General features: G+C 70.6%; 55 protein-coding genes and 2 tRNA genes (1 of these 57 cut by a window edge). 36 read left to right on the top strand and 21 right to left on the bottom strand.

What is annotated here, in order from left to right; genetic code table 11:
- Together JOE61_RS04645 and JOE61_RS04640 are read right to left on the bottom strand one after the other, a co-directional pair.
- Positions 1 to 225, bottom strand: partial view of a DNA-methyltransferase gene (locus JOE61_RS04645; RefSeq protein ID WP_193667774.1) — the start only. The gene continues 678 nt to the left of window position 1, outside the view; the window shows 225 of its 903 coding nt (coding positions 1-225); it begins with the start codon at positions 223 to 225; the stop codon falls past the left edge of the window.
- 320 nt (positions 226 to 545) lie between these two features.
- A complete protein-coding gene (locus tag JOE61_RS04640; RefSeq protein WP_193667775.1) occupies positions 546 to 701 on the bottom strand; it encodes a hypothetical protein in 156 nt (51 codons plus the stop codon).
- A gap of 703 nt (positions 702 to 1404) precedes the next feature.
- Here JOE61_RS04640 and JOE61_RS04635 point away from each other — a divergent pair.
- The 9 genes from JOE61_RS04635 to JOE61_RS04595 all read left to right on the top strand — a co-directional run bounded on the left by JOE61_RS04635 (position 1405) and on the right by JOE61_RS04595 (position 8996).
- Positions 1405 to 2589 (top strand): hypothetical protein, encoded by a 1185-nt coding sequence (locus JOE61_RS04635; protein WP_193667776.1) that lies wholly within the window; start codon positions 1405 to 1407, stop codon positions 2587 to 2589.
- 378 nt (positions 2590 to 2967) lie between these two features.
- Positions 2968 to 3240 (top strand): hypothetical protein, encoded by a 273-nt coding sequence (locus tag JOE61_RS04630; protein ID WP_193667777.1) that lies wholly within the window; start codon positions 2968 to 2970, stop codon positions 3238 to 3240.
- Between the two features lie 589 nt (positions 3241 to 3829).
- On the top strand, positions 3830 to 4570 hold the full coding sequence (locus JOE61_RS04625) for a TetR/AcrR family transcriptional regulator (protein ID WP_193667778.1): 741 nt from the start codon (positions 3830 to 3832) through the stop codon (positions 4568 to 4570).
- 1 nt (position 4571) lies between these two features.
- Entirely contained in the window at positions 4572 to 5621 is a 1050-nt protein-coding gene (locus JOE61_RS04620; RefSeq protein WP_193667779.1) for an LLM class flavin-dependent oxidoreductase, read from the top strand.
- Between the two features lie 53 nt (positions 5622 to 5674).
- Entirely contained in the window at positions 5675 to 6028 is a 354-nt protein-coding gene (locus JOE61_RS04615; RefSeq protein ID WP_204797145.1) for a DoxX family protein, read from the top strand.
- 66 nt (positions 6029 to 6094) lie between these two features.
- Positions 6095 to 7027 carry an NADP-dependent oxidoreductase gene (locus JOE61_RS04610; RefSeq protein ID WP_193667780.1) on the top strand — a complete coding sequence of 311 codons (933 nt, stop codon included), beginning with the start codon at positions 6095 to 6097 and terminating at the stop codon, positions 7025 to 7027.
- A 126-nt stretch (positions 7028 to 7153) separates the two neighbouring features.
- Positions 7154 to 7810, top strand: a complete 657-nt coding sequence (locus tag JOE61_RS04605) for an NAD(P)-dependent oxidoreductase (protein ID WP_193667781.1) — start codon at positions 7154 to 7156, stop codon at positions 7808 to 7810.
- A 21-nt stretch (positions 7811 to 7831) separates the two neighbouring features.
- A complete protein-coding gene (locus JOE61_RS04600) occupies positions 7832 to 8683 on the top strand; it encodes an SDR family oxidoreductase (protein WP_193667782.1) in 852 nt (283 codons plus the stop codon).
- 61 nt (positions 8684 to 8744) lie between these two features.
- A complete protein-coding gene (locus JOE61_RS04595) occupies positions 8745 to 8996 on the top strand; it encodes an NAD(P)-binding domain-containing protein (protein WP_193667783.1) in 252 nt (83 codons plus the stop codon).
- A 551-nt stretch (positions 8997 to 9547) separates the two neighbouring features.
- Here the strand turns inward: JOE61_RS04595 and JOE61_RS04590 are convergent.
- Complete coding sequence (locus JOE61_RS04590) at positions 9548 to 9952, bottom strand: hypothetical protein (protein WP_193667784.1); 405 nt, start codon at positions 9950 to 9952, stop codon at positions 9548 to 9550.
- 85 nt (positions 9953 to 10037) lie between these two features.
- On the opposite strand from JOE61_RS04590, the gene JOE61_RS04585 reads away from it, so the two are divergent.
- The 3 genes from JOE61_RS04585 to JOE61_RS04575 all read left to right on the top strand — a co-directional run bounded on the left by JOE61_RS04585 (position 10038) and on the right by JOE61_RS04575 (position 11741).
- Positions 10038 to 10178 (top strand): hypothetical protein, encoded by a 141-nt coding sequence (locus JOE61_RS04585; RefSeq protein ID WP_193667785.1) that lies wholly within the window; start codon positions 10038 to 10040, stop codon positions 10176 to 10178.
- Positions 10179 to 10343: 165 nt separating this feature from the next.
- Positions 10344 to 10691, top strand: coding sequence for a hypothetical protein (locus tag JOE61_RS04580; RefSeq protein WP_193667786.1), 348 nt, complete (start codon positions 10344 to 10346; stop codon positions 10689 to 10691).
- A gap of 258 nt (positions 10692 to 10949) precedes the next feature.
- Positions 10950 to 11741 carry a hypothetical protein gene (locus JOE61_RS04575; RefSeq protein ID WP_193667787.1) on the top strand — a complete coding sequence of 264 codons (792 nt, stop codon included), beginning with the start codon at positions 10950 to 10952 and terminating at the stop codon, positions 11739 to 11741.
- A 352-nt stretch (positions 11742 to 12093) separates the two neighbouring features.
- Here the strand turns inward: JOE61_RS04575 and JOE61_RS04570 are convergent, their stop codons facing one another.
- From JOE61_RS04570 to JOE61_RS04550, 5 genes are all read right to left on the bottom strand, one after another.
- The gene (locus JOE61_RS04570; protein ID WP_193667788.1) at positions 12094 to 12336 is read right to left on the bottom strand and encodes a hypothetical protein; all 243 of its coding nucleotides are present in this window, start codon (positions 12334 to 12336) and stop codon (positions 12094 to 12096) included.
- Positions 12337 to 13033: 697 nt separating this feature from the next.
- Entirely contained in the window at positions 13034 to 13474 is a 441-nt protein-coding gene (locus JOE61_RS04565; RefSeq protein ID WP_193667789.1) for a hypothetical protein, read from the bottom strand.
- Positions 13475 to 13623: 149 nt separating this feature from the next.
- Complete coding sequence (locus JOE61_RS04560; protein WP_193667790.1) at positions 13624 to 13842, bottom strand: hypothetical protein; 219 nt, start codon at positions 13840 to 13842, stop codon at positions 13624 to 13626.
- Positions 13843 to 14299: 457 nt separating this feature from the next.
- Positions 14300 to 14782, bottom strand: coding sequence for a hypothetical protein (locus JOE61_RS04555; protein WP_193667791.1), 483 nt, complete (start codon positions 14780 to 14782; stop codon positions 14300 to 14302).
- 167 nt (positions 14783 to 14949) lie between these two features.
- Positions 14950 to 15495, bottom strand: a complete 546-nt coding sequence (locus JOE61_RS04550) for a crossover junction endodeoxyribonuclease RuvC (protein WP_227491430.1) — start codon at positions 15493 to 15495, stop codon at positions 14950 to 14952.
- Positions 15496 to 16711: 1216 nt separating this feature from the next.
- Between JOE61_RS04550 and JOE61_RS04545 the strand changes: the two genes are divergently transcribed.
- Positions 16712 to 17173 carry a hypothetical protein gene (locus JOE61_RS04545; RefSeq protein ID WP_204797144.1) on the top strand — a complete coding sequence of 154 codons (462 nt, stop codon included), beginning with the start codon at positions 16712 to 16714 and terminating at the stop codon, positions 17171 to 17173.
- A 91-nt stretch (positions 17174 to 17264) separates the two neighbouring features.
- Here JOE61_RS04545 and JOE61_RS04540 read toward each other — a convergent pair whose 3' ends face one another.
- From JOE61_RS04540 to JOE61_RS04530, 3 genes are all read right to left on the bottom strand, one after another.
- Positions 17265 to 18908, bottom strand: a complete 1644-nt coding sequence (locus tag JOE61_RS04540; RefSeq protein ID WP_193667794.1) for a hypothetical protein — start codon at positions 18906 to 18908, stop codon at positions 17265 to 17267.
- A gap of 261 nt (positions 18909 to 19169) precedes the next feature.
- Entirely contained in the window at positions 19170 to 19310 is a 141-nt protein-coding gene (locus JOE61_RS04535) for a hypothetical protein (protein WP_193667795.1), read from the bottom strand.
- A gap of 315 nt (positions 19311 to 19625) precedes the next feature.
- Positions 19626 to 19793 carry a hypothetical protein gene (locus tag JOE61_RS04530; protein ID WP_193667796.1) on the bottom strand — a complete coding sequence of 56 codons (168 nt, stop codon included), beginning with the start codon at positions 19791 to 19793 and terminating at the stop codon, positions 19626 to 19628.
- A gap of 1108 nt (positions 19794 to 20901) precedes the next feature.
- Between JOE61_RS04530 and JOE61_RS04525 the strand changes: the two genes are divergently transcribed.
- The gene (locus tag JOE61_RS04525; protein WP_193667797.1) at positions 20902 to 21834 is read left to right on the top strand and encodes a tyrosine-type recombinase/integrase; all 933 of its coding nucleotides are present in this window, start codon (positions 20902 to 20904) and stop codon (positions 21832 to 21834) included.
- Between the two features lie 117 nt (positions 21835 to 21951).
- Here JOE61_RS04525 and JOE61_RS04520 read toward each other — a convergent pair.
- Positions 21952 to 22025 (bottom strand) — tRNA-Arg (locus JOE61_RS04520).
- 139 nt (positions 22026 to 22164) lie between these two features.
- On the opposite strand from JOE61_RS04520, the gene JOE61_RS04515 reads away from it, so the two are divergent.
- The 4 genes from JOE61_RS04515 (at position 22165) to JOE61_RS04500 (ending at position 26966) form a co-directional block, all read left to right on the top strand.
- On the top strand, positions 22165 to 23778 hold the full coding sequence (locus tag JOE61_RS04515; protein ID WP_193667798.1) for a Na+/H+ antiporter NhaC family protein: 1614 nt from the start codon (positions 22165 to 22167) through the stop codon (positions 23776 to 23778).
- Between the two features lie 38 nt (positions 23779 to 23816).
- Complete coding sequence (locus tag JOE61_RS04510; RefSeq protein ID WP_193667799.1) at positions 23817 to 24236, top strand: response regulator; 420 nt, start codon at positions 23817 to 23819, stop codon at positions 24234 to 24236.
- Positions 24237 to 24495: 259 nt separating this feature from the next.
- On the top strand, positions 24496 to 25608 hold the full coding sequence (locus JOE61_RS04505; RefSeq protein WP_193667800.1) for a cytochrome P450: 1113 nt from the start codon (positions 24496 to 24498) through the stop codon (positions 25606 to 25608).
- A gap of 17 nt (positions 25609 to 25625) precedes the next feature.
- Positions 25626 to 26966 (top strand): sensor histidine kinase, encoded by a 1341-nt coding sequence (locus JOE61_RS04500; RefSeq protein WP_193667801.1) that lies wholly within the window; start codon positions 25626 to 25628, stop codon positions 26964 to 26966.
- A gap of 12 nt (positions 26967 to 26978) precedes the next feature.
- Here the strand turns inward: JOE61_RS04500 and JOE61_RS04495 are convergent, their stop codons facing one another.
- Positions 26979 to 28400 (bottom strand): aminopeptidase P family protein, encoded by a 1422-nt coding sequence (locus JOE61_RS04495; protein ID WP_193667802.1) that lies wholly within the window; start codon positions 28398 to 28400, stop codon positions 26979 to 26981.
- An 82-nt stretch (positions 28401 to 28482) separates the two neighbouring features.
- Here JOE61_RS04495 and JOE61_RS04490 point away from each other — a divergent pair, with 82 nt between their 5' ends.
- From JOE61_RS04490 to ettA, 5 genes are all read left to right on the top strand, one after another.
- Positions 28483 to 29604: a PrsW family intramembrane metalloprotease gene (locus JOE61_RS04490; RefSeq protein ID WP_193667803.1), complete on the top strand. Its 1122-nt coding sequence runs from the start codon at positions 28483 to 28485 to the stop codon at positions 29602 to 29604.
- 62 nt (positions 29605 to 29666) lie between these two features.
- Positions 29667 to 31364 (top strand): GTPase domain-containing protein, encoded by a 1698-nt coding sequence (locus JOE61_RS04485; RefSeq protein ID WP_193668008.1) that lies wholly within the window; start codon positions 29667 to 29669, stop codon positions 31362 to 31364.
- Between the two features lie 74 nt (positions 31365 to 31438).
- Entirely contained in the window at positions 31439 to 33085 is a 1647-nt protein-coding gene (locus JOE61_RS04480) for a GTPase (RefSeq protein WP_193667804.1), read from the top strand.
- 182 nt (positions 33086 to 33267) lie between these two features.
- A complete protein-coding gene (locus JOE61_RS04475) occupies positions 33268 to 33708 on the top strand; it encodes a single-stranded DNA-binding protein (RefSeq protein ID WP_193667805.1) in 441 nt (146 codons plus the stop codon).
- A gap of 53 nt (positions 33709 to 33761) precedes the next feature.
- On the top strand, positions 33762 to 35444 hold the full coding sequence (ettA, locus tag JOE61_RS04470) for an energy-dependent translational throttle protein EttA (RefSeq protein ID WP_193667806.1): 1683 nt from the start codon (positions 33762 to 33764) through the stop codon (positions 35442 to 35444).
- A gap of 24 nt (positions 35445 to 35468) precedes the next feature.
- On the opposite strand, the gene JOE61_RS04465 is transcribed toward ettA, so the two are convergent.
- Together JOE61_RS04465 and JOE61_RS04460 are read right to left on the bottom strand one after the other, a co-directional pair.
- Entirely contained in the window at positions 35469 to 35984 is a 516-nt protein-coding gene (locus tag JOE61_RS04465; protein WP_307822805.1) for a MarR family winged helix-turn-helix transcriptional regulator, read from the bottom strand.
- 115 nt (positions 35985 to 36099) lie between these two features.
- Positions 36100 to 37314: an acetyl-CoA C-acetyltransferase gene (locus JOE61_RS04460; RefSeq protein WP_193667808.1), complete on the bottom strand. Its 1215-nt coding sequence runs from the start codon at positions 37312 to 37314 to the stop codon at positions 36100 to 36102.
- Positions 37315 to 37414: 100 nt separating this feature from the next.
- Between JOE61_RS04460 and JOE61_RS04455 the strand changes: the two genes are divergently transcribed.
- Positions 37415 to 38299 (top strand): acyl-CoA thioesterase, encoded by an 885-nt coding sequence (locus JOE61_RS04455; RefSeq protein ID WP_193667809.1) that lies wholly within the window; start codon positions 37415 to 37417, stop codon positions 38297 to 38299.
- A gap of 4 nt (positions 38300 to 38303) precedes the next feature.
- On the opposite strand, the gene JOE61_RS04450 is transcribed toward JOE61_RS04455, so the two are convergent.
- Entirely contained in the window at positions 38304 to 38675 is a 372-nt protein-coding gene (locus tag JOE61_RS04450; RefSeq protein WP_193667810.1) for a globin, read from the bottom strand.
- The gene (locus JOE61_RS04445) at positions 38672 to 39727 is read right to left on the bottom strand and encodes a mechanosensitive ion channel family protein (RefSeq protein WP_193667811.1); all 1056 of its coding nucleotides are present in this window, start codon (positions 39725 to 39727) and stop codon (positions 38672 to 38674) included. The genes JOE61_RS04450 and JOE61_RS04445 overlap by 4 nt, the downstream gene beginning before the upstream one ends.
- 124 nt (positions 39728 to 39851) lie before the next feature.
- Here JOE61_RS04445 and JOE61_RS04440 point away from each other — a divergent pair, with 124 nt between their 5' ends.
- Positions 39852 to 40226, top strand: a complete 375-nt coding sequence (locus JOE61_RS04440; RefSeq protein WP_193667812.1) for a hypothetical protein — start codon at positions 39852 to 39854, stop codon at positions 40224 to 40226.
- Positions 40213 to 40599 carry a DUF5130 family protein gene (locus tag JOE61_RS04435; RefSeq protein ID WP_193667813.1) on the top strand — a complete coding sequence of 129 codons (387 nt, stop codon included), beginning with the start codon at positions 40213 to 40215 and terminating at the stop codon, positions 40597 to 40599. The genes JOE61_RS04440 and JOE61_RS04435 overlap by 14 nt, the downstream gene beginning before the upstream one ends.
- A gap of 67 nt (positions 40600 to 40666) precedes the next feature.
- Here JOE61_RS04435 and pepN read toward each other — a convergent pair whose 3' ends face one another.
- The gene (gene pepN / locus JOE61_RS04430) at positions 40667 to 43216 is read right to left on the bottom strand and encodes an aminopeptidase N (RefSeq protein WP_193667814.1); all 2550 of its coding nucleotides are present in this window, start codon (positions 43214 to 43216) and stop codon (positions 40667 to 40669) included.
- A 259-nt stretch (positions 43217 to 43475) separates the two neighbouring features.
- Here pepN and JOE61_RS04425 point away from each other — a divergent pair, with 259 nt between their 5' ends.
- Together JOE61_RS04425 and JOE61_RS04420 are read left to right on the top strand one after the other, a co-directional pair.
- Complete coding sequence (locus JOE61_RS04425; RefSeq protein WP_193667815.1) at positions 43476 to 45047, top strand: CHAP domain-containing protein; 1572 nt, start codon at positions 43476 to 43478, stop codon at positions 45045 to 45047.
- A 28-nt stretch (positions 45048 to 45075) separates the two neighbouring features.
- On the top strand, positions 45076 to 45696 hold the full coding sequence (locus tag JOE61_RS04420; RefSeq protein WP_193667816.1) for a mycothiol-dependent nitroreductase Rv2466c family protein: 621 nt from the start codon (positions 45076 to 45078) through the stop codon (positions 45694 to 45696).
- 13 nt (positions 45697 to 45709) lie between these two features.
- On the opposite strand, the gene JOE61_RS04415 is transcribed toward JOE61_RS04420, so the two are convergent.
- On the bottom strand, positions 45710 to 46987 hold the full coding sequence (locus JOE61_RS04415; RefSeq protein ID WP_193667817.1) for a DUF2254 domain-containing protein: 1278 nt from the start codon (positions 46985 to 46987) through the stop codon (positions 45710 to 45712).
- Positions 46988 to 47060: 73 nt separating this feature from the next.
- On the opposite strand from JOE61_RS04415, the gene JOE61_RS04410 reads away from it, so the two are divergent.
- The gene (locus JOE61_RS04410) at positions 47061 to 48245 is read left to right on the top strand and encodes an N-acetylmuramoyl-L-alanine amidase (RefSeq protein WP_193667818.1); all 1185 of its coding nucleotides are present in this window, start codon (positions 47061 to 47063) and stop codon (positions 48243 to 48245) included.
- 54 nt (positions 48246 to 48299) lie between these two features.
- On the opposite strand, the gene JOE61_RS04405 is transcribed toward JOE61_RS04410, so the two are convergent.
- Positions 48300 to 48989 (bottom strand): GOLPH3/VPS74 family protein, encoded by a 690-nt coding sequence (locus JOE61_RS04405; protein ID WP_193667819.1) that lies wholly within the window; start codon positions 48987 to 48989, stop codon positions 48300 to 48302.
- 70 nt (positions 48990 to 49059) lie between these two features.
- On the opposite strand from JOE61_RS04405, the gene metG reads away from it, so the two are divergent.
- Positions 49060 to 50856 (top strand): methionine--tRNA ligase, encoded by a 1797-nt coding sequence (metG, locus tag JOE61_RS04400; protein ID WP_193667820.1) that lies wholly within the window; start codon positions 49060 to 49062, stop codon positions 50854 to 50856.
- Positions 50857 to 50890: 34 nt separating this feature from the next.
- Here the strand turns inward: metG and JOE61_RS04395 are convergent, their stop codons facing one another.
- Complete coding sequence (locus JOE61_RS04395; protein WP_193667821.1) at positions 50891 to 51250, bottom strand: DUF2568 domain-containing protein; 360 nt, start codon at positions 51248 to 51250, stop codon at positions 50891 to 50893.
- Positions 51251 to 51337: 87 nt separating this feature from the next.
- Between JOE61_RS04395 and JOE61_RS04390 the strand changes: the two genes are divergently transcribed.
- From JOE61_RS04390 to JOE61_RS04365, 6 genes are all read left to right on the top strand, one after another.
- Positions 51338 to 51907 (top strand): LURP-one-related/scramblase family protein, encoded by a 570-nt coding sequence (locus JOE61_RS04390; RefSeq protein ID WP_193667822.1) that lies wholly within the window; start codon positions 51338 to 51340, stop codon positions 51905 to 51907.
- Between the two features lie 9 nt (positions 51908 to 51916).
- Positions 51917 to 52801: an alpha/beta hydrolase gene (locus JOE61_RS04385; RefSeq protein ID WP_193667823.1), complete on the top strand. Its 885-nt coding sequence runs from the start codon at positions 51917 to 51919 to the stop codon at positions 52799 to 52801.
- Positions 52802 to 52837: 36 nt separating this feature from the next.
- Positions 52838 to 53359, top strand: a complete 522-nt coding sequence (locus JOE61_RS04380; RefSeq protein WP_193667824.1) for a ribose-5-phosphate isomerase — start codon at positions 52838 to 52840, stop codon at positions 53357 to 53359.
- Entirely contained in the window at positions 53352 to 54200 is an 849-nt protein-coding gene (locus tag JOE61_RS04375; RefSeq protein WP_193667825.1) for an Fpg/Nei family DNA glycosylase, read from the top strand. Before JOE61_RS04380 ends, JOE61_RS04375 begins: the two co-directional genes overlap by 8 nt.
- Positions 54201 to 54226: 26 nt before the next feature.
- Positions 54227 to 55330, top strand: a complete 1104-nt coding sequence (locus JOE61_RS04370) for a PP2C family protein-serine/threonine phosphatase (protein ID WP_227491397.1) — start codon at positions 54227 to 54229, stop codon at positions 55328 to 55330.
- Positions 55331 to 55488: 158 nt separating this feature from the next.
- Positions 55489 to 55562 (top strand) — tRNA-Gly (locus JOE61_RS04365).
- Positions 55563 to 55567 lie beyond the last annotated feature (5 nt).

Raw genomic sequence — 55567 nt, 5'->3', positions numbered from 1 at the left:
ACGGGGGAGGGGTGAGCGCGTGTGACCGTCGTAGGACGGTGGGATACGCCAGACGCCACCCTTGCCGGTTCGCAGTTTGGCTTTCTCGATCTCGTTGTACTCGACGAGACCGTAGGGAGGATCCGTGACGACGGCGTGCACCGATTGCTTGCGTCGAGCCTGGAGCCACTCGATGCAATCAGCGTTGTACAGAGTGGCGGGCCCGCGCCGGAACGCGGGCTTCATCAGCGTCCTCGCACGAGCCGGTACGTGCCTCGGCCCGTGCGCTCGAAAGTGCCGGGGGTGTTGAGGTTCAGGTAGGAACGGATTGACGACCGGGCTACGGACTCGCCAAGCCGTGTCTCGACTCCCTCGGCGATCTCACCCATGCTCATCGCCCCCTTCTTCGCCTTGAACTCCTCAAGGATGGCGTCCCGGACTGAACCGGGCTTACGACGAGCAACCATGACAGCCTCCACCGACAGGGACATATTGGACGTCCAGACGTCTTGTGGCTGACACGTTACGCCCCGGACGCCAGGTAGCGGGTAATCCGGCCGCATGTCTCAGGACCGGGTCTCCTCCGTGTCGTCGAACGGCTCACCAGGCCCGGTGACTTCCTCAACGATCTCGTCGTCGGCGTAGTCGAGGGTGCGCCGGTAGGTGGTCTCCACCTGGTCGACCACGAGGCCGTGGTCCTCCTGAGTGAGGTGCGCTGCCATACCCGGCGGCGTCACCGGGGCGACCAAGCCCGCGAACTTGTCTCCGTGTAGGAGGTCGCGGATGTAGTTGAGAGTCGAATGCCAGCGGATTCGAGCGAGCGCATCCTCACGCAGTCGTCAGCACGGGCGTCTTCCAGGCACCGCAACCCTGGGCTCTGTTCATCTTCGAGAACCCGGAGGCGTTCCTGGAGGTCGGAAATGCGGGCGAGCATCGCTGACCAGCCCTCGGTCTCCTCACGGTGCGCTAGGTGCCGGTCCCCGCGCCACGCGACGCGGATCTGTTGCAATGGAACGATTCAATTCGCATCTCTTGCAGATGGGGGTGTGGGCGTCAGGTCTCGCAGACTTCCGCTCATGCTGATGATCCCGTCAAGGGTGGTAAGTGCCTCCCAGAGTGACGCACCGCTGATCAATGACGTCTTAGTGCCACGTCTCAACCGAGCTCTCGTCCGTCGCACCGCGCGCAAGTGCGCTGGCGCGGTGGACGACGCAGACGACGCTCGTCACCACCGAGATCCTGGGGCGACGCGATAGCTGAGCGTCCAGAAAGCGGCTCGAAAACTGGTTCACTACATTGCATGGAATGGCTTAGCGATTGCGCGAGTGACCACCCGTGACCTTGCATCTGCTGGTCGACCTCGTGACGTCCGTACCGGCCCCATCGCCTTCCCCTTCGAACGGAACGGGAGGAGGAACCGGCTCAATGACCACCACACCTCCGCAGTGGGTTCCCTACCTCACCCTGATCGCCGCAGTACTGGCCGCCGGTGTTGCTCTCTTCGCTGCGATCCTCCAGCGAAAGTCCGGCCGCGAGGCGGCGGCCGCGGCCCGAGAGTCAGCCGCAGCAGCAAAGAAGAGTTCCGAGGCATCAGAACGATCGGCGAAGGCGTCCGAGGACTCGGTGGCACTCAACGCCGAGACGTCACGAGCTACGGCAGCGCGACTTGAATCCGAGGGGTTGGCAAAGCGCTTTCAAGACGCTGCGTCCCAGCTCGGTCATGACCAACCCGCCGTCAGGTTGGCTGGGGTCTACTCCCTCGCTCGACTGGCGGATGACTGGCCGGATCAACGTCAGACGTGCGTCGACGTTCTATGTGCGCTCCTCCGGATGCAGCAGAAAATGAAGACCTACGTCGAAGAGCAGCAGTACCCAATCGATCTTCCTGACGACGGTGACCAGCAGGTGCGACGCACGGTCATGGAGCTCATCAGCAGCCGAGTCAATGGAACCGACGCTCTGTGGGCAGGGTGCGACTTCAATCTGGCCTACGCCCGTCTCGCTGATTTCAAATTGCGGAACGCCACCATCAGCGGCAAGGTCATCCTCAACGGCGCCATTATCGAAGGCGGCTGTTCCTTCACCCGAACGACGTTCGATGGCGGACTTGACGCTCAGGAACTCAGGATTGAAGGGACGCTCAAACTTACTGACGTTTTGCCCGGACCAGGCAGGACTGTCTCGCTGAGCGGTTCTTACATAGACAGGGGCGGCACGCTCGACTTCGTGCTGGCCAAGCCGCCCACGGCTGACAAGCAGTGGAATGTGTGGCCGACCAAGATCATCTGTAGAGGCACATTCGCTGTGAAGGTCACCAAAACGACCTACGAGCAGGCCACGTTCCACATCCGAGGGCTGCACCTCGAGCCCACTGCTCGCTTTAGGGTCGTCCAGGTGCCTCCCGCCGAGGCGGGCAGCGCGGAGTATCCAACGATCGAAGCGAAGGAGTGGGCGACAACCGCGTCCGCAAGGATCGAGGTCGCTGGGGCGCTGCAGCACAAGGGCGTCTTCAAGCCGAGCGAGTGGACCGGAGTGGAGCACCATCAGTTCAAGGACGCATACACGACGGGCCCGAACATCGACGCGATCCTGGGTGATGACGATGCTTGATCTGCCGCCCAGGGGCCACATCAGGAAACGGACTCATGACCGTTCCGTGCCCCTCGACCGGGTGACCTCGGTTCCCACGCCGACCCCGTCGTAAGGTCCGTCTCCTGGGGGCGGGGGGCTTGACGCCGAGCAACCGGCACACTGGTCTCGGTCGCCGTCATTGCGTCGAGCGGCGTTCGCGTGACATGCCTGAGGCAGCTCTGGGACGGACGCAGAGCATGGGTTTCGGCGAAGGCGGTCGGCCGAGCGTCGGAGTGTGCGGCGACAGCCAACGAAGCGAAGTCGCCCTCAAGGCCCGAGCCGGGGCCCCAGCCCTACGTGTGAGGTGCGCTACTCCGCCGCCTAGCGGCGCCAACCCGAACATCCGGAATAGCCGACATGCGGACAGGCGACCACCGCGGGCTTATCTTCTTCGGTATGGGCATTTGGGGACGGCTTGCTGGATTGGGCGGCAACGGCGGCGCGGCAGGCAGCGGTGGTGGTGGGGACCTTGACGAGTGCTCGTTCTGCGGAGCCGACCTGGACGAAGATAACGACTTCTCCCCGGACTTCGGTTGCAACGAGTGCGCCTCTGGTTTCGCCACCTACTGCTGCGGCGGCATCTATGAGAACGGTGAAGACGTCTGCGCGAGTTGCGGCGAGCCTCTCTAGACAGGGGCCCGACACCCCGCACTCCTCCCGGTCCCGAATCTCCCCACCGGGCAGCCGCCCGCAGTAGACCGGCGACACGAGCCGATCAGCAGGCACGAGGTCGCGGTACTGCCCCTCCGGTCCGTAGACCATGACGGCCCCCACCAGCCCGACACCTCCCCTACCTCGCGGCGCTGCCACTCGTGCAGCTTGGCGACGTCGGAGGTGCGGCCGTCTGGGTGTGTCGCTATAGAGACCGAAGCTCACTCATCTGCCGAGATGAGTGCGCACTGCCCACACTCAAGTCAGCGAGTCGCCTGGTGCGCCGACGCGCGAACGGAGGCTCGCTCCACGATCGGGTTCATTGCAACCTTGGCTTCGGCCGCCGGTTCCACCACCGGGGGTGCTCTGCTGCCTGCTGCTTCAGCCTGGCGTACTCGTGAGGCGTGGCCCACCGCAGCACCGGTGCCACCGCGAGTGCCGTCACCGCGCCCCACCGCCACTGGCTGCGAACCTCCGGGAGGTCAGGTCGAGGGGTCTGGCGACCACCCGCCCAGAGATTCTCCTTCAAGTGGGGAATGTCCCCCACTTGACGTAGGTTGTGATGACCATGGAGCTGAGAGCAGACGCCGCCCGCAACCGGGCCGCCATCGTCGAAGCCGCCCGTACGGTGTTCGCCGAGCACGGGCTTGACGCCCCGTTGGACGACATCGCCCGCCTCGCAGGCACAGGCAACGCAACCCTGTACCGGCGCTTCGCCACGCGAGGCGACCTCATCGAGGCGGTGTTCGCCGAGCGCATGGTCGAGGAGCTCGACGCCGTGGAGGCGGCCCTGGCTAACCCGGACCCGTGGGACGGGTTCGCGTCCTACGTCACCGCGGTCGGCGCCATGCAGACGCGCGACCGCGGCATGGCCGACCTGGTGACGATGGACGTCGCTCGCGCCCCCGAGATCGAGGACGTCCGGGCGCGCGCGTTCAAGGGGCTGGTGAAGCTGGTCGCCCGCGCTCGCACCGCTGGCGTGCTGCGCGACGACTTCACCACCCAGGACGTCGTGCTGCTGCTGATGGCGAACGCGGGCCTCGTCGAGCGCACCCACGACATCTCCGAGCAGGCGTCCGCCCGGCTCCTGCACGTGCTCCTCGACGGCCTGCGCGCCAGCGCCGCCACCAACGGCCCGGTCGCACCCGGCGCACCGGGCACCGAGGAGGCGATGCGACGCAACAGCGAGCACCGACTCGGCGCCAGCATCCGCAAGACCAAGGGCACCAAGGAGCCCGTGTGCCCCCAGACCTCACCGGCCAGCAACGCCAAGACCAGCACCCGTTCCGCTTCTGAGAAGGACCACTGAGATGAGCTTCGAGCTCGGCGTCTACACGTTCGGCAACACTCCCCGCACCAGTCACAGCGACTCTGGCGGCGGCTACGGCTCGACCGCTCAGGCCATCCGCGAGGCCCTGGAGGCCGTGCACCTGGCTGAGGAGGTGGGCTTGGACTTCTTTGGCTTCGGGGAGCACCACACCGCCTCGATGCCGCTGTCGTCGCCGACGTCGATGGTGGTCGCTGCCGCCGCGTCCACGCAGCGCATCAAGCTGGGCACCACCGTGACGGTGCTGTCGACCGATGACCCGGTGCGGGTTTTTCAGCAGCTCGCCACCGCATCTGCTCTGGCCCCGGGTCGCGTTGAGGCGGTGGCCGGACGTGGGTCGTCGTCCATCACGTTCGGGCTCTTCGACTACGACGAGGGCGACTACGACCTGCTGTACGCCTCCAAGTTCGAGATGCTCCTCGCCCTCAACGCGAACGAGCGGCTCACGTGGGACGGCCCGCACCGCGAGCGCCCTCTGGCCGACGCGCTCATCGTTCCTCGCCCGGAGCAGCCGCTGCGGATCTGGCTCGGCACAGGCGGCAGCCCCAGCTCGGTGGGCCGTGCCGTCGAGCTCGGCGTGCCGATGTTCCTCGGCATCTTGGGCGGCACCCCGCAGCACTGGGCCCAGTACGGCCACGCCTACCGCAGCGCATGGGCTGAGATGGGCCACCCGAGCGAGGACGCCGGCATCGCTGTCGCCGTTCACGGGTTCGTCGGACCCGACAACGCCGCCGCAAAGGCGACCTACCTCGAGCACGAGCTCAAGATGTTCGCCACCGGCGCCGCCGAGGTCGGCCGACCCGGCATGGCGCCGTTGGGTCGCGAGGCCGCGATGCAGCCCGGCGGGATGGTCTTCGCCGGCAGCCCCAACGAGGTCGCCGACCGCATCCTTCACCTGCACCAGCTCCTCGGTCACGACCGCCAGATCCTGCAGATGGACGTCGGCGGCATGCCGCACGCCGACTACCTCAAGAGCATCGAGCTCCTTGGCACCCAGGTCCTCCCGCAGGTCCGCAAGGAGCTCGGCCAGTAGGCACCGGGGCTAGCCCCCTCGACCCCACCCGCACGTCACCACCAGGAGAACCCGTGTTCATCGCCCTTGTCATCGTCACCGCTCTGCTCGCCCTCATCGCCGTGAACTCCGGCGTCATGAAGCTCCGCAAGAACGAGCAGGTCGTCACCACCATCCACGGCACTGTCGGCGTCCCGATGACCGCCCTGCCGGTCCTCGCCGCCCTCGAGATCGCCGGCGCCGTCGGCATCGTCGCCGGCCTGTGGAACGCCCCTCTCGGCATCGCCGCCGCCGGCGGCCTGACCGCCTACTTCGTCGGTGCCGTCATCGGCCACCTGCGCGTGCGCGACACCAGGGGCGTCGCCATGCCGCTGGTCCCGCTCGCGCTGTCCATCGCAGTGCTCGTGCTCCGCATCGTCACCGCCTGACCAGGCCAGCCCCACGCAACCATCCGAGCAGCACCCCGCCAGCATCCACAAACCAGGAGGAACCCCATGAAGGCCTATGCCCTCACCGCCCGCGACACCCAGCCCGCCCCGTCCGACCTGCCCAACCCCGACGTGGGCGCCGGTGAGGTCCTCGTCGACGTCGAGGCTGCCTCGGTCAACGGCTTCGACCTCTCCGTGGCCGCGGGCTACGTCTTCGACATGCTGCCCCACGAGTTCCCCGTCGTCCTGGGCCGCGACTTCGTCGGCACCGTGTCCGCCGTCGGCGACGGTGTCGAGACCGTGGCGGTCGGCGACCGGGTCGCCGGCGTCATCCCCGGCATGTACCTCGGCCCCCGCACCGGCGCGTTCGCCGACCACGTCGCCGTCACCGCCGACGCCGTCACCAAGGTCCCAGAAGGCGTGGGCGTCACCGACGCCGCCGTCATCGGCCTGGCCGGCATCGCCGCCCACGACGCTGTCGCAGCGCTCGACGTGCAGCCCGGCGACGTCGTCCTCGTCTCCGGCGCCACCGGCGGCGTCGGCTCCATCGCCCTCCAGCTCGCCCGCGCCGCCGGCGCCACTGTCATCGCCACCGCCCGACCCGGCACCGAGGACGAGTACGTCCGCAGCCTCGGCGCCACGCACACCGTGGACTGGTCGGGCGGCGTCGCAGTCGCGGTTCGCGAGCACGCCCCCGAAGGCGTCGACAAGGCCCTGCACTCCGCCGGCGACGCCGCCACCATCGGCCAGACCCTCCGCGCCGGCGGCGCCGTGGCCACCACCCTCGGCGCCACCGCCGAGCAGCTCGGCCGCGACGACGTCACGCTCGCCCCCATCATGGCCGCCGCGACCGCCGACAAGCTCGCCGCCCTGCTCGACCACGTCGCCCAGGGCAACCTGCGCGTCAACGTCGAGGCCAGCGTTCCGCTCGACCGCACCCAGGAGGCGTTCGCGCTCTTCGCCGACGGCACCCTCGGCAAGGTCCTCATCACCCGCTGACGCTGCCCCACGCCTCCCCTCACGCCCCCTGAGCGCGGGCCTGCTCGACCAGGTCGCCCGCCGGCCCGCGCCACCGCGAGCCTGCCTCCAAGCCGCCCCTCTGACTCCGTCAGGAGAACCACCCGCATGAACGTCACCGTCTTCGGCGCCACCGGCGCCATCGGCTCCCTCACTGTCGCCGAGCTCCTCAACCGCGGCCACACCGTCACCGCCTACGCCCGCAACGCCGCCAAGGTCCCCAGCAGCTGGGGCGACCGGGTCCGCGTCGTCATCGGTGAGATGTCGGACGCAGACGCCATCGACACCGCCGTCGCCGGTGCCGACGCCGTCGTCAGCGCCTTGGGCCCGAGCATGGACCGCAAGGCCACCGGGCTGCCGCTCCTCGAGGGCACCCGCCACATCCTGGATGCGATGAAGCGCCACGGCGTGACCCGCTACATCAGCCACGCCACCCCCGCGGTCCTCGACCCGCAGGAGAAGCCCACGGCTGTCACCCGCCTCATCGGGTTCATGCCGCGCACCTTCATGCGCCGCGCCTACGACGAGATCCACGGCATGACCGGCCCCGTGATGGCATCCGACCTCGACTGGACCATCGTCCGGTTCATCGCCCCGAAGGACACCCCCAAGACGAGCAGCCCCGGCGGCTCCGGGCTCCGCGTCGGGTTCTTCGGCACAGACAAGCTCGGTTTCGCCATCTCCCGCGCCGACATCGCCACGTTCACCGCCGCCCAGGTCGACGACACCACCTACATCCGTCGCGCACCCGCCATCAGCAACTGACCCCCACCAGAGGAACCCTTCATGAGCATCGCCATCATCGGCGCCACCGGAAAGCTCGGCGCCCACACCATCGACGCCCTCCTCGAGCGCGGCACCCCCGCCGGCGACATCCTCGCCCTCGGACGCAACACCGAACGCCTCCAGGTCTACGCCGACCGCGGGCTCCGCACCGCCATCCTCAACCTCGACGACATCGAAGCCACCGCCAAGACCCTTGCCGGCGTCGACAAACTCCTCCTGGTCTCCTTCGGCCCCGGAGACCGCGTGGCCCAACACGGCCGCGCCATCGACGCCGCCCGCCAGGCCGGCGTCCCACACCTCGTGTACACCTCGGGCCTGGAAGCGCCGACGACCATCCTCGAGCTCGCCGCCGACCATAAGGCGACCGAGGAGCTCGTGACCGCCTCAGGCAGCCCCGTGACCTTCCTGCGCAACGGCTGGTACACCGAGAACCACCAACAGGACTTCGCCGGCGCCCGCGAACGAGGTGTCATCGCCAACAGCATCTCCGACGGCCGTATCGCCACCGCTGCCCGCATGGACTTCGCCGAGGCGGCAGCCGTCGTGCTGAGCACCCCCGGTCACGAAGGCAAGGCCTACGAGCTGTCCGGCGACACCGCCTGGTCCTTCGACGAGTTCGCCGCCACCGCGGCAGACGTGCTTGGCACCCCGGTGCGCTACGAGGCGCTCACGGCCGAGCAGGAGCGCGAGGAACTCCTCGCCTTCGGCCTCGACGAAGGCACCGCCGCCTTCATCGTCACCCTCAACGCCAACATTCGCGACGGCGCCATGGCCCCTACCTCGGGCGACCTCGCACGGCTCATCGGACACCCCACCGAGACCCTCGAGACCACCATGCGCAGTTGGGTCTGACCCCTACGGATGAGGCGCCTCCTCCCCACCCCCTCCTTACAACCACGCGAGAGGACTTCGGATGAGCAACCACCAACTCGAAGAACTACCCCGACCTACCGGAGCCCCCGACCGCGTCTCCCTCGCCATCGCGGGCGATGACCCCGGAGCAGTCGACACGGTGCCCGAGCTCGTCGACGACCTCGGGTTCGACCCCGTTCCGTTCGGCACCCTCGAGGAGAGCGACATGCTCGAAGCCGACTCTGCGGTCTTCGGCCAGCCCCTCGACCAGCACCAACTGCGCCGCGCGCTGGGCATCGACCGGGCGGCGTAGGACTGAGCGATCTGTCGGGACCGAGGTCTAGTCGGACTTCCGCAAGCGTCCGGATCTGCCGCGTTCCGCGCGGTCCCGTTGCAGGTTCGCGGGGTCGCCGTTGCAGATTCGTTCTCCTGGCGTGTCACGCCGTTGCGTTTTCGCCGGTCGTCAGCACACGGGGCGTCAGAAGTTTTCAGCCCGCCTGCTCGGTGGCTACCAGGCGACCGCCGAGTGCGAGGTGCTGGGCTGCACCTTCGAGGTGACGAACCTGGGCGAGCAGGGCGCTGGTCAGACCTAGGAGGTAATCGGCGTCGCGGGCGGCGCCGGTGAGGAAGGCGACCTCGGCGGCGTGGACGTCGGCCGGGCGAGGGGCATGGGTGCCGCACTGCGGCGTAGCCGGGTCCGGGGCCACATGCTTGATGACGGCGTAGGAGGGGAACGCGCCTGTGACTGAGCCTGCGCACCGGGGCTAGATGCTGACCCGCACCCCAAACCCGAATGCGCCCGAGTGGATGGAGGTCGCCGCCGCTGAGGAGGGCCTGCGGATCTCCTCCTAAGTCCGGCTCTGGCTAGTAGGCGACAGGGGCCTCTTGGTCTTCCGGGTCGCGCAGGTACATGAGCGCCAGCGGCACGAAAGCCAACAGGATTCCGGCCGCCCCGACCCCGATGCCCCAGTTGCGTCGGGCATCCAGGGCGTCGTCGCACTTCGCGTAGGCAATCACAAGGGCCGTCGTTGAGGCACTAAGGCCGCTGGTGTCTACCTCGAACATGGTGCCGTCATTGGTGCTGAGGTAGTCGTCGAGCGCCTCGGCCTCCTGCACCACCTCGCGCACCTTGTCGCGGTCGAACTCCGGGGCTACCCAGGAACCGCAGTCGATGCCTGAGGCATCGGTGGGAATCACCAGCATCAGCGCACCGGCGACCGCGACGAACAGCGCCGCGAGAGCGACGGCGTACTCCTGCCTCTTCGACATCGACTTCCTTTGCTCGGGTGTTGGCCGCGCGACACGCTAGCGAGCGCGGGTGCGGCGCGGGCACGAATCCGCACACAGCAATGCCATGAGCACCGACCAGCCCCCGCGGATTCTCACCCCGCACCCCGGCCCTGCGGTGCGCCAGGCCGCGCTGGACCTCATCGAGACCGGGAACGTCCCGACCGAGACCTACGACTCCACCTACGGGTGCGCGAACAGCGACTGACCTACCGCCTCAAGACGTTCACCGTCACCGAGGACGGTGGGGACTGCTGCACGGGTAGGTGACGCAGTCCCGACGTCCGCAGGCAGACGTCCAAGTCCATTCTGGCCGCCGCCCAAGCAACTGACGGAGTGACAACTTGCAGGGCCGGTCGTTGAAGGGGGCGTGATGACCAGCAACCGGTCCCTTGTTCTACCCACAGTGCAGCCATCTGGTCTCGGCCCTCAGGCGTGGCTCGTCCGACTGTTGGTCGCATTCATCGTCGTGCCGCTGACCGGCCTCGTCGTGCTCTTCGCCGTATCGATGACCGGATGGGGTTTCCAGACTGATCCGGGCGACCAGCTGAGGCGCGACCTCCCCATGCTCATTGCCAGCGCGATCGCAGGTGCGGGATGCGGTGCTGCCCTCGGCTTCGCGCTGGCTGGACCGCGTCGCGCGCCGATCCTGTTGCTGATGGCCGTGGGCGTGGTCCCTGCCATCCTGAAAGGCTCGGCCTACTTCACGCACAGTTACTAGGCCGAAGCCAGAGCGCACTTCCGCTCACGCCGCGCTACCGTGCGCTCGAAGCGCCCGCTTCTGCCGCGTAGCGTGCGCTCGAAGACGCACGCTTCTGCCGCGATCCGTGCGCTTCGCTACACACCCAAATCGAATCGCACAGGAGGCGCGCGACTGGCGTCGGGTGACAGGCTAGTCAATGCTCTGACGCTCTGATCGACCCAGGCAGGAGGTGCTGATTCTCACCCAACCGGACTTCTCAGTCTCTAGTCTGCACGGGTGCGGACACTGACGAATAGAAGTCCATGGCGAGTCGCCTTTCTCGGTCTGGCGGCCACCTTATCGAGCAGCCTCGTCGGGGTCGCTGGCGGTTTGTCGCCAGCTTCAGCGGATGAGTCGTTCTACGGCGTCGTCGAGGCGCCTCCCAGGGACTATCCCCTGCTCAAGGGCTGCTGGTACTACTCGTTCGATTGGCGCGTGCATATGCCCGACAGTGCTGGCGGCATGTTCCTGTCGGGTCGAGCAGACATGACCGATGATGCTGGCCACGTCGTTGGAGACCCGCTCTACATAGACGGGCTCAGCGAAGGAACCCACGAGAGTCGAGTCTGTTCGTCCAGCGCTGCTCTTGGCTCATACACGTGGGCCGGTGGAAGCCTGCAGTTCTTCTGCACCTCGAACTGCCCGAGCGGCCAGGATAACGCTAGCGAGCATGGGTCCTTCGTCGGCGAGGATGTCGAGTTCATTCGGGCACTCTCGGCGGTGTCAGCGGGTCTGACGACTAGGCAGCCCCGAGCTGGTCGAGTGTTCAGAGTGGACACGAACGTTCTGCAGGGCACGGCCGACTTCGCGGCCCCATATCCCAAGGCTCCCGTGCAACTGCAGTTGCGTAGCAAGAAGGGCTGGCGGGATCTCAAGAGCCTGAATAGACGCACCAATGGTGGTGGAGCTGCGGCCTTCAAGTTGACGGCCGATAGGGGCCGGTACCTGCTACGCGCCGTTGTCGACGACGACGGTATGGAATTGCCAGAGAGTTCTGTAAGCGTCCCCTTCGAGGTTCGAGTCCGCTGATGGCGGCAGTGACGGTTAGGCGTCACAGCCCCGAGGTGTCGCTCGGCGTGCGAGCTTTCACGTGCTCCACTGGGTTGCCCCCCAGTCCCGGCATAGGAGGCATCACCGACTTTTGCGGACAACTAGCGCGCATGCTCGCTCATGCGCCGCGATAGGGAGCCCCGGCTGTCGGGGACAACCCGAAGGTGGACGCCCGTGATGGCGGGACTGAACTTGCCAGGCTCCGAGGAGCGGCGACGGCATGTTCGTTGCAGCCCACAGGTAGGTGAGACGGTCGGTACCGGCTGGGGTGTCGTTCGGGGGTCGTGATGGTCAGGGCGCGCTCGGATACGCTGCGGGGCGGCCTACCTGGCTACGTCAGCAACGACCGGGACTGCACTTTGCCGTTCGCTTGGAGCGTCATGGTGTCCTCGTTGGCCCAGAACCTCCCGAACAGGCGACTCACGAGGCCACCGGTTCGCTTGCTGCGGATGGCCTTCACCGCGAACTCGCGCACCAGGTCGGCCTGGTCACTCGACCACCACGCTGTCAGCCGACGAATCTTCTCGTACATCTCCGCATGTGGAGGCCACTGCTCGCCAGCGGTGTCAGTCATGGGTGTCTCACTTCCGTCGGTGCGCCAACTGGACGGCGCTGATGGTCCGACAGGTCACTAACGACTCATGCGGGGAGCGCCTGGCGCCCAGGCCGGGGCGCGACCCGACCCACCACAGGTCTCGCTTCTAGACGCTTCTCGTACATCGGTACTCGAGCGGCTCGCCAGGTTCGCCCAGGAGGCCTTCGTATCCGTGCAGCGTCGATAGCCTGCGTCCCATGGCTTAGTGGGTAGCGCTCGCTTCTGTCGTCTCCAGCGGGCTCGTTGCCCTCGTTGGGTTGTGGTTGAACTACCGGTCAGGCCGAGACCAACGCCGCCACGAGTCGACGTTGGCCTACGAAGGGCGCGCGTGGAAGAAGAAGAGCGAGTCCCCTCTTCGTGGTTATCGAGGCTGCCCGTGTCCTTCTGGACACGATGAACGCCAGTCCCACACCGTTCGTCGGACAGACCCGGTCGCGCTTGAAGAATGTCTTGTCGAAGAGTGCGAGGAGGTACCGAAGGTTGTCGTGTGCAGCCCGTCGGCGCTGCACTTCCGGCCACCACGCTTCGCGTTCCTGTTCCTCGGCCAAGGTCTGCCCTCGTTGGGCGGCCTTCGCGCGCTTTCGCTCGACTTGTGCCGCTGTAACGTCAATGTTCCCTCTCCATCGAGAAGGCCGCTGCGGTCGGCCAGCAACCGAACCGCGGCGGGTGGACCGGTCTAAACGGTGCACTCGGCAATGAGCGCCGCAAGAGCGTGGCCGGTCGTCGTGTACTCGCTCCAAAGGTCCCTGTGGTCGGTGAGGACCAGGGGGTGCACACCGGAGGCTGTGACGGTCACAGTCCATCGGATGCCCAGGTCGTAGTAGTGGTCAACCGTGTACTCCCATGCCTCGGGCTTGTGCTGCGTCTCGGTCTCGTAGTCGAGGTCGCTGAGCAGTAGCAGGGGCATGGTGTCTTCTACGAGAAGGGCAGCGACGAGACCGTTCGGCCCAGTCTTGAGCGTCGATTGGCTAGCGAACGCCGCAGTGAGTGCCGGGAGGACTGTCCTCGGGTCACCCGTGAGCGAGGCGAGCATGCGGACGAGCGGGCGAAATTCGGTCCGGTTGTGGAAATGGACGGGGGCTGAATTGATGGTCAGGAACGCGGGGGTAGTGGTCATGCACACATTGGACCCCGCCACATGGACAGGTCGTCCCGGACGGCTGGACGTCTACGCCGGGACTGGTGTTAAGCAGCGTCTGCATGGTCGAAGTCGACGGGCTGGGGCACGGGCAGGTCGATGTAGTGCCTCCACTTGCGGCGGCTGGACTACACGGCATACCGGAGCGCGTCGAGGCTATGGTCGTTCTGCTTCACCGGCTCGTCCTTGCCCTTCGCGGATGCCTTCGTGTCGCACACGTAGGAGGTGACCTCGCATAGTAGCGCCACCGCGTCTTCGACGATGAAGAGACAACCCGCTGCCAGCAACGATGCGATGGTCTGGATGCCGGGGGCGACGTTCTTGTCCGGGCTCGCGATGACCTTCACCCCATCGAGGCGTAGTTGCATGCCAGCAGTCCCTTTCGATGGTGCGGTATCCGGTGGCGGGCTGGGCGTCGTTGGTGTCGGAGTACCGGAGTTCCATCGGCGGCTCAAGCACTCGCTGGACGGTCTCCCAGGAGTCGCTGACCCAGATTCAGTCGCCGCGATTGAGGCTCCTGACGGGCGGGTGACGACGGGGCCGTCGTCGGCTAGGTCGACGGGCATGACGTTTGCGGGGTAGGTGATGTAGCCGTCGGCCGGGTCGATGTAGGGGTAGGCGGGGTTCACGGGCGGGCACTAACGAAACCCCTGCGATGGGTGCGGTTGGTACCCGCGGTGGGTGCCGTGGGTACCCGCGGGGCTGAGTGGGATACCCGCGGTGGGTGCCGGGACAGCGACACCCCTACCCGCTGGTGTCAGCGGGTAGGGGCGGCGGGTGATGGTCAGCAGCGGGTGTCGGTGGTCACCATGAGGCCGCTGCCGTAAGGGCTTGGACCTGAGCGAGGACGCTGTTGGCGTGCCCGTGCAACGCCGTCCTACTGAGCCGGTACACCTTCGCGGGCTTGCCGCTGTTCCTTCCATCCAGGTCATCCGAAACGCCCCAGTCGCCAGTTGCCACGAGGATGTGCTGGGAGACGGCCCTGGAGGTGAAGGCACCGATCCGATTGGGAGCAACCTGCCCCCTGAGGAGGGGCCGCAACACGTTGGGGTCAACGATGTCGTCGTGGTCGGCAGCCTGGTCGAGCCCCTGCATGAAGCGTGTCCACTCGTAGTCCACTGAGGGGTGGCCCAGGTCGGCGACGAGGGCGAGGACGTCCTGGGTGGTGCGGTGAATGGGCGACCACCTGGGGGTGGGGGTTGTCATGCCAGGGCGCGTGTTGGCTGCCTGTACTGCTTCGCGGATGCGCTGCTGGCGCTGGTTGATAGGTGCGGTGCTGCTGCTCATTGGTGAACTCGTTTCAAGGAGGCGATGGATTCCGTGGGGGTGGTCTCCTGGCGGGTGGCTCCTCGGGTGCTACATCTCTACATATCGGCGGGCTGGCACGCCGCTTTACTGCTGAGAGCAACTCTCATGAATTCTTTTTCAGGTGACTCTTGGTAGGTCGTAAATACTCATTTGGTCGTCGAGAACCAGAACATTCGAGGTGTCCACATCTGTAGACACTGCGACCTCCTCGGGCGGCTCGGCATCTTCGCGAGAGCGCGAGTGTGTTGAGCGGGTAGCACGAGAGCGTCCGGGTGACCGGCGAGGATGCGGCCGGTCTCTCGCAGCCACAGCGCGTCGACCTGGTTGTCGTCTCGAACCGCCATGCCTAAGTGCTCGGCGAGCGCCTCGCGCATGGAGGCCTTGTCGGCGTTGCCTTTGCCGGTCGCCAACACCTTCAGGCTTGCTGCTGGGACCAACACAAACGGCACACCGGCGTTGACGAGCGCGAGCCGAACAACGCCTTGAACCATCCCAGTGAGCCGTGCGCCCTTGGCGTGCTTGGGGAGGTCTTCGACTACTGCGAGATGCGGCGACGGGGCCACGATGGCAGCCGTGATGCCGTCGTAGATGACGGCTAGCCGGTCGGACTGCCCGGCCTTCGTCCTGAGGGTCCCGTAGGAGGTCAGGCTCGTCGCCCACCCCGTCCCTGTGAGCGACGGGTCAATCCCCATGACCCTCACGGCTGGTCCTCGCAGTTGCAGGCGCCGTGGGTGGCAGGGATGGTGTGGCAGACCGAGCAGGGGGCGGTGGCTGGTGGCACCGGTGCGGGGCGGTCGAGGCATGCCGCGTGGACGGCCGTCCGGTCGCACCAGGTGACGTTGCTGCCGGGGCAGATGGTGTACCCGCACAGGTGGCAGGGGCTCCGGTAGCGGGCCTCCCAGATGGTGCTCATGTGAGGGTCACCAGCCAGACGACCCATAGTGCGCCCATGACGGCGAGGGCGAGGATGCCGCCTTCGAGGACGAAGGCCGTAACGAGGAGGACGCCGAGGAGTGCCCACGAGTAGCGGCCGGGGCGACGCAGGGTCCATGTGAGGCGGTCGGCTGAGGCGGGCCGGGGTCGGGGTTGACGGGGTAGCGGGGGAGGGTAGAGGCCGCGGGTGACGCGCATGGTCATTCACCGTCCTCGGCGGTGGCAGGGTCCCAGGCGGCTGCGTCGACTAGGTCGTAGAACCCGGTGCCGGGGTCGGTCCCGTGCCAGCGGTGCGTCCCGCGGACAACGCGGCCGTCGCCGAGCGATGGCGCGGGCAGCGGGGCAGGCACGGGTGCCGGAGCGGGTTTCGGAGCGGGTGCTGGGGTCGCTCCGGCACCCGCGCGAGCACGAGCACGAGCGCGGTCGTACAGCCATTCTTCGAGGAGGTCGCGGACGATCTCCGAAAGGGGGCGGTCGTCCTCGAAGGCGGCGATTTTGGCGCGTCGTCGTAGGTCGGCGTCGAGGTCAATGGTGTAGCGGCGCAGAGGGCGCGATGGGGTGGTCATATCACTGCTCTAACGAGTGGCACTGCATTGCACGCCAGAACATCTACTGCACTCCTGACAGGGTGCTTTCCGGTGGCCTTTCCGGTGGTCTGGCGAGGGCTACCGAGCACCGCGAGCAGACCCCACCAAGAGGGGTCACCTTTAGTCGCCGAGCGCATCGGCGAGACATTGCAGGTCAGCGGCCTCCCGCCCCTCACGGCTGCGTCATGGTCAGGGTGAGGCGGTAAGTGAGGCCGGGGGAGCGGTGCGCGTAAGGGCGGGGCTTGTCGGCGGTGGGGTCTAGCGTCCCGGTTCCGCTCGACCAGGAGGCATTGCCTTGTCCTACATCGTTACCCGCGCACCCCATGGCAAGGGCGCCCCGGCACCTGTTCCCCCGCTCCGCGAAGACGGTGCCCGCTTCGATTTCGCGATGGCCTACGCCGGGGGCTCTCGCATCTGCTGGGCCGACGACGTCGCGGGCCTGGTGGCTGCTCTCGCTGGTGTCTACGAGTACGAGGCCATGGGTCCGCAGGATGCGCTCGTGGCACGGATCCGCACTGCCATCCGCGCCCAGGTCCTCGTTCAGGCTGAGTGGGTCAGCGAGGCGATGCTGAACGGTGACTTCGGTCGCTGCACCGAGGTCGAGCGTGGCGTGCTCACGGGCCGTCGTGACCGTCAGCCCCGCGGCTGGTCCACCGACCTCCTCGGCCACGACTACTGGAGCGCCCCGGTGCCGCTCGTGCTCGTCACCACCGGCTGGTGGGCCGAGGAGCACCTCATGCCCGTCGGTGAGCCCGGTGCCATCCACTGGCTCAACCCCCTCACCGACGACGACTTGCTCGACTCCATGGAGGACCTCGGGCTCATCACCTGTTGGGCCACGACAGAGTGAATCGGAACGGAGATAGCGCAGCGGTGGCACAAGCGACGAACGCCTCGGCAGCCGTCTGACTCCGGCTGCCGAGGCGTTGTCAGGTCTCAGGTCACAACTCCATTGGCTCACCGTTCTCGTCGAGATAGGTGCTCGCGTCGGTGTAGGAAAGCGTCTTCTCGAATGCGGCCTGGTCTGCTGCTCGGCGCCGGTCCTCTGCCGTCGTTCTCTGCGGGGTGCTCCATCCGCCCATGAAGTAGGCGCGCCGTTCTTCGGGAGTACCTCCGCCTCGGCACATCCGGACCCACTTGTCGCGTGCGGCCTCCTTATCTGCCTCCTCCGCGCGGGCGCCGGTCGTCGCGGGAGGGGTCGTGGGCGACTGTTCGACCCGTGACCGCCACGCGCCGCTGACAGAGACGCTGGGGGCTTCCTGATAGGTCAGCCAGGCGCTGTATGCCTCGGGGGTCCAGCCGCCTTCGTAGCGGGCTGAGAGCGCCTCTGTGCGGGCGTCCACGTCGCGTGCGGTCAGTGCTAGACGTCGATGGTTGCTGGTGTCCGTGACGCCTGCGATGACGGCCAGGAGCCATGTCTCGAAGGTAGTCGTGGCGTGGGTGGCTGTGGGGGCTGCGGCGGTGTCCGGGCGGGTTCCGGTGAGAGCCGTGACCATGCTCGGGTTGCCACACAGTGTGTTCGCCTCAGAGGGAGGGAACTGCTTCTTCGATTTCTCTTCTTCCTTCCCTCCTGTCTTGGCCTTGGCGGTGATGGGGTCGGTCGTCTCGCTCGCTTCGGCGGTGTGCGCAGCCGGGGACTGGGAGGGAAGCAATGCTTCAGAAGCATTGGTAATGGAAGGAGAGTGCTCAGTTTCAGGGGGGGTCCCCTGCTCAGTTTCAGGGGGGGTCCCCTGCTCAGTTTCGAGGGGGGTCCCCTGCTCACTTTCCGGGGGGGTCTGGGGGGCAGCCTTGAGGACCGGAGCCTTCGACCAGTCGACGGTAACGCGGTAGGCGTCGTGCCCGTCGTCCTCGCGGAAGGCGCGCTCCCAGGTAACCCAGTCGGCGTCGGCGCAGACGCGCTGGACGACCGCGAACGCGCGGCGGTAGGTGACGAGGCTGATACCGGCCTTCTCGGCAACCCACTTGGCCGCCACGGGGAGGCCCATGTAGGTCTCGGTGCTCGTGTAGACGACGCCCTTGACCTCGTAGGTGGCGGTTAGGAGCCACGCGGCGAGCCACACGAGCACGAACTTGGTGTCCTGGCCGTAACGAGGCCCGGTCGGTGCGTCCGCGGCCCACCGGTACTCCCAGAAGACGCCGAGCGGAATTCGGATGCTGTCCTCGGCGGCGGTGCGGTCGATGTGAACCTGCGCGGCCTGTCCGGGGCTCCACGTCACAGCCTTTTTAGCGAGCAGCCCGCCCTTGACGTAGTTGGCGAGGATTCGACTCACCGGCTTCGGCTTCTCGCTGAGAATGCCGCACCGGGCGTTGATGTGTTTCGCCCTCCAGGTGAGGTTGCCCGTGGCGTTGCCAGCCAGGTCGAGTGCGGCGGCGTAGCGGAGCATGCAGTCGGCACGGACGCCGTGCCCACCGGCAGCGGCCTTCGGAAGCCAGACAGACTCGCGCTCGATGGCCTTCTTCAACTCGGCGGGCTTGGCGTCGGGGCCGACGACGTCTGCGAACGTCGTGTCAGGAGCTGGGGCTTTGACAAGGCTGATGGTCGGCTCGTCGGTGGAGAGGATCTCGGTGGACGGCAAAGCAGACATGGGGGGGTTCTCGTTTCGTCGGCGAAGTCCGTTGATTAGGCGGACTGGGATGTTGCTAGTGAGGCTTATCGGCTCGCTGAGGTCGTGCCTGTACAGCGCGATGCCAGATGCTTCGAAAAAGTTCTAACGAAAGGTGCAGCGAGTCGCGCCTTGGTCCGATAGAAAGAAGAAGCAGCGCATCGGGTCGAGGTCCTCGTTTCCCTCCCCGACGCGAACGGCCCCCGGCTGATTACCGGGGGCCGCTGCCATTCTCTGGGGGACTTATTCGATGAGTGTCCGCATGTAATGGAGGACACCGTGCTCGTCGACGGTGCCGTCGGTCATATCGACGACCCAGTACCGGCCGTCACGGGTCCGCTCCACATAGACGTCTTCATCGTCGCGGTTGCGTGTCTTGCTCATTGTTGGGTCCTGTCGGTGAGGTCGTCGGCTGCGTGTTGTGCGGAGGTGGCGAGGCGGGCGAGGAGGCGCGCTCCGCCGTCGCGGCGCACCATGAGGGCGCGTGAGCCGATGCTGTCGCTGATGTCGAGTACGTGCTGCTCGATGAGGACCTCAATCGCGACTGCAGGGACGCGGGCAGTTCGCGAGACGTGCTCGCCGAGCGCTTCAGCCAGCCGGGCGGACAGGTCGCGGATGTGAGCGGTGAGGGGTCGTCACTGGCAAGGTCGCGCACGTCGGGAGCGGCGGCCTGCGAGGTGGAGTAGATGGCGGTGATGGTCACGCTGCAATGCCGTTCTCGTAGATGCGGACCGTGTGGCCGGAACGGTCCTCGTGGCGGTGAGCACGCTCGCGGGCTTCTGTCCAGGTGTCGGTGCCACCGAGGTCGCCGTCTTCGCAGCGTGGGCATTCGACGGTGTACCAGGGGGCGGCAATCTGGCTGGTCATTGGGTTGTGCCTTTCGGTGGGGTGTTTGGGTGTATCGGCTGGTTGGTGTTGCGATTTGAGCGCCGGTTCCGCCGAACTCTTTTCGCATACATCGCGTCAATTCATGGCCGGTTTTCGGTGCTACATGCATTATTCTAAGGCGTTCTGAGGGAAAACAAGGAGTTTGACAAATCTTTCTCCGTGGTACGTTGCCTTTTCTTGCTTGACGCTATGTATGCAATTGCTTGTCAATTCGTATACATATAGGAGTGGGTTGTCGGCGGTCCCGACTAACCTGCGAACAACGCAGCAGGATCCGTTAGGAAGAGGCCATGACCGCCACCGCACGCACCCCCGTCGCCGACCTCCCCGACGTCATGACTTACGCCGACCTCTCTGCCTTCACCGGCATCACCGTCGGCGCCCTGCACACACGCGCACACGCAGGTGCCCTGCCCGCACCCGACGGCCGAATGGGCGCGACCCCGTACTGGATGCGGGAGACCATCCAGCGGTGGGCTCCCGGCGGGCAGGTCCCCAGGCAGCCCCGAAGCGACCGCGGCGTCCCCCGCGGCCCGCGACGACGAACAGCCGCCTGAGCGGCTCGGACAGACTGAGGCCCGGCATCCAGCGCAGGCGGCGCGTCTTCGGGGGGAGTGATGTCGGGCCTCTCCACGTCGAGCGCGTGTCCGAACAGTCCGCCGGTGTCGGCGGTCCTTGACATCATGAATGCATGCCCACGAGGAGAGTCGCAGCCCGCCAGCGCGAGCGCACCGGGTCCGTCGCCCCCATCCGCCCCGGCTCCACCCGCTGGGGCGTCCGCGTTACCGAAAGCGACGGCAGCCGCCACCGGCTCCGCGGTGGCCCTTGGGAATCCGAAGAGGAAGCACGTCAAGCGCTCATCCGTTGGCAAGCGCAACGTCTCGACGGCGACCAGGCTCGCGCAGCGCTCCGCCTCACCCCCCTCAAGACCGTCTACCTGCGCAGCATCGAAGACCTACGCGGTGGGCTCGACGAGTCTCGGGACCGACGTTTCTTCTACAGAGGAGCCATCACAGGTGAAGCCGGTATCTGGCGGCAGGTCCCAGACCCCGGCCCCCGCAGCCCTCAGCGGACACGCTCCGAATGGGTGACCCCGGTCCCCGGCCGCATCATCCTCGGCGACCGCCCAATTGGCGAGATCACCATCGAAGCCGTCGAAGAATGGGCACGCGCCTGCCGCCGCACCGGCATGAAGCCAGCATCGGTGCAGAAATGGGGTCGTCACCTCTCCCAGTGCATGGCATGGGCGGTCGCACGCGGCTACATCCCCACCAACCCAGTCGACGGCGCCGTCCTCGTACCCCGCGGGTCCGTGGCCGACACCCGGCCGAAGAGGTACTTCCTCACCCTGCGCGAGATGATCCGCCTCGCTGAGACCACGCCCATCGAGTCCCGCACGCTCATGGAGACATTGCTGTGGAGCGGCTGCCGCCAAGGCGAGATCCGCGCGATCAGCCCCGGTGACCTCATCCACCAGCCCGGCGCCATGCTCGCCATCCGCCACTCAATCTCCGACAACGGTGGCGCTCCCACCCTCGGGCCGACCAAAACGCGGGGATCTCGCCGCAGGGTTGCGATCCCGCGAGGCCTCATGATCGACCTGGGAGAAGATGCGGCCCACACCGGCGTGCAAGGCGAGCCGCTGTTTCGGTCTCCGGCATCCAGGTCGTGGATGCGCGGCGACGACCTCAACACCTGGTGGCGCGAACAGTGCAACGCCGCGGGGCTCGTCGGCGACCCCAACGACCGTCACGAAGGACGACGCAAGCCACCCACCCCGCACGACGCCCGAGCCACCGGCGCCTCACTACTCCTAGCGGCGGGGGCCGGGGTCCCCGAAGTTCAGGCATGGCTCGGCCACACCACGCCCGAAATGACCCTCCGCCTCTACACCGAAGTCGAGGAGTGGGGTGCAGAGGACCCGATCCTCCGGGCCTGTCGCGCGGAGGGCCTGACCGTCGCCGAGATCCTCGACCGTGTCTACGAGGAAGCCTGGCGCGTGTACGGCCAGCAGTCCTAAGAGGACTGCCTAATGACCCGTTACGGACGCCAACGGACACACAACGACGATCAATGCTCCCTGAGCCAAAGTAGCCTCTGGCCTGTCTGTGCAGGTCAGAGGCTATTTTGGTCCCGGCGCCCCCGGCAGGACTCGAACCTGCGACCGGCGGATTAGAAGGCCGCTGCTCTATCCAGCTGAGCTACGGAGGCGAGGGGCCGCTGGGCCCCGCGCAAGCCTAGCGGCGACCGGGCCGGGACGGGTCCGCGGTGCTCGCGCCGGTGCGCCAGGGTGGGCGCGGGCGGTCCTCCGCGGGGGTAGCGTGGTGCTCCCCGCCAGGAGGAGAGCCCCGTGGTCGAGTCGTACGAGTTCCTGACACTGCTCCCGCCGCTGCTGGCGATCGGTCTGGTGGTGGCCACCCGCAAGGTGCTGCTGTCCCTGGGGCTGGGGGTGATCAGCGCCGCGTTCCTGGTGGCCGACGGGTCCCCGTGGGGCACCGTCGAGCTGGTCGCGAGCGCGTTCGCGGAGATCTTCTGGGTCGACGGAGGCCTCAACACCACCTACGTCTACATCCTCGTCTTCACCCTCACCCTCGGGGTCATCACCGCGTTCATCCTGATGTCCGGCGGCACCAAGGCCTTCGCCGACTGGGCGCAGGAACGCATCAGGACGCGCCGCGGCGCGGTGGTGCTGCCCGCCCTGCTGGGCATGGCGATCTTCATCGACGACTACTTCAACGCCCTCACCGTCGGCCAGGTGACCCGGCCGGTCACCGACCGCTTCCGCGTCTCGCGCGCCAAGCTGACCTACCTCGTGGACTCGACCTCGGCGCCCGTCGCGGTGCTCGTGCCGTTCTCCAGCTGGGGCGCCTACATCCTCGGGGTCATCGGGCCGATCGTGGACGAGTCGTCGCTCGCCATGAGCGACGTGAGCGCGTTCCTGCGCGCCGCCGGTGCCAACTACTACGCCTACGCCGCGCTGCTGATGGTCGCGCTCGTCGCCCTGCTCGGCGTCGACATCGGCCCGATGCGCGGGGAGGAGCGGCGCGCGCTCGTCGAGGGGGAGACCTACGACAGCGACGACGACATCCCGGGCCAGCTCTCGCAGGACCTGCCCGTGCACCGACCCGGCGCCAAGCGGGCCCTGGTCGTCCCCTTCGGCCTGCTCGTCCTGGGAGTGCTGGGCGGGATCGTGGTGACCGGTCGTCGCGGGTCGGGCTCGTGGTCGCCCATCGACGTGCTCGCCGAGACCGACGTGACCCTCTCGCTGCTCGTCGGTGGCGCGCTGGGCCTGCTGGCCTCGATCTACTACTACGCCCGCGACACCTCCTCGAACCCCAAGTTCGGGCGGAGCACCTTCGGTCGTGGCTGGCTCGAGGGCCTGCGGTCGATGTGGCCGGCCGTCAGCATCCTGCTGCTGGCCTGGATGCTCGGGTCCCTCATCGCCGCGCTCGGCACCGGCGACTTCCTCGGCGGCCTCGTCGAGGACTCCTCGATCTCGGCGTCCTGGCTGATCCCGACCGTCTTCCTGCTCGCGGGCGCGATGGCCTTCGCCACCGGCACCTCCTGGGGGTCGTTCGGCCTCCTGCTGCCCATCGCCGGCGGCATCGTCAACGCCCTCGACGCCCCCGAGCTGCTGCTGCCCGCGCTCGGCGCGGTGCTGGCCGGTGCGGTGGCGGGCGACCACGCCTCCCCGATCTCCGACACCACGATCCTCAGCTCGACCGGTGCCGGCTGCAACGTGATCACCCACGTCACCACGCAGCTGCCGTACGTCGTCATCTCGGTGGTCGCCGCCACGCTCGGCTACGTCACGGTCGCGCTGGTCGGGTCGGTGCTCGCCGGCTTCGCCGTGACCATCGTGGCGGGCGCAGCCGTCCTGCTGGTCGCGCACCGGGTGGCCGGTCGCCTCGAGGACGACGTCGAGGCGGGGGCCGGGGGAGCGACCCGGGCGGCTTCGGCGTGAACCCCTGCGGCGCGCGTAAAGATCGCTAGGCTCCTGACGTGGATGCGTCGCAGGGCTCGGGGACTGGCGCCACCTCCCCCGACGGGGCCGGGTGGCGCTTCCTGGTCGTCGACGACCAGGAGGACATCCGAGACATCATGGTGCGGATGCTGACCCGGTTGGGGCACAGCGCCGACGAGGCCGAGGACGGCCAGCACGCCGTCGAGGTGCTCGCGGCCGCGCCGTACGACGTGATGTTCCTCGACCTCTCCATGCCCCGGATGAGCGGCGAGGAGGTGGTGCGCTGGCTGCGGGCGCACCCCGACGTGGCTCCCGACCTGCGGGTCGTGGTCGTCAGCGCGTGGGCCGGCGACAAGCGTCCGACCCTGCACGAGCTCGGGGTCGACGCCGTGCTGCCCAAGCCCTTCCGCAAGCAGCAGCTGCTCGACCTGCTCGAGGAGCTCGCCCAGCCCCGCTGAGGCGGTAAGGACTGAAGGGTGGTCGTGGGTGCGAGTAAATGATTTTGATGGTCGCCGAGGCTGCGCGCTCACTATGCTGACCGCAGCCGCCGGGGAGGGACCGTGCGGTGGTTCTCGGGACTGTCATGTCACCGCACCACCAAGGGAGGAACATCCATGTTGAAGCTCATCCAGAAGCGGCGCGTCGCGCGCCAGGTCGCCGCCATGTACGGCTGGCGTCCGGGCCGCTGAGCGCGCCCACCACCAGAGTCGCGGGCGGATGACGTCTGCGCTCGAGCACGGCACCGAGGACACCCCAGGTCGTCTCGGTGCCGTGCTGCGTGCGGCGGGGAACGACCGGCCCCGCGCCCTGGGCCGCCACGGCCCTTGGGTAGCCACCACTCTGGACCAGGCCCGGACCGTCCTCACCGACCCCGCCACCTACGACTTCCCTGTCGACGTGAGTCGGCGCGCGGTGCGGCGCGCGGAGATGCGCGGCCGCTCGCCGCACGGGGTCGTCGCGCCGCTGTCCCACGAACGAGCGGCCGGGGCCGCCGTCGTGCTGCGCACCGAGCTCGACCTGGAGCTCGCGCGCACCGCCGGTGCCCAGCACGACGCCATGGCCCTGCTCCGCAGGCCGGTGGCGCGCTCGACGACAGCGGCCACGCTCCCGGCCCTCGCAGCAGCCGATCGCGACCGGGTCGCCGACGCGGTGCTCGACTGGGTCGACGCCCTGGGTCCGGTCATCGCGAGCCCTCGGCCGCTGCCTGCCTGGTCGCGCGCACGCCGCAGCGAGGACGGCGCGCGCCACCGGCTCGAGACCCTCCTGGACCAGCTGGGCGCAGCCGAGCCGCCGGGCACCGCCACGGTGCTGGCCGCCGGCACCCAGGTGCCGGTGGCCGCAGGGGCCTGGTTGCTCGTCGGGCTGGCCGAGCGCCCCGAGGTTCAGGACCGCCTGCACACCGGCGGCCTGGCACCGGTCCAGGTGGTCTGGGAGGTCTTGCGGGTCGCCCCGCCGACGTGGGTCACCGCGCGGGTGACCCGCCGCGAGACGACCCTAGCCGGCGTCCGGCTGCCCGAGGGCGGCGTCGTCCTGGTCAGCCCCTTGCTGCTGGGCCGGCTTGCCGATCTCGTTCCGGCGGGGGAGTGCGACCGCGGTGCCGAGCGCGTGGTCCTCGACCCGGGACGATGGGACGACGCGACCGCCCGCCCCGGCGCGTGGCTGCCCTTCGGGGCCGGCCCGCACGCCTGTCCGGGGCGCACGGTGGGCCTGGCGCAGCTCACGGAGCTGACGTCGTGGGCGGCTGCTCACCGCCTCGACCTGGTATCGCCTGCGTACGTGGACCAGTCCCGCGGTATCTTTCCTCGACCCGCGCTGGTCGAGATCTCGTGAGCGTGGAGGGGGGAGGGATGAGCGTGATGAGGGCGGGCCTGCAGGTGGTCCCCGCGTCGGCACGCCCCAGCGCCGCCGCCGTCCGGTTGGCTCAGGACGTGCTGCGCGCGGAGGTCGAGGTCGACGAGGCACTCGAGCGTCTGGCCGAGCACGCCCTCACCGATCCGCGCGTCGGTGCGGTCGCGGTCGCCCTGACGACCTTCAGCCCCGCCGACGAGAGCTCGTGGGTGCACCTGGGGGCTCGGGCCTGGCTGCGGCAGTGGCGGCGACCCGGCTCGGCCTGCACGGTCTTGCCCGGGCCTGACGCCGGACCACAGGACGCGCTGACCATGCCGTGGATCTCCGAGCAGTCCAGGCGGCACGTCGCAGTGCTGGCCGACGTCGACCTGCTGCCGCCGGAGGCGGCGCAGGACGCCCGCGAGCTGGCCCGTTGCTCCATCCACTCCTGCATGACCCACGCCCTGCTGAGCGGCGCCAGCATGTTCGGCAGCCTCTCGGTCGGCAGCGAGGAGACCGGCCCCTGGTCCGAGGTGCTCGTGGCCGACGTGCGCCTGCTCAGCGCCGCCCTCACCTCGCGGATGTCGGCGGAGGCGGCTCGGCGGTCCCTCGCCGATGCGATCGTGCGCGGCGACCAGGTCAGCGCTGTGCAGCAGCAGTTCTTCGCCGCCACCGGCCACGAGCTGCGCACCCCTCTCAGCGCGATCCTTGGCTTCGCGGAGGTGCTGCAGAGCGAAGCCGAGGACCTCGCCGGTGTCGAGGACGTGGAGCGGCTGGCTGATTTCGTCACCCAGGTCCACAAGGACGCAGGCATCATCGTCGGCGCCGGCGAGCAGCTGCTGGCGATCGTGGAGGACCTCCTCAGCACCGCCCGGCTGCTCGGTGACGGCGGGCGCGAGACCGTGGTGGTCGCCGAGGCGGTCCAGGACGTCGTCCACTGGGTGCGTACCCCGGCAGCAACGGCGGAGGTCCTGGTGGGCGCCGACGTCGACCCCGCCCTGGTCGTCGCGGCCACCCCGGCCGGGGTGCGCCAGGTGCTGACGAACCTGGTCGGGAACGCGGTCGCCCACAACCGGCGCGGCGGCAGCGTCACCATCACCGCCACCAGCACGAGCGGGGAGGGGGGCGAGGCCCGGGTGCGGATCAGCGTCAAGGACACCGGGCCCGGCCTGACGCCGCGCCAGCTGAGCCAGGTCTTCGAGCCGTTCGTCCGCTTCGCCGAGCCCGGGGTCCGCGGCACCGGGCTGGGCCTGTCGCTGGCGCGCTCCGTGGCCGAGCGCGACGGCGGCCGGCTGGGCGTCGACTCCCGGCCGGGCGAGGGATCGACCTTCTGGATCGACCTGCCTGCCCCGCTCGGCTGAGAGCCGGTCGGCTCAGAGGCGGGAGCCCATCCAGGCCTCGACGTCGTCCGCGCTGCGCGGCAGCGCCGCCGAGAGGTTGCGGTGCCCGTCGGAGGTGACCAGCACGTCGTCCTCGATGCGGATGCCGATGCCGCGCAGCTCCTCGGGGACCAGCAGGTCGTCCTCCTGGAAGTACAGGCCCGGCTCGACGGTGAGGACCATGCCCTCGACGAGGGTGCCCTTGGCGTAGGACTCGGGAGCGGCCGCGCCGCAGTCGTGCACGTCCATGCCGAGCATGTGGCTGGTGCCGTGCAGGGTCCACCGGGCGTAGACCTTGCTGTCGGGGTCGAGGGCCTGGGCCGCGGGCACGGGCAGCAGCCCCATGTCCTCGAGGCCGTGTGCGAGCACGGTCATCGAGGCGGTGTGCACGTCGGCGAACGGGGTGCCCGGCCGCACCGCCTGGATGCCGGCCTCCTGCGCGGCGAGCACGAGGTCGTAGAGCTCGCGCTGCGTAGCGGTGTAGGTGCCGTCGACCGGCAGCGTGCGGGTCACGTCGGCGGTGTAGAGGTTGTGCCCCTCGACGCCCATGTCGAGCAGCACCAGCTCGCCGGGCGTGATCGGCCCCGAGTTCTCGATCCAGTGCAGGGTCGTGGCGTGCTTGCCGCCACCGACGATCGAGTCGTAGCCGATGTCGTTGCCCATCGCCCGGGCGCGGCGGAAGAAGGTGCCCTCGATCCAGCGCTCGCCGTACTTGAGCACGTTGGCCCAGTCGGAGACGGAGTCCTCGAAGCCGAGGGTGGTGGCGTCGCAGGCCTCCTGCAGCTGCGCGACCTCCCAGTCGTCCTTGACCAGCCGCATCTCCGAGGCCACCCGGGCCAGCTCGGCGTCGAGCCCGGCGTCGGCACCGACCAGGCGGTCGACGTGGGGGGAGACCCCCCGGTGGACCCGGGTCTTGGGCCCGGTGACCGCGAGGTCCTCGGCGAGCCGGTCGACGTGACGCACCTCGATGCCCAGGGAGTCGGAGATCTCGCGCGCCGAGGGGCGGCGCCCGGCCCACAGCTCGCCGTACTGGCGGTCACGGAAGAACTCGTCGGTGTCGCGGTCCGAGCGCGGGCGTGCGTAGAGCACCGCCTCACCGTCGGTGAGCACCAGCACGGCGTCGCTGGTCAGGTTGCCGGTGAAGTAGGTGTGCGCGGTGTCGCTGCGGAAGCGGTAGTCGGTGTCGTTGGAGCGCACCTTGTAGGTGCCGGCCGGCAGCACCAGCCGCTCGCCGGCGAAGGCCTCGGCCAGGCGGGCGCGCCGCTGCGCAGCGAGCTCGGCCACGGGATGGCGCGGCAGGTCCAGCTCGCGCTCGCCCCAGCCGGTGCGCATGAGCTCGGAGTAGGCCGCAGGCACGGCGGGGTCGTGCGACTCGGTCTTGGGCTCGGTCGACTCCGGGGTGCTCTGCTCGCTCATGCCCGTCATGCTACGTCGGCCGCTCACGCCCGGCGATGCCGCGCGGCCGCCCCGGCGCCTGCTGCCGATAGGCTCTGCTGCCATGGTGCCGGCCCGTCGAGACAACGTCGTCTTCACGGCCGTCGTCACCGGGCTGGTCGTGCTCGGCGCGCTGCCGATCCTGCTGGTCGTGGCCCTGTCCGGAGGGCCGGGCACGCTCGTGCTGGCCACCGCCCTCGCAGCGCTGCCGGTGGGGCCGCTGGTCGCGTGCTACCTGTGGCTCGACCGCTACGAGCCCGAGCCCCGGTCGCTGCTGCTCCTGGGGCTCCTGTGGGGCGGGTTCGTGGCCACCGCGGCGGCCCTGCTGGTCCAGGGCCTCGGCGGCTTCTTCGTCGGGGTCACCGAGGCCGCCAGCCTGGCCGTGGTCGCCCCGGTCACCGAGGAGCTGTCCAAGGGCGCCTTCCTCGTGCTGCTGCTGTGGTGGCGCCGGGCCGAGCTCGACGGTGTCCTCGACGGCATCGTGTACGCCGGGATGGTGGGCATCGGCTTCGCGTTCGTGGAGAACGTCCTCTACCTCGCGGCGGCGTACAACGGGACCGACGGGATGGGGCCGGGTGGCACCGAGGCCCTGACGGCCACCTTCGTGGTGCGCTGCCTCTTCAGCCCGTTCGCGCACCCGTTCTTCACCACCTTCATCGGCATCGGCGTGGGCCTGGCCGTCGGGTCGCGCTCACCGGCGGTGCGGGTGCTGGCCCCCCTGGCGGGCTACGTGCTCGCCGTGCTCGCCCACGGGCTGTGGAACGGCTCGACGATCTACGGCATGGGCAGCTTCGTCGCGGTCTACGTGGTGCTGATGTTCCCCGCGCTGGTGGGCCTGTTCGCCATCGCCGTGTGGGCCCGGCGCTCGGAGCGCCTGATGCTCGCGGCCGCGCTCGGCGACGCGGCCCGGCAGGGCCTGCTCCCGGCGACCGACATCGGCTGGGTGGTGGACCTCGGGGCGCGCCGCCGAGCGCGTGCCCATGCCCGCCAGCTGGGTGGTGCCGCGGGGGAGCGGGCCATGCGTGACTACCAGCAAGCGGTGATCGAGCTCGGGTTCCTGCATCATCGCTACCTGCGGGGCACTCCTCCGCCAGACTTCGCACTCCGAGGACAGCACTACGTCGCCCGCATCCGCGCCGTACGACCGTCCATCGCCTTTCCCGGACAGGTGGTTCCGACCCGATGACAGCCCCGCACGACGCCAGCCCCGACGGCCCTGGTGGCCCCACCGGGGTCGACGACGCGCAGATGCTCACCGCGCTGGTGCGCCTGCGCGGCGCCCTCCAGGCCGCGACCCTGCCCCTCGACCTCCCCGGGGTCGAGGAGGTGCGCGCCTCGCACCAGGAGATGGTCGACCAGCTCGAGGACTACGTCATCCCGCGGGTGATGACCATCGACGCGCCGCTGCTGACCGTGGTGGGCGGCTCGACCGGGGCCGGCAAGTCGACCCTGGTCAACTCCCTCGTCGGGCGCAGGGTCACCGAGCCGGGCGTGCTGCGCCCCACCACCCGCTCCCCGGTGCTGGTGCACCATCCCGACGACGGGCACTGGTTCGGCCAGGACCGGCTGCTGCCCGACCTGCGTCGCGTCGAGCACTCGACCAACGACCCCGACGCGCTGCAGCTGGTGCCCTCCGACACCGTGCCGCAAGGGCTGGCGATCCTCGACGCCCCCGACGTCGACTCCGTCGAGGAGCGCAACCGCACCCTGGCCGCCCAGCTGCTGGCCGCCGCCGACCTGTGGCTCTTCGTCACCTCGGCCGCGCGCTACGCCGACCAGGTGCCGTGGGGCTTCCTCAAGCAGGCCGCGGACCGCTCGACCGCCGTCGCGGTCGTGCTCGACCGCACGGCCCCCGACGCCGTGCAGACCGTCTCGACCCACCTGGCCCGGATGCTGGCCTCGCGCGGGCTGAAGGACTCCCCGCTGTTCGTGGTCAACGAGGGGACCGTCGACGAGGCCGGGCTGCTGCCGGCCGGACACGTCGCCGACGTGCGGGGCTGGCTGGAGTCGCTGGCCTCCGACGCCGGCGCCCGGGCGGCGGTGGTCAAGCAGACCCTCGACGGCGCGATTCGCAGCATCACCCACCACGTGCACCCCGTGGCCGACGCGGCCGCCGTGCAGGTGGGCGCCGCGGCGACGCTGCGTGAGGAGGCCGACCGGGCCTACGAGCGCGCGGTCGCCGACGCCGTGCGCGCCACCGCCGACGGCACCCTCCTGCGTGGCGAGGTGCTGGCGCGGTGGCAGGAGTTCGTCGGCACCGGCGAGCTGTTGAAGTCGCTCGAGAACCGCGTCGGCTGGCTGCGCGACCGGGTGGTCAACGCGGTCAAGGGCAAGCCGCAGCAGGCCGAGCGGGTCACCGTGGCGGTCGAGTCGGGCCTCGAGCTGCTCATCCTCGAGCACGCCGAGCAGGCCGCCGAACGGGCCGAGGCCGCCTGGCAGCAGCACGCCGCCGGCGTGGGTCTGCTGGCCCAGGCCGGTCCCGACATCGGGCGCGCCTCGCGCGAGCTGCGGCGACGGGCCGAGCGTGCGGTGCGCGACTGGCAGGGCGACGTGCTCGAGCTGGTCAAGGCCGAGGGGGCCGACAAGCGCTCCACCGCCCGGTTCCTGGCCTTCGGGGTCAACGGCCTCTCGGTCGCGCTGATGGTCGTCGTCTTCACCCACACCGCCGGTCTCACCGGGGCCGAGGCGGGCATCGCCGGCGGGTCGGCGGCGCTGGGCCAGAAGCTGCTCGAGGCCGTCTTCGGCGACCAGGCCGTGCGCGGCCTGGCCGAGCGGGCCCGCGGGATGCTCGAGGAGCGCATCACGGCCCTGCTCGACAGCGAGCGCGAGCGCTTCACCTCACTCGTCGACGCGCTGGGCCTGGCGCCCGACGCCGCCGAGCAGCTGCGGCAGGCGGCGCGTCGCGTCGACGACGTCCGCTTCGCGGCCGCACCACGGCAGGGCTGAGCCCTGACCACCACACGGCTGGAGCGGCACCCTAGGGTGTCGCCCAGCACTGACCGCACGCTGAGTGGGAGATCATGACGTCCTTGCTCGAGGGGGCCAAGAAGCTGGTCACCCGTGGGACCGACACCGGCGCCCGCATCGAGGGGCTCGCGACCGCCGCCGAGGCGGCCCGTGGGCGGCTCGACGACGCCCTGGTCGGCGACGCCGAGAAGGTCGTCGACCGGGCCACCAGCCGGCTGCGACTCTCAGCCGGCCACACGGTGGTCGCCATCGCCGGGGCGACGGGGTCGGGCAAGTCCTCGACCTTCAACGCCCTCACCGGCCTCGAGCTGTCGGCGGTCGGCGTACGCCGCCCGACCACCTCGTGGGCCACCGCCTGCGTGTGGGGCAGCGACGGCGCCGGTGAGCTGCTCGACTGGCTCGGCATCCCCCCGCGCCACCAGACCACGCGCGACTCGATGCTCGACACCCGACGCGAGTCGCAGGCGCTCGAGGGCGTCGTGCTCCTCGACCTGCCCGACCACGACTCCACCGAGGTCTCCCACCACCTCGAGGTCGACCGCCTGGTCGCCCTGGCCGACATGCTGGTGTGGGTCCTGGACCCGCAGAAGTACGCCGACGCGGCGATCCACGACCGCTACCTCGCGCCGCTGAAGACCCACGAGGGCGTCATGGTGGTGGTGCTCAACCACATCGACACGGTGCCGGCCGACGGGCGTGAGGCCATGCTCGCCGACGTCCGCCGCCTGCTGGAGGCCGACGGCCTCGGCCGGGTGCCGGTGATCGGCGTCAGTGCTCGCCAGGGCATCGGCCTCGACGAGCTGCGTGGCGAGATCGAGTCGCGGGTGCGGGCCAAGAAGATGACCGCCGAGCGGATCGAGTCCGACGTGCGGGCGGCCGCCGCCCGCCTCCAGGAGGCCGGCGGCGACGCACCGACGCGGGCCCTGTCCGACCAGCGGGTCCGTGCGCTGCAGGACGCCTTCGCCGAGGCGGCGGGGGTGCCGACCGTGGTGGAGGCCGTCGAGCGCTCGACGCGGTTGCGGGCCGGACGCGCCACCGGCTGGCCGCTCGTGTCGTGGGTGGGCCGGCTGCGCCCCGACCCGCTGAAGAGGCTGCAGCTCGACCTGGGCGGCTCCGCCAAGGCGCTGCGCGGGGCCGAGAGCGCGGTGCCCGGGACGACCTCGGTGCAGCGTGCCCGCGTCGACTCCGAGGTGCGTGCGCTGGCCGACGACACGACCCAGGGGCTCGGGCGCCCGTGGGCCGACGCCGTGCGCCGGGCCTCGGTGCAGCGCCTCCCCGAGATCGGCGACCGCCTCGACGACGCCCTGCGCGGGGTCGACCTGCAGGCCTCCCGCATCCCGGTCTGGGCCGGGGTGGTGCGGGTGCTGCAGTGGGTCCTGGTGGTGGCCGCCCTGCTCGGCGCCGCGTGGACCGTCGCGACCGCGCTGTCCGGCACGCTCGACGACACGCCGGTGTACGCCGGTGTCGCGCTCCCGCTCATCCTGCTGCTCGGCGGCGTCGGGCTCGGGGTGCTGCTGGCACTGGTGTGCCGCGGCCTGGTCGCCGGCACCGCCCGGCGCCGGGCATCGGTGGCCGACACCCGGCTGCGCGAGGCCGTCGGCGCGGTGGCGCACGAGCTGGTCGTCAGCCCGGTCGAGGCCGAGCTCGAGGCCTACACCCGGGCCCGCGGGGGTCTCTCCAAGGCGCTCGCCACGCGCTGAGCGTCCTGCCTCCCGGCCCGTCTCGAGGCCACTGTGCGTGCACAGGGCGCCGCTCGCGCCACGTGCGTGCACCGGCCGCCGACCACGGGCGCCGCGACCCGGCGGGCCGGCCCAGAGTGGTCGTGCCGCGGACGCACCGTCCCGGCGGGAGCGCCCGGCACCGGGCAGGAGGGCAGGACGACATGCTCAACGAGACGACCGTGACGCTGCAGGGCTGGCTGGGCGGCGACGTGACCGTGCGCGACGCGGCCGGCAGCGCGGTGGCCAGCTTCCGGGTGGCCACCACGCCCCGTCGCTTCCATCGCGGTACGGGGGAGTGGGTCGACGGCGTCACCCAGTGGTACACCGTCAACGCCTGGCGCACGCTGGCCCAGACCTGCGCCTCCTCGCTGCGGCGCGGCGACCCGGTGGTGGTCCACGGCCGGCTGCTGCCGCGGGTCTGGACCAACCAGGCGGGTGTCGAGGTGACCACCATCGAGGTCGACGCCGTCCTGGTCGGCCACGACCTGACCAGGGGCACCTCGGTCTTCACCCGCACGCCACGCCAGCGCTCCACGGACCCCGCGGGCACGGTGGCGCAGGAGGCGCCGGGCGCGGGCGACGTCGGTCACGCGGCGGCCTGAGCCGGGGGGACCCAGGGGAGCCGTCGGGCCGCGGAGCAACTACGCTCGGCGGCATGGCGGAATATGTCTTCACACTGCGCAACGTGCGCAAGGCCCACGGCGACAAGGTCGTCCTCGACAACGTCACCCTCTCGTTCCTGCACGGCGCCAAGATCGGCGTGGTGGGCCCCAACGGCACCGGCAAGTCGTCGCTGCTGAAGATCATGGCCCAGCTCGACCACGCCAACAACGGCGACGCGATCCTCGACCCCGGCGCGACGGTCGGCATGCTCCAGCAGGAGCCCCCGCTGACCGAGGGCCGCACCGTGCTCGAGAACGTCGAGGAGGCCGTCGCCGAGACCAAGGCCAAGATGGCGCGGCTCGACGAGCTCTACATGATGATGGGCGACCCCGACGCCGACCAGGACAAGGTGGCCAGCGAGGCGGGCGACCTGCAGAGCGAGCTCGACGCGGCCAACGTCTGGGACCTCGACAGCCGTCTCGACCAGGCGATGGACGCGCTGCGCTGCCCGCCCGCCGACGCGCTGGTCGACAACCTGTCCGGTGGTGAGCGACGCCGGGTGGCGCTGTGCAAGCTGCTGCTCGAGCAGCCCGACCTGCTGCTCCTCGACGAGCCCACCAACCACCTCGACGCCGAGTCGGTGCAGTGGCTCGAGGGCCACCTGGCCAACTACCCCGGCGCCGTCCTGGCCGTCACCCACGACCGGTACTTCCTCGACAACGTCGCCCAGTGGATCCTCGAGCTCGACCGGGGACAGGCGCACCCCTACGAGGGCAACTACTCCACCTACCTGGAGACCAAGAAGGACCGGCTCAAGGTCGAGGGCCAGAAGGACGCCAAGCGCGCCCGGATGCTCGAGAAGGAGCTGGAGTGGGTCCGCTCCAACCCCAAGGCCCGCCAGGCCAAGAGCAAGTCGCGCCTGGCCCGCTACGAGGAGATGGCGGCCGAGGCCGACCGGATGCGCAAGATCGACACCTCCGAGATCAACATCCCGGCCGGGCCGCGGCTGGGCGACGTGGTGCTCGAGGCCAAGAACCTGACCAAGGGCTTCGAGGGCCGCACCCTCATGCACGACCTGTCGTTCTCGCTGCCGCGGGCCGGCATCGTGGGCGTGATCGGCCCCAACGGCGTCGGCAAGACCACGCTGTTCCGGATGATCACCGACCAGGAGGAGCCCGACTCGGGCGAGCTCAACGTCGGCAAGACCGTCAAGATCTCCTACGTCGACCAGAGCCGCGGCGGCCTCGACGCCACCAAGAACGTGTGGGAGGTCGTCTCCGACGGCCTCGACTTCATCAAGGTCGCGAACTTCGAGATGAACTCGCGTGCCTACGTGGCCTCCTTCGGGTTCAAGGGGCCCGACCAGCAGAAGAAGGCCAACGTGCTCTCCGGTGGTGAGCGCAACCGTCTCAACCTGGCGCTGACCCTGAAGATGGGTGGCAACCTGCTGCTGCTCGACGAGCCGACCAACGACCTCGACGTCGAGACCCTGTCCTCGCTCGAGGACTCGCTGCTCGACTTCCCCGGGTGCGCCGTGGTCACCTCGCACGACCGCTGGTTCCTCGACCGCGTGGCCACCCACATCCTCGCCTGGGAGGGCGACGACGAGGACCCGGCCCGCTGGTTCTGGTTCGAGGGCAACTTCGCCTCCTACGAGGAGAACAAGATCGAGCGCCTGGGCGCCGAGGCGGCCCGCCCGCACCGCGTGACCCACCGGCGCCTGACGCGCGACTGAGGCAGCAGGACGGCGGCCGGGACCTCAGGGTCCCGGCTGTCGCATCTCCATCTCGGGGTGGCAGGCGACCAGGGCGTCGGCCACGGCGTTCATCGCCCGGCCCAGGGCGGCCAGGTCGTCGGGATCGACCCGGTCGATGAAGTGCTCGCGCACACCGGTCACGTGCATCGGCGCGATCTGCTCGAGGAGCTGACGACCCGACGGGGTCAGCCAGCACACGATGCCGCGGCCGTCCTCGGGCGAGGTGCGCCGCTCGACCAGCCCGGCCTTCTCCATGCGGGCCACGGTGTGGGTGACCCGGCTCCGGCTGTGCGCCAGCGCGTCGGCCAGCTGGGCCATCCGCAGGCGGCCCTCGCGCTCCGAGAGCCGCACCAGGATCTCGTACTCGGTCAGGGAGAGCCCGCAGTCGCGCCGCAGCTCGTCGTCGAGGCGGTCGAACAGCAGTGTCGAGCCCATCACCAGCCCGCGCCAGGCGTGCTGCTGGTCGGCGTCGAGCCATCGGCCGGTGACGCGGCTGGGGGAGGTCTCGGTGCTGGTCACGCCCGTCATCCTAGTGCCGCCTCGGCGCCCAGCGGCACACCCCAGGACGGCCGCGACCCCCGGCACCACGGTGCCGGGGGTCGCGCCTGAGCAGGTGGGAAGTGCGAGCGAGGGCTCAGAGACGCTCGAGGATCAGCGCCATGCCCTGGCCGCCGCCCACGCACATGGTGATCAGCCCGGTCGTCTTGTCGTGCCAGTCCAGGCTGTTGAGCATCGTGTTCTGCAGGCGGGCCCCGGTCATGCCGAAGGGGTGGCCCACGGCGATGGCGCCACCGTTGACGTTGAGGCGGTCGAGGTCGATGCCGAGGTCCTGGTAGGACGGCACGACCTGTGCCGCGAAGGCCTCGTTGATCTCGACCAGGTCGATGTCGCCGATGCTCATGCCGGCGTGCTTGAGCGCGTTGCGGGTCGCCTCGACCGGGCCCAGGCCCATGATCTCGGGGGACAGGCCGCTGACACCGGTCGAGACGATGCGGGCCAACGGCGTGAGGCCCAGCTCGGCGGCCTTGGTGTCGCTCATGACGACCACGGCGGCGGCGCCGTCGTTGAGCGCGCAGCAGTTGCCGGCGGTGACCACGCCGTCGGGGCGGAAGACCGGCTTGAGGTCCTTGAGCGCGTCGTAGGTGACCCCGGCGCGCGGGCCGTCGTCGGTGGAGACGACCGTGCCGTCGGGCAGGGTCACCGGGGTGATCTCGCGGGCCCAGAAGCCGTCGTTGATCGCCTTCTCCGCCAGGTTCTGGCTGCGCACGCCGAACTCGTCGAGCTCCTTGCGGTCCAGCCCGCGCATCCGCGCGACGTTCTCGGCGGTCTGGCCCATCGCGATGTAGACGTCGGGCAGCTGGCCGTTCTCGCGGGGGTCGACCCAGTCCTGGCCGCCCTCGGCCATCTTGTCGGTGCGCGCCTTGGCATCGTCGAAGAGGTGGTTGTGGGTGTCGGGCCAGTGGTCGGAGGTGCCCTTGGCGAAGCGGGAGACGGTCTCGACGCCCGAGGAGATGAAGACGTCGCCCTCCCCGGCCTTGATCGCGTGGAAGGCCATCCGGGTGGTCTGCACCGAGGAGGAGCAGTAGCGCGTGATCGTCGCGCCGGGCACGTCGTCCATGCCGTTGAGCACGTTGACGACGCGTGCCAGGTTGTTGCCGGACTCGCCGCCGGGCAGGCCCACGCCCATGTAGTGGTCGTCGATGCTGCTGGGGTCGAGCGCCGGCACCTTGTCGAGGGCGGCCTTGATGATGGTCGCGCTCAGGTCGTCGGGACGCAGGTCCTTGAGCGAGCCCTTGTTGGCGCGCCCGATGGGCGAGCGGGCGGTGGAGACGATGACTGCCTCAGGCATGGATGGAGACCGGCTCTCTGTTCGGGAACGATGAGTCGCGCCCACCCTAGTCGAGCCCCGGGGGCCGCGGACGGCATGACCGTTCTGGCACGATCACGACGTGCGACATCGCTACGAGTGCCCGGTGCGCTGGGCCGACCTCGACCTGCTCGGCCACGTCAACAACGTCGTCTACGTCGACTACCTGCAGGAGGCGCGCGTCGACATGATGCGCCACCACCGCGGCGGGGCCCCGGCCCAGCAGTCGGCGCAGGCCCTGGTCGAGGGGCTCGTCGTGGTGCGCCACGAGGTCTCCTACCGCGCGCCGCTGACCTTCCGCTTCGGGTCCGTGAGCATCGAGTGCTGGGTGGTGCGGGTCCGCGCGGCCAGCTTCACGATGGCCTACGAGATCTTCGACGAGCACGACGACGGCAGCCGCACCGTCTACCTGCGGGCCACCACCGTCCTGACGCCCTTCGTCTTCAGCCACGAGCGGCCCCGCCGCCTGAGCGCCGAGGAGCGCGAGGCGCTCGCGGCCTACGTCGAGGACGCCGAACCGGGGGAGCGGGTGGTCGCCGGGCCGGCGCACCGCGAGGAGGTCGGGCACTACCCGGTGCGGGTCCGCTTCAGCGACGTCGACGTCTACGGCCACGTCAACAACGTGCGCTACTTCGAGTACCTGCAGGAGGCCCGGATCGCGCTGATGTCGCGGCTGTGGCCGAGCCCGGGTGACGCGAGCCGGACCAGCATGGTGGTCGCGCGCGCCGAGGTCGACTACCGGGTGCCGATCCTGCACCGGGAGGCGGCGTACGACGCGTGGTCGTGGGTCAGCCACGTCGGCACGACGTCGACGGTGGTCGAGAGCGAGATCTGCGACGGCGACGCCGTGCTGGCGCGGGCCCGGGTGGTGCTGGTCTTCGTCGACCCGGGATCGGGTCGGGCCCGGCCGCCGGCCCCCGAGCAGCGCGAGGCGCTGGAGGCCATGCTGGGCCGCGCCGCCGGGTAGCGGTTCAGTCGAGGGTGTTGACCATGAACTGGGCCGCGTGGGTGACGTAGTCCCAGAACGTCTGGCGCTGCTCCTCGGTCAGGTCCGCCTCGTCGAGCGCGGCCCGGAAGTGCATCAGCCAGTGGTCGCGCGCCTCGGGGTTGACCGCGAACGGCGCGTGCCGCATCCGCAGGCGGGGGTGCCCGCGGGCGTCGGAGTACGTCGTGGGCCCGCCCCAGTACTGCATGAGGAACAGCGCGAAGCGGTCCTCGGCGGGGGCGAGGTCCTGCTCGGGGTACATCGGGCGCAGCACCTCGTCGTCGCGCACGCCCTCGTAGAAGCGGTGCACGATCGCCCGGATCGTGGCCTCGCCCCCGATCTCGTCGTAGAACGTCACCGGCCCATCCTCCCGTTCGTGCCCGCGGTGTCCTCCGCCGGCTGGTCCCCGGCCGCGTCACGCTCGTCACGGTGCCAGACCACCCGCTGCGGGAAGGGGATCTCGATGCCCTCGATGTCGAAGCGGGCCTTGATGCGCTGACGCATCTCGCGGGCCACGCCCCACTGCAGGCCCGGGGCGGTCTTGAGGGCCACGCGCACGGCGATCCCGTCGGCGCCCAGGTCCTGCACGCCCCAGACCGAGGGCTCCTCGAGCACCTTGCCCTTGAAGTCCTCGTCGTCCCACAGGTCGTGCGCGACGTCCTGCAGCACCCGGCTGACCTTGACCAGGTCGGAGTCGTAGGCGACCGAGACGTCGAGCACGGTGCGTGCCCAGTTCTGGCTCATGTTGCCCACCCGGGCGATCTCGCCGTTGCGGACGTACCAGACGGTGCCGTTGATGTCGCGCAACCGGGTCACGCGCAGGCTCACCGCCTCCACGGTGCCGATGGCCTCGCCGAGGTCGATCTCGTCGCCGACGCCGTACTGGTCCTCGAAGATCATGAAGACGCCCGAGAGGAAGTCGGTGACCAGCGACTGGGCGCCGAAGCCCACGGCCAGGCCCACGATGCCGGCGCTGGCGATGATCGGGGCGATGTTGACGCCGATCTCGCTGAGCACCATCGTGCCGACGATCGCGAGCACCAGGCCGGTGATGATGCTCTTGAGCAGGCTGCCCATCGTCTTGGCGCGCTGGACCCGGCGGGTGGCGTTGCGCGCCTCGTGGGCGGCCTCCACCTTGGCCGCGCGTCCGCGGCGGAAGCGGTTGACCTGGTCGGGCAGCACGCCGTCCTCGGCGCGGGAGACGATGCGGTCGACCACCCGGTGCAGGACCCAGCGCAGGACGAGGCCGAAGAGGATGAGCCCCAGCACGGCCATCGGCTTGCCGATGAGCAGGTCGGCGATGTTGGCGAGCTTGTTGCTGCCGGTCCAGTCCTTGACCAGCGTGCAGACCTGCTCGGTGTCGTCGCAGCGACCCTTGATCAGCGAGGAGAGCGAAACCAGGGGAACCATGCCCGCCAGTCAAACAGGTGCCCGGCCACGACCCCCAACCCTGCGCGTGTCGACCGGGTCACGTCGAGCGGGCGCCGGGGCGGGCGCGGTGCGGGCGCCGCGCCGGGAGCGATATCCTCGTGGGGTGACCACGCTGATCACCGCCTCCACCGTCCTCGCCCGCCGTGCCCGCACGCTGCTGCTCGCGCTCGGCGCGGCCGGCGCCGCGGTCGTGCTGAGCGCCGCCCCGGCCGCCGCCGACGTGCCCGAGGGCTGGTCCGACCCGGCCGCCGTCGACCCCCTCGGCTGGCTGCTGGTCCTGGTCGGGCTGCCGGTGCTGGGCGTGCTCGTCCTGACCGCGCTGGTCTACGGCCCGCCGCTGGCCCGTGGCGAGCGGGTGGCCCCCGGCGCCCCGGCCGTCGAGAACCAGTGGATCGGCGGCCCGCGCCGCGCCACCGGCGAGCTGGCCGGCCCCGATGGCGACGACTCGCAGGCGGGTGGCTCCAGTGCCCGCTGGTGACCCCTTCACCTCCGCCGAGCACGCCGCGCTCGACGCGACGATCCGTCGCGCCGAGCAGCTGTGCCGCATGGAGTTCTCGATCTTCGTCGGCAACGCCGAGGGCGAGCCCCGCGACTTCGCCACCAGCCTGCACAACACGCTGGTGGCGCCCTCGCGCAGCATCCTCGTCATGGTCGACCCGACCCGCCGGGTGCTGGAGATCGTGACCGGCGCCTACGTGCGGCGCACCCTCACCGACCGCGAGGTCGAGCTGGCCGCGCTGCACATGCAGCAGGACTTCGCCACGGGCGACCTCGCCGGTGGCCTGCGCCGCGGCATCGAGATGCTCGCCGAGCACGCGCGGCCCCCGCGCACCCTGCACGCCAAGGCCTGAGCCCCGCACGACGTACGACGAGGGCCCCCGGAGCACTGCTCCGGGGGCCCTCGTCGTGGTGCGTGCCTCAGCGGCGGGCGTCGCGCTCCTGGGCGGCCAGGGCGCGCAGCACGTCGGCGCGGCCCTCGAGCACGTAGCGCTGGGCGGCGGCGGGGGCCTCGGTGCTGGCGAGCCAGTTGTCGACCTTCTCCACCAGCTCGGCGCTGGCCAGCGGGCTGGGGAAGATGTAGTTGAGCACGGTCGAGGCGCGGTGGGTGCCCAGGTGGTCCCAGAGGGTCTCGGCCGCCTCGAGGTACTTGTCGACGTACGGCGCGAGCACCTCCTCCTGGCCCTCGCGCATGAACGAGAACACGATCGAGCGCGCGGTCTCGTTGGGCACGTCGGTGCGCTCGACGGCCAGCTCCCAGGCCTCGGCCTTCGCGGCCGCGTCGGGGCGCGCCGCGCGCGCGGCGGCGGCGTGCTCCTGGCCCGAGATCGTCGCGTCGCCGGCCAGCTCGTCGTCGATGCGCGAGCCGGCCCGGCCCGCCGCGGCCAGCGAGGTCACCAACGACCAGCGCAGGTCCTGGTCGACGCTGAGCCCCTCGATCTCCCAGGTGCCGTCGAGCAGCCCGGCGACCTCGTCGAGGGCGCGCTCGCCGTGCGCCGCCGCGGCGTACGAGCGCACGAAGGTGAGCTGCTGGTCGCTGCCGGGCTCGGCGGCCAGCGCGAGCTCGCGCAGCCCGCTCTCCCAGCGCTCGAGCAGCGCCGCCCGGCCCGCCGGTGCGGAGTACGCCGATGCCGCGGTGGCGGCCGTGCTCGGGATCCGGCTCACGCCCCAGGGGTCGGTCTCGCTGCCGATGTTGGCCAGCACCAGCTCGACGTAGTCGGTGGCGGCCATCTCGGCGTCGCGGGTCATGTCCCACGCGGCACCCCAGACCAGGGCGCGGGCCAGCGAGTCGTCGAGGCGTGACAGCCCGCCGATGGCGGTGGCCAGCGAGCGCTCGTCGAGGCGGATCTTGGCGTAGGTCAGGTCGGCGTCGTTGAGCAGCAGCAGGTCGGGCTGCGCCTCGCCGGCGAGCTCGGAGATGTCGGTGAGCTCGCCCTCCACGTCGGTCTCGACGTAGCGGGTGCGCACCAGGCGCCCCTCGACCTCGTTGTAGAGGCCGATGCCGATGCGGTGGCGACGCAGCTGCGGCCAGTCGGGGTGGGCGCCCTGGCGCACCGCGAGCCGGGTGTAGCGACCCTCGGCGTCGAGGTCGAACTCGGCGCTCAGGGTGTTGACCCCCGCGGTCTGCAGCCACTCCTTCGCCCAGCCGGCGAGCTCGCGGCCCGACGACTTCTCCAGCGCGGCGAGCAGGTCGGCGAACTCGGAGCTGCCGTAGGCGAAGTCCTTGAAGTACTGCTGCAGCCCCCCGAGGAAGTCGTCGAGGCCGACCCAGGCCACCAGCTGCTTGAGCACCGAGGCGCCCTTGGCGTAGGTGATCATGTCGAAGTTGACCTCGACGGCCTGCAGGTCGTGGTTGTCGGCCGCGATGGGGTGCGTGCTGGGCAGCTGGTCGGCGCGGTAGCCGGTCTGCTTGCGCGCGTTGGCGAAGCCGGTCCAGGAGTCGGTGAACTCGGTGGCCTCGACCTCGGCGTGGTAGCAGGCCCACTCGGCGAAGGACTCGTTGAGCCACAGGTCGTCCCACCACTTCATGGTGACCAGGTCGCCGAACCACATGTGCGCCATCTCGTGCAGGATCACCGAGCAGCGGAACTCGTAGAACGAGCGCGGCTGGCGCGAGCGGGGCAGGTACTCGTCGCGCAGCGTCACGGCGCCGGCGTTCTCCATCGCGCCCATGTTGTACTCCGGCACGTAGAGCTGGTCGTACTTGCCGAACGGGTAGGGGAAGTCGAAGGCCTCCTCGAAGAAGGCGAAGCCCTGCTTGGTGATCGTCAGGACGTCCTCGAGGTCGCGCTCGAGGTACTCCACCAGCGACTGGCGGCAGTAGTGGCCCAGCGGGATGGTGCCGTGCGTGCCCTCGTAGACGTCCTGGACCTCGTGGTACTCACCGGCGATCAGCGCGGTGATGTAGGTCGACATCGGCTTGGTGGGTTCGAACTCCCACACGGCGCGGCCGTCGCCCAGGGCCTGCGGCTCGGGGGTGGGGGAGTTGGAGACGACCTTCCAGTCCTGGGGTGCGGTGACCCGGAAGGTGAAGACCGACTTGAGGTCGGGCTGCTCGAAGGTCGTGTAGACGCGCCGGGCGTCGGGGACCTCGAACTGCGAGTAGAGGTAGACCCGGTCGTCGGCCGGGTCGACGAAGCGGTGCAGGCCCTCACCGGTGTGGGAGTAGGTGCAGTCGGCGCGCACGACCAGCGTGTTCTCCGCGGCCAGGTCGTCGAGGGCGATCCGGCTGTCGGCGTACGCCGTCGCGGGGTCGAGGCTGCGCCCGTTGAGGGTGATCTCGTGCACGGTGGCGTCGACGAGGTCGGCGAAGGTCGCCGCCCCCGGCTCGCTGCACGTGAAGGAGAGCGTGGTCGTGGAGGCGAAGGTCTTCTCGCCCGTCGTGAGGTCCAGGTCGATGGAGTACGACGTGACGTCCAGGAGGGCGGCGCGGGTGGCGGCCTCGTCCCGGGTGAGATTGGTTCCAGGCATGGCGCGATCATCGCACCGCGCGGGCTGACGGCGACAACCAGATACCTGGAGGGGTCTGCTGCATACCTGCTGCGTGCCTGCTGGGGTGCTTGAGGCCTGGTGCGACCGATGTGACTGAAGTGAAAAAAATCGAGACAACCGGCGTGTCGGTGCTTGACGTGGGGTTTAATCCCCACTCGTGATGATGACTCGGGAAGCGTCGCGTGCTGGGACCAGGAGTCCGGCCGGGCGCCTGGTGGGCCTGCTCGTCAGTCTGGCCGTGAGCCTGGTCGTGCTGCCCGCGGTGCCGGCCCACGGCTACTCCACCTACCTGTGCACCGGCTACGTGTCGTGCCAGGACAAGGGCTACTCGCACGCCGGCTACCGCACGGCCGGCCAGCAGATGTGGTGGCGGATGTACGCCGGGCACAACTGCACCAACTACGTGGCCTACCGGCTGGTGCAGAACGGCATGTCCCCCGAGCGGCCCTGGTCGGGCAGCGGCAACGCCACCAACTGGGGCTACGCCATGTCGCACCTGGTCGACGACGTGCCGGTGGTCGGCTCGGTGGCCTGGTGGAAGGCGAACGTGCCCGGCGCCGGGTCCGCGGGCCACGTGGCCTACGTCGAGCAGGTCGTCTCGCCGACGGAGATCATCGTCTCGGAGGACTCATGGGGCGGCGACTTCCACTGGCGGCGCATCACCACCTCCGGCTCGGGCTGGCCCAGCGGCTTCATCCACTTCCGCGACCAGCAGGTCGAGGCCGAGGAGGCTCCCGTCATCACCGGCGACGTCGCCGTCGGCGAGACCCTGCAGGCGACCACCGGCAGCTGGCGGCCCGCGGGCACCACGAGGCTGCAGTGGTACGCCGGCAACAACCCGGTGCCCGGCGCGGACCAGCCGACCTTCACCCCGACCGCGGCGCAGCGGCGCGCCCGGCTCTCGGTGTCGGTGGTGGCGACGAAGAAGGGCTACGCCGACGGCACCGCCACCTCCTCGCGCACCCGCAAGGTCAAGCCCGGCACCCTGACCACCCTCAGCGCGCCCGCCGTCAGCGGCACCGCGCAGGTCGACCAGGTCCTCACCGCCACCCGCGGCAGCTACGGCCCGACGCCCGAGCAGACCTCGCTGCAGTGGTACGCCGACGGGTCACCCGTGGCGGGAGCCACCACGGCCCGCCTGCGGCTGACCCCCGAGCTGGTCGACGCCACCGTGGAGGTCCGCGAGAGCGCCGCCCTCGACGGCTACCGCACGAGCACGGCGGCGGTCCCGGCCGGCCGCGTCGCGCCGGGCGTGCTCACCGTCTCCGACCCGTTCACGCTGTCGGGCAAGGCCCGCCTGGGCAAGACGCTCGAGGTCGCGCCCGGCACCTTCGCCCCGGCCGACGCCGAGGTCACCTACACCTGGCGCCGCGACGGCCAGGCCGTCTCCGGCTCGGCGGTCGGCGCCGGCGGTCGGCGCTACTCGCTGGGCGAGGGCGACGTGGGCCGCACCGTCGAGGTGCTGGTCGAGGTCGCGCGGCCGGGCTACGAGACGCACACGGCGCTGCTCGGCACCGGCGGGCCGGTCACCACGCGCTCGACGATGCTGGTCGAGGCCACGGGGCGCAGGCACAAGGTGGTCGCCGACGTGGCGGTCTCCGCGCTCGGCGTCCAGGCTCCGGGACCGGGTGGCACGGTGCACCTGTTCATCGGTGACCGGGTGCGCAGCGCCGAGCTCGACGGCGGGGCGGCACGGCTGCGTCTGGCGCGCCTCGACCCGGGCACCCACCGCGTGCGCGTCGTCTACGAGGGCACCGACGTGGTCCGTCGCTCCCGGCAGGTGCTGCGGGTCGAGGTCCCGGGGGAATAGCGCGACGGGGGAGGTGATTGAAACGTCCATGACCTCCCAGACCGTTCCCACGTCCACGGCCGACTTCTGGTTCGACCCGCTGTGCCCCTTCGCCTGGATCACCTCGCGGTGGATCCTCGAGGTGGAGCAGGTGCGTGACATCGAGGTCTCCTGGCACGTGATGAGCCTGTCCTACCTCAACGAGGGCAAGGACGTGCCCGAGGAGTATCGCGAGGCGCTCGAGAAGGGCTGGGGCCCGGTGCGGGTCGCGATGGCGACCTGGCAGCGCCACGGCCAGGACCAGCTGCTGCCGCTCTACTCCGCGATGGGCACCCGCATCCACGACCAGGGCCGGGGCGCCGAGCGCGACGTGGTCGTCGAGGCGCTCGACGAGGTCGGGCTCCCGGCCGCGCTGATCGAGGCCTGGGACGACGCGTCGTACGACGACGCCATCCGCGCCTCGCACCACGAGGGGATGGACCAGGTCGGCGACGAGGTCGGCACCCCGACCATCGCCATCGACGGCACCGCCTTCTTCGGGCCGGTCATGACGTCGATCCCGCGGGGCGAGGAAGCCGGCAAGGTCTGGGACGGCGCGGTGCTGATGGCCGGCTACCCCTACTTCTTCGAGCTCAAGCGCTCGCGCACGGCCGAGCTCGACTTCAGCTAGGCGGCAGCGCGCCTCAGCCCGCCGTGTCGAGCGCGGCGAGGCGGGACTGCTTGGCCTGCAGGGCCGTGCGGTGCTCGGGCGTCGCGTCGACCAGGAGGTCGTCGAGCATCGCGCGCAGCCGCCGGGGGACCTGGAGGCCGTCGTGGCCCCAGTGGGCGATCTCGTCGACGGCCAGGTCGAGCAGCTGCTCGAAGGTGGTCTCGCGGGTCACCAGGCGCGGCGTGCCCTCGTCGTCGACGTGCACCGGCCACGGGTCGGGCTCGGTGGCCAGGCGGTGCAGCAGGTCGTGCAGCTGGTCGACGGCCTGCACGGCGGTGGTCGGGTCGTTGATGCCGGGCGACAGCGCGCGCTCGGCGATGTCCACCAGCCGGCGCAGCCCGAAGGCCACGTCCTGCTGCAGCGAGCGCTCGCGGGCGAGGTCGACGTGGCGGTGCAGCAGCTGGTCCCAGTCGACGTCGCCGGAGCGGGCGCCGTGCACCACGGCGAGCGGGCGCGACTCCACCAGGAAGGTGCCCAGCGGGTGCAGCACCTCGATGCGCGCCCCGTGCTGGCGCGCCCGGGCGCACAGCTGGTCGACGTCGAGGGCGTCGAGGTAGCCGCTGCGCCGGGCCAGGACCACGTGCTGGTGGCCCAGGTCGGCCAGCTCCGGCCGTTCCTCGGGCAGGTCGCGGCGGGCCCCTCGGCCGCGCTGGAGCAGGTCGCGGGTCTCGCGCGCGCTGCGGTGCAGGATGTTGGAGATGCCGACCGAGGCGGTGATGTGGTTGATGAAGAGCAGGAACATCGCCACCGCGGCGACCACCAGCGCGAAGGCGAGGGTCACCGCCAGCTGGGGCACGGGGTCGTCGCCGGCGTCGGCCAGCGAGCGCAGCACCGTCAGGGCGTAGACGAACGTCGCGGTGAAGACGCCGAGCGTGTGCTGGGTGACGCGGTCCTGCAGGAAGGTCTGCAGCACCCGGGGCGAGAACTGGCTGCTGGCCAGCTGCAGCACCACCATCGTGTTGGAGAAGACCAGGCCGGTGACCGTGATCATCGCGCCCGCGATGCTCGACAGCACGCTGCGCGCGCCCTCGACGTCGCCGGGGAAGAGGAACGGCAGCAGGTCGGCCAGGCCGGTGGAGTCGAGCCTCGGGACGACGAGGCCGAGCGCGATCGCCCCGCCCGACCACAGCGCCGGCACCACCCAGAACGGGCGCACCGCCCGACGGGCCTGCCGACCCAGCCAGCTGCGTCCGGCCTGGTCGCCGGAGGGGGCCGCGGGGACGGGGGTGGGCCGGGTCCGTGGGGTGCTCACCGTCCCTTCCTACCGTGTACGCCGCTGCCGCGGGGGATCGACACTGTGGCTGCAGTGACGCATGATGTTGGTGATGTCTAGTCCACCGCTGCCGCGCCGCACCCTGGTCACCCGGGCCGCGGCCCTGTCGACCGTGCCCGCGATCGGTGCCCTGGCGGGGTGGGGCGCACCCGGCTCCGCGGCCGCCGAGACCACCAGGTCCGGTGGCGTCGCCAGCCACGAGATCGCCCTCGGCACCCAGCGCCTCCAGCGCAGCGGCGCGGGCCGGTGGGCCACCGGCCGCCTGGACACCGCGGCGTACCGGATGCTCGCGCTGACCTGGACCGGCAGGGCGCCCGGGCTGCGGGTGCGCACCCGCAGCGGCGGCCGCTGGTCGTCGTGGCAGGCGCTGCGGGTGCTGCACGACGGTCCCGACACCGGCAGTCGCGAGGACGCCGGGCGCCGGGGCACCGACCCGCTGTGGCTCCCCGAGGCCGACGGCGTCGAGGTGCTCGTGGTCGGACGGCGTCCCGGGGACCTGCACCTGGTGCTCCTCGACCCCGGCAGCCGGCCCGGTGACGCGCGGGCCCGGGCCTCGATCCCCGGGGGACGCAGCGGCGCGGCGCAGGAGGACTCCGACGAGCCCGCCCGCAAGAAGCCCCGGCGCTCGCCGCGGCCGCGGTTGCTCAGCCGCAAGGACTGGGGTGCCGACGGCTCGTGGCGCGACGGCAAGCCGGTGATGTGCCGCACCATCCAGCAGGTCCACGTGCACCACACCGCGAGCGGCAACGACTACAGCCGCGGCGACGTGCCCGCCATGATCCGCTCGATGTACCGCTACCACACCCAGTCCCTGGGCTGGTCCGACATCGGCTACAACTTCCTCGTCGACAAGTTCGGGCGCACCTGGGTCGGGCGGGCCGGCGGCCCGGGCAAGCCGGTGCGCGGCGCGCACACGCTGGGCTTCAACAACACGTCGGTGGGCGTGGCGGTCATCGGCAACTTCGAGACCAGCGGGGTCAGCGGCAAGGCGGTCACGGCCGTGGTCAAGCTGGCGGCCTGGAAGCTCGACAAGTACGGGCGCCGGCCCTCGGGCAGGGTCCGAGTCTACTCCACCGGCAGCGACAAGCACCCCAAGGGCTGGGTCCGGCTGCGCGTCATCGACGGCCACCGCGACACCAACGACACCGCCTGCCCGGGGCAGTCGCTCTACAAGAAGCTGCCCGCGATCCGCAGGCGCACCCGCAAGCGCGCCAAGAGGTACGGCGGGACCGGCTGAGCCCGGCTGAGCCCGGCTGGTGCTCGGCCGGCGACCCGCCCGGCCCCGGGCGGGTCAGCCTCCTGACGAGATGGCCGCCCCGACCGCGATCGAGGTGACGACCGCGGCGGTCGCGGCGCTGACCGCCCTGCGCACGGCCTCGGCCGCCCAGGCCCCCTCGGCGACCTCCTTGGCCCGGCGCCTGACCTGCCCCGCGCGGATCCCCTGGTGGTCGACGACCTTGTGGGCCCGGCCGGTCGCGTGCAGGAGCGCGACCAGCGCGGCGGTGCGCGGGTCGGGCTCGGCGCCGCCCACGAGGACCGCGGTGAGCGAGCGGCGTACGGCGTCCTCGTGGGAGCTGTCGCGCGCCGGCCAGCGGGTGCGGGGGAAGAGCCCCAGCACCTTGTCGCGGCGCACCTCGAGCACGCCCCGTCCGACCAGCCGCTCGACCAGCTGCTCCTTGACCCCCTTGCCGAGCCGCTGCACCAGGTCCTGCGGGGTGCGCTCCTTCTCGGCCACCGTGACCAGCGCGGCCTCCAGCAGCGGGTCGCGGGGCTGGGTGCCCGCGGGGCCGGCCCCCTGCGCGGTGGGCCGCACGACGTCGCCGGCCCAGCGTCGCGCGTGGACCTCGACGGCGTCGTCGAGGGCCAGCTCGAGCAGCAGCGCGCCGCCCAGCGCGGGCGCGGGGTCCGTGGTCGCGTCCAGCGCGCCCGACTCGTCGTCGAGCAGCAGGAGCAGCAGGTCCTCGGCCAGCAGCGTGGTCATGGTCTCCACGGTAGCCACGTGCGGGCACGCCGCCGACGGGCCGCGCGCCGCGCACTCCTAGGATTCCCCCATGAGCAGAGTCCTGTCGGCAGTCGCCTGGCCCTACGCCAACGGTCCGCGCCACATCGGCCACGTCGCCGGCTTCGGGGTGCCCTCCGACGTCTTCAGCCGCTACATGCGCATGGCGGGCCACGACGTGCTGATGGTCTCGGGCTCCGACGAGCACGGCACGCCCATCCTGATCGCCGCCGACGAGGCCGGGGTCACCCCCCAGGAGCTCGCCGACAAGAACCACCGGATCATCGCCGAGGACCTCGCCGCGCTGGGCTGCACCTACGACCTCTACACGCGCACCACCACGCCCAACCACCACGCGGTGGTGCAGGAGCTCTTCCTCGGCGTGCACGCCAACGGCTACTTCGTCGAGCAGACCACCCACGGCGCGATCTCGCCGTCGACGGGGCGCACCCTGCCCGACCGCTACATCGAGGGCACCTGCCCGATCTGCGGCGCCGGCGGCGCCCGCGGCGACCAGTGCGACACCTGCGGCAACCAGCTCGACCCCGCCGACCTCGTCGACCCGGTCTCGAAGATCAACGGCGAGACGCCCGAGTTCATCGAGACCCAGCACTTCTTCCTCGACCTGCCCGCGCTGGCCGAGGCACTGGGGGAGTGGCTCGACGAGCGCGAGGCGACCGGTCTGTGGCGGCCCAACGTCATCCGCTTCAGCCAGAACATCCTCAAGGAGATCCGGCCGCGGGCGATGACCCGCGACATCGACTGGGGCATCGCGGTCCCGCTCGACGGCTGGCGCGAGCAGCCGACGAAGAAGCTCTACGTCTGGTTCGACGCGGTCATCGGCTACCTCTCGGCCTCCATCGAGTGGGCCCGGCGCAGCGGCGACCCCGAGGCGTGGCGCCAGTGGTGGAACGACCCCGAGGCCCTGTCCTACTACTTCATGGGCAAGGACAACATCACCTTCCACTCCCAGATCTGGCCGGCCGAGCTGCTGGCCTACTCGGGCAAGGGCGACCACGGGGGCAGCACCCACGCCTACGGCGAGCTCAACCTGCCGACCGAGGTGGTCAGCTCGGAGTTCCTGACCATGGAGGGGCGCAAGTTCTCCTCCTCCAAGAAGGTCGTCATCTACGTGCGCGACCTGCTCAGCCGCTACCAGCCCGACGCGTTCCGCTTCTTCGTGGCCTCGGCCGGTCCCGAGAACCAGGACTCCGACTTCACCTGGGCCGAGTTCGTGCGCCGCACCAACGACGAGCTGGTCGCCGGCTGGGGCAACCTGGTCAACCGCACCGCCACGCTGATCGCCAAGAACTTCGGCGAGATCCCGGCCGCCGGGCCGCTGGAGCCGCAGGACGAGGAGGTGCTCGCGGTGGCCGAGGCCGCGTTCGCGACCGTGGGCGACCTGCTCGAGCGGCACCGGCTCAAGGCCGCCATCGGCGAGGCCATGCGCGCGGTCGGGGTGGTCAACAAGTACGTCTCCGACTCCGAGCCGTGGAAGCTCAAGGGTGAGGACCAGCGCGAGCGGCTGGCCACGATCCTGCACGTGGTCGCCCAGTGCGTCGCCGACCTCAACCTGGTGCTGGCGCCGTTCCTGCCGTTCTCGGCCAACGCCGTCGACCGGGCCCTCGGCGGCGCCGGCGAGGTGGCCCCGATGCCGCGCATCGAGGAGGTCGAGGACCTCGACGGCGGCCCCGGCTACCCGGTGATCACCGGCGACTACACCACCGCGCCGTCCTGGCAGCGCCACCCGATCGTGGTCGGCACCCCCGTCGACAAGCCCACCCCGGTCTTCACCAAGCTCGACCCCGCCGTGGCCGAGGAGGAGGTCGCCCGCCTCGCCGAGGCCTGAGGGCACGAGCAGTCACTTCTTCACCACCGAGCGGTCAGTCCCGCACCCCATCCGGGGTGCTGATCTGCTCCAGTCGAGCCCGTACGTCGGGTCGGCGCGCAGCCAGGTGCACGGCGGTCGCGAGGACACCGAGCACGCCACCGGCCACAGGGTGCCCGGTGCCGACCAGGGCGAGCACGGCACCGGTGAAGGCGAGCAGCTTGACGACGGGGGTCAGCACGGCGCCGCGCCACCGGGCCCTCGGCGAGGCGGTCGCTGCCCACAGGGAGACCACGAGCAGCGGCAGCAGCCACACCCACAGCCACCCGGGCGACAGCGCCCAGCCGAGCACGCCGTACGCCGCCCAGGCGAGCAGCTCGACCAGGAACAGCAGCGTCAGCACGGACCAGACCACGGGACCAGTCTGCGGCGTCCGGACCCGTGGGTGCGGAAGTGACTGGTCGGTGGTTAGAAAGTGACCGCTCGGGCGTAGGTTCGGGCCATGACCGCGGAGATGTACCTCCCCAGCTTCTACGTCAAGCAGAAGCTGGCGATGACCACCAACCGCTACGAGCTCGTCGCCGCCGAGCCCGACGGGGCGGAGGGCCGGCTGATGGGCCTGGCCCAGCAGAAGCGGCTGGCCTTCAAGGAGGAGGTCACCTTCTACGCCGACGAGTCCAGGGCCCGGCCGGTCTTCAGCTTCAAGGCCCGCAAGCGCGTCGACCTCAACGCCGGCTACGACGTGCTCGACGAGGGCCAGCGCCAGGTCGGCTTCTTCCGCAAGGACTTCGGGGCCAGCCTGCTGCGCTCGACCTTCCACGTCGAGGGTCCCGGCTACACCGGCACCGGCCAGGAGCGCAGCCAGCTCACCGCGCTGCTGCGCCGCGTCGCCGACATCCCGTTCCTCTCGATCCACTTCGACTTCACCACCCCCGACGGAGCGCCGCTGATGAGCGTGGAGCGCCAGTTCAAGCTGCGCGACCGCTACACCGTCACCGTGCCCGACGAGCGCGTCGACTTCCGGGTCGCCGCCGCCATCGCCGTGGGGCTCGACGCCCTGATGCAGCGCTGAGGAGACCGCGTGCTCTACCCCCAGTCCCGACGCTTCGTCGAGGCGGCCGCGCTGACGCCCAAGGTCTTCGAACCGGGCTTCGACATCGAGGAGTCGCGCCGCCAGGCCCGTGAGCTCGCCGCCGGGCTGCCCCGCGAGGACGTCGAGCAGGTCCTCGACGTCGACGCCGACGGGGTCCGCTGCCGGCTCTACCGGCCCCGCGACGCGCGCGAGGGCACCCTGGTGCACCTGCACGGCGGCGGCTTCGTCTTCCACGACATCGACGTCCACGACGCCGCGGCGCGCCGGCTGGCCAACCGCAGCGAGGTCACGGTGCTCAGCGTGGACTACCGCCGCCCGCCGGAGCACCGGTTCCCCGCGGCCCCCGACGACGTCGACACGGTGCTGGCCTGGCTGGCGCGCGAGGGCGCGGCGTACGAGCTGGAGGCGCCGCTCTACGTGCACGGCGACAGCGCGGGGGCCAACCTGGCCCTGGTGGCGGCGCTGCGCCACCCCGGGCGCTTCCGGGCGCTCGCGCTGGTCTACCCCTTCCTCGACCCCGAGGGCGCGTTCGAGAGCTACCGCACCGCCGCCGACGGCTTCGACCCGCGCGAGGCGCAGTGGTACTGGCAGCAGTACGCCGCCACCCCGGCCGACCTGGAGCACCCCGACCTGGCGCCGCTGCGCTCCGACCGGCTCTGGGCGCTGCCACCGACCCTGGTGACCACGGCCGAGCACGACCCGCTGCGCGACGAGGGCGAGCACCTGGCCGCGCTGCTGGCCGACGCCGGGGTCGCCGTGGTCGCGACCCGCTACCTGGGCCAGGTGCACGGCTTCTGGCGACACCCCGAGGTCTTCGACGCCGCCGAGCCGATGACCCGCCAGGTGGCGGCGTTCCTGGGCATGTACCCCTGAGCCGACCCGCTCGCCCGGCTCTGGGATGATCCCGCCATGCGCGTGCACCTGGGCTCCGACCATGCCGGACTCGACCTGAAGGCCCACCTCGTCGCCTGGCTCACCGAGCACGGCTACGAGCCGGTCGACCACGGCCCGTTCGTCTACGACGCCCTCGACGACTACCCCGTCTTCTGCCTGCGCGCCGCCGAGGCCGTGGCCCGCGAGCGCGCCGCCGGCCAGGACTCGATGGGCGTGGTGGTCGGTGGCTCCGGCAACGGCGAGCAGATGGCGGCCAACAAGGTCGAGGGCATCCGCTGCGCGCTGGCCTGGTCGGAGGAGACCGCGAAGCTCGCCCGCGACCACAACGACGCGCAGATGGTCTCTGTCGGCGGCCGGATGCACAGCCTCGACGACATGACCCGCTTCGTGGAGGTCTTCCTGGCCGAGCCGTTCAGCGGCGACGAGCGCCACGTGCGGCGCATCGGCCAGCTCGCGTCGTACGACGAGACGTCGGTGCTGCCGCCGCTGCCGGAGTCGGCGCGGGGCCTGGGTCCCGACGAGGGGACCGATGCCTGAGGGGCACACCCTCCACCGGCTCGCCGGGCACCTGGGCGCAGCGTTCGCCGGGCGGCGGGTCGCCGTCTCCAGCCCGCAGGGCCGCTTCGCCGAGGCGGCCGCCCAGCTCGACGGGGGCGTGCTCGAGCACGCCGAGGCGTGGGGCAAGCACCTCTTCCTCGCCTTCCCCGGTGAGCGCTGGGTGCACGTGCACCTGGGTCTCTACGGCAAGCTCGACGTGCACCCCGACGTCGAGGAGGTCCCCGACCCGGTGGGCCAGGTGCGGCTGCGGCTGGTCGCGGCCGACGCCGGCGGCCGGGCGTACGCCGACCTGCGCGGGGCCACCGCCTGCGAGCTGCTGACCGGGCCCCAGCGCGACGCGGTGCTCGAGCGCCAGGGACCCGACCCGCTGCGCGCCGACGCCGACCCCGACCGGGCGTGGGAGCGGATCCGCCGCAGCCGCACGCCGATCGGGGCGCTGCTGATGGACCAGTCGGTGCTGGCGGGCGTGGGCAACGTCTACCGCGCGGAGGTGCTCTTCCGGCACCGTCTCGACCCCCAGCGCCCCGGCCGCACGCTGCGGGTGGGCCAGTGGCGCGCCATGTGGGACGACCTGGTCGTGCTGATGACCGAGGGCGTGCGCACGGGGCGGATCGACACCGTGCGCCCCGAGCACGAGCCCGAGGCCATGGGGCGTGCGCCGCGCCGCGACGACCACGGCGGCGAGGTCTACGTCTACCGGCGCCACGGCCAGCCCTGCCTGGTCTGCGGTCGCGCGGTGCGCACCACCGAGATGGCCGGTCGCAACCTCTTCTGGTGCAGCCGTTGCCAGCCCACGTTCCGCTCCCGGGCTCTACGATGAGCCCGAACCCCGGCGAAGGACGGACCATGGACGCGGCGTTCGACCACTCCGACCCGGGGGCCGTGGCGACCGGGCTCGACCGGGTGCGCCTGATGTGGCGGCGGGGCCGGGTCCGCCAGTTCCGTACCGCCGCGCTGCTGTGCCTCCTGGCCGCCGCCCTGGTCGTCGGGGTGGCCCTGGCGCCGGCCGTCTTCCCGGTCACCGCGCTGATGGTGCCCCTGCTGCTGGGCAGCCTGGTGCTCAACCCGCGCCAGCTGCCGTGGTTCGTGGGCTGGATCGTCGCGATGGTCGTCGCCACGTTGGTCCTGCAGGCCGAGGTCACCAGCCGCATCGTGGCGGTGGCGGTGATCGAGGGGCTGATGGCGGCCATCGTGCTCGTCACCGCCCGCCGCCGCTCCAGCCTGGGCGTGGCCGGCAACACCGGCGAGTCGATGTTCGTCGACCTGCGCGACCGGCTGCTCAACCAGGGCGGCATCCCCGCCCTGCCGGCGGGCTGGCTCGTGGAGTCGGCGCTGCGCTCCGCCTCGGGCACGCCCTTCGCCGGGGACTTCCTGGTCGCCACGGTGCTCGCCGACGACACCCGCCTCGAGGTCGTGGTCGTGGACGTGTCCGGCAAGGGCGACGCCGCCGGCACCCGCGCGCTGCTGCTCTCGGGCGCGTTCGGCGGCATGCTCGGCGCCCTGGCGCCCGAGGACTTCCTGGAGGCCGCCAACGACTACCTGCTGCGCCAGGGCTGGGACGAGGGCTTCGCCACGGCCGTGCACCTCTCGCTCGACCTCGTGACCGGCGACTTCTCGGTGCGCAGCGCCGGCCACCCGCCGGCCGTCCAGCGCCACTCGGGGTCGGGCCGCTGGGGGGTGCTGCCGAGTGCCGGCCCGGTCCTGGGGCTGATCGAGGACGCCGAGTTCGAGGTCGCGCAGGGGGTGCTGGGTCCTGGTGACGCCGTGCTGCTCTACACCGACGGGATGGTCGAGCGCCCGCGCCGCGACATCGAGATGGGCCTGGACCGGATGCTGGGGCAGGCCGAGACGTTGCTGCACGGCAGCTTCGTGGGCTCGGCCGAGCGGCTGGTCGCCTCGCTGGGCTCACCCGACGACGACCGGGCCATGGTGGTCGTGCACCGGCGCTGATCGGGCCGGGGGCGGCGGCGCTGGTCGCGGTGGGCGGTCGGCGCCGGTTGTGGCCGCGGCCGCGGCGTGTGGCACGATTCGGTGGTCCAGGGGACCCGCACCTGCGCACCCACCGGCACCACGGTCCGGGGGTACACGGGGGCGGAGCCCCGGTGCGTGCGGATGTAGCTCAATGGTAGAGCCCCAGTCTTCCAAACTGGCTACGCGGGTTCGATTCCCGTCATCCGCTCCAAGGAG

This window comes from Nocardioides salarius, assembly GCF_016907435.1.
GTDB classification, from domain to species: domain Bacteria; phylum Actinomycetota; class Actinomycetes; order Propionibacteriales; family Nocardioidaceae; genus Nocardioides; species Nocardioides salarius.
This window is presented reverse-complemented; position numbering and strand designations above follow the sequence as displayed.

Excerpts from the sequence above, each read along its gene's own strand:
- JOE61_RS04640 (WP_193667775.1), bottom strand. The coding sequence starts at position 701 with ATGGCAGCGCACCTCACTCAGGAGGACCACGGCCTCGTGGTCGACCAG.
- JOE61_RS04635 (WP_193667776.1), top strand. The coding sequence starts at position 1,405 with ATGACCACCACACCTCCGCAGTGGGTTCCCTACCTCACCCTGATCGCC.
- JOE61_RS04630 (WP_193667777.1), top strand. The coding sequence starts at position 2,968 with ATGCGGACAGGCGACCACCGCGGGCTTATCTTCTTCGGTATGGGCATT.
- JOE61_RS04625 (WP_193667778.1), top strand. The coding sequence starts at position 3,830 with ATGGAGCTGAGAGCAGACGCCGCCCGCAACCGGGCCGCCATCGTCGAA.
- JOE61_RS04620 (WP_193667779.1), top strand. The coding sequence starts at position 4,572 with ATGAGCTTCGAGCTCGGCGTCTACACGTTCGGCAACACTCCCCGCACC.
- JOE61_RS04610 (WP_193667780.1), top strand. The coding sequence starts at position 6,095 with ATGAAGGCCTATGCCCTCACCGCCCGCGACACCCAGCCCGCCCCGTCC.
- JOE61_RS04605 (WP_193667781.1), top strand. The coding sequence starts at position 7,154 with ATGAACGTCACCGTCTTCGGCGCCACCGGCGCCATCGGCTCCCTCACT.
- JOE61_RS04600 (WP_193667782.1), top strand. The coding sequence starts at position 7,832 with ATGAGCATCGCCATCATCGGCGCCACCGGAAAGCTCGGCGCCCACACC.
- JOE61_RS04595 (WP_193667783.1), top strand. The coding sequence starts at position 8,745 with ATGAGCAACCACCAACTCGAAGAACTACCCCGACCTACCGGAGCCCCC.
- JOE61_RS04590 (WP_193667784.1), bottom strand. The coding sequence starts at position 9,952 with ATGTCGAAGAGGCAGGAGTACGCCGTCGCTCTCGCGGCGCTGTTCGTC.
- JOE61_RS04585 (WP_193667785.1), top strand. The coding sequence starts at position 10,038 with ATGAGCACCGACCAGCCCCCGCGGATTCTCACCCCGCACCCCGGCCCT.
- JOE61_RS04580 (WP_193667786.1), top strand. The coding sequence starts at position 10,344 with ATGACCAGCAACCGGTCCCTTGTTCTACCCACAGTGCAGCCATCTGGT.
- JOE61_RS04570 (WP_193667788.1), bottom strand. The coding sequence starts at position 12,336 with ATGACTGACACCGCTGGCGAGCAGTGGCCTCCACATGCGGAGATGTAC.
- JOE61_RS04565 (WP_193667789.1), bottom strand. The coding sequence starts at position 13,474 with ATGACCACTACCCCCGCGTTCCTGACCATCAATTCAGCCCCCGTCCAT.
- JOE61_RS04555 (WP_193667791.1), bottom strand. The coding sequence starts at position 14,782 with ATGAGCAGCAGCACCGCACCTATCAACCAGCGCCAGCAGCGCATCCGC.
- JOE61_RS04550 (WP_227491430.1), bottom strand. The coding sequence starts at position 15,495 with ATGGGGATTGACCCGTCGCTCACAGGGACGGGGTGGGCGACGAGCCTG.
- JOE61_RS04545 (WP_204797144.1), top strand. The coding sequence starts at position 16,712 with ATGGCCTACGCCGGGGGCTCTCGCATCTGCTGGGCCGACGACGTCGCG.
- JOE61_RS04540 (WP_193667794.1), bottom strand. The coding sequence starts at position 18,908 with ATGTCTGCTTTGCCGTCCACCGAGATCCTCTCCACCGACGAGCCGACC.
- JOE61_RS04535 (WP_193667795.1), bottom strand. The coding sequence starts at position 19,310 with ATGAGCAAGACACGCAACCGCGACGATGAAGACGTCTATGTGGAGCGG.
- JOE61_RS04530 (WP_193667796.1), bottom strand. The coding sequence starts at position 19,793 with ATGACCAGCCAGATTGCCGCCCCCTGGTACACCGTCGAATGCCCACGC.
- JOE61_RS04505 (WP_193667800.1), top strand. The coding sequence starts at position 24,496 with ATGACGTCTGCGCTCGAGCACGGCACCGAGGACACCCCAGGTCGTCTC.
- JOE61_RS04500 (WP_193667801.1), top strand. The coding sequence starts at position 25,626 with ATGAGCGTGATGAGGGCGGGCCTGCAGGTGGTCCCCGCGTCGGCACGC.
- JOE61_RS04495 (WP_193667802.1), bottom strand. The coding sequence starts at position 28,400 with ATGAGCGAGCAGAGCACCCCGGAGTCGACCGAGCCCAAGACCGAGTCG.
- JOE61_RS04490 (WP_193667803.1), top strand. The coding sequence starts at position 28,483 with ATGGTGCCGGCCCGTCGAGACAACGTCGTCTTCACGGCCGTCGTCACC.
- JOE61_RS04485 (WP_193668008.1), top strand. The coding sequence starts at position 29,667 with ATGCTCACCGCGCTGGTGCGCCTGCGCGGCGCCCTCCAGGCCGCGACC.
- JOE61_RS04480 (WP_193667804.1), top strand. The coding sequence starts at position 31,439 with ATGACGTCCTTGCTCGAGGGGGCCAAGAAGCTGGTCACCCGTGGGACC.
- JOE61_RS04475 (WP_193667805.1), top strand. The coding sequence starts at position 33,268 with ATGCTCAACGAGACGACCGTGACGCTGCAGGGCTGGCTGGGCGGCGAC.
- ettA (WP_193667806.1), top strand. The coding sequence starts at position 33,762 with ATGGCGGAATATGTCTTCACACTGCGCAACGTGCGCAAGGCCCACGGC.
- JOE61_RS04460 (WP_193667808.1), bottom strand. The coding sequence starts at position 37,314 with ATGCCTGAGGCAGTCATCGTCTCCACCGCCCGCTCGCCCATCGGGCGC.
- JOE61_RS04445 (WP_193667811.1), bottom strand. The coding sequence starts at position 39,727 with ATGGTTCCCCTGGTTTCGCTCTCCTCGCTGATCAAGGGTCGCTGCGAC.
- pepN (WP_193667814.1), bottom strand. The coding sequence starts at position 43,216 with ATGCCTGGAACCAATCTCACCCGGGACGAGGCCGCCACCCGCGCCGCC.
- JOE61_RS04420 (WP_193667816.1), top strand. The coding sequence starts at position 45,076 with ATGACCTCCCAGACCGTTCCCACGTCCACGGCCGACTTCTGGTTCGAC.
- JOE61_RS04410 (WP_193667818.1), top strand. The coding sequence starts at position 47,061 with ATGTCTAGTCCACCGCTGCCGCGCCGCACCCTGGTCACCCGGGCCGCG.
- JOE61_RS04405 (WP_193667819.1), bottom strand. The coding sequence starts at position 48,989 with ATGACCACGCTGCTGGCCGAGGACCTGCTGCTCCTGCTGCTCGACGAC.
- metG (WP_193667820.1), top strand. The coding sequence starts at position 49,060 with ATGAGCAGAGTCCTGTCGGCAGTCGCCTGGCCCTACGCCAACGGTCCG.
- JOE61_RS04390 (WP_193667822.1), top strand. The coding sequence starts at position 51,338 with ATGACCGCGGAGATGTACCTCCCCAGCTTCTACGTCAAGCAGAAGCTG.
- JOE61_RS04380 (WP_193667824.1), top strand. The coding sequence starts at position 52,838 with ATGCGCGTGCACCTGGGCTCCGACCATGCCGGACTCGACCTGAAGGCC.
- JOE61_RS04375 (WP_193667825.1), top strand. The coding sequence starts at position 53,352 with ATGCCTGAGGGGCACACCCTCCACCGGCTCGCCGGGCACCTGGGCGCA.
- JOE61_RS04370 (WP_227491397.1), top strand. The coding sequence starts at position 54,227 with ATGGACGCGGCGTTCGACCACTCCGACCCGGGGGCCGTGGCGACCGGG.